General features: G+C 68.3%; 49 protein-coding genes and 1 other RNA gene (2 of these 50 running past the window's edge). 16 read left to right on the top strand and 34 right to left on the bottom strand.

The window, feature by feature from the left end:
• The 11 genes from murG to BM393_RS12485 form a co-directional block, all read right to left on the bottom strand.
• On the bottom strand, positions 1-78 hold the 5' portion of the coding sequence (gene murG / locus BM393_RS12435; RefSeq protein ID WP_091726016.1) for an undecaprenyldiphospho-muramoylpentapeptide beta-N-acetylglucosaminyltransferase. Its footprint begins 1,041 nt before the window's first position; 78 of the gene's 1,119 nt are visible here — the first part of the coding sequence; its start codon is at positions 76-78; its stop codon lies beyond the left edge, outside the window.
• Entirely contained in the window at positions 75-1,343 is a 1,269-nt protein-coding gene (gene ftsW, locus BM393_RS12440; RefSeq protein WP_091726020.1) for a putative lipid II flippase FtsW, read from the bottom strand. Before ftsW ends, murG begins: the two co-directional genes overlap by 4 nt.
• Positions 1,340-3,307 carry a UDP-N-acetylmuramoyl-L-alanine--D-glutamate ligase gene (murD, locus tag BM393_RS12445; protein ID WP_254783434.1) on the bottom strand — a complete coding sequence of 656 codons (1,968 nt, stop codon included), beginning with the start codon at positions 3,305-3,307 and terminating at the stop codon, positions 1,340-1,342. Before murD ends, ftsW begins: the two co-directional genes overlap by 4 nt.
• Before the next feature lie 16 nt (positions 3,308-3,323).
• The gene (gene mraY, locus BM393_RS12450; RefSeq protein ID WP_091726023.1) at positions 3,324-4,502 is read right to left on the bottom strand and encodes a phospho-N-acetylmuramoyl-pentapeptide-transferase; all 1,179 of its coding nucleotides are present in this window, start codon (positions 4,500-4,502) and stop codon (positions 3,324-3,326) included.
• Positions 4,492-5,928, bottom strand: a complete 1,437-nt coding sequence (gene murF, locus BM393_RS12455; RefSeq protein WP_091731382.1) for a UDP-N-acetylmuramoyl-tripeptide--D-alanyl-D-alanine ligase — start codon at positions 5,926-5,928, stop codon at positions 4,492-4,494. The genes mraY and murF overlap by 11 nt, the downstream gene beginning before the upstream one ends.
• A 56-nt stretch (positions 5,929-5,984) precedes the next feature.
• Positions 5,985-7,496, bottom strand: coding sequence for a UDP-N-acetylmuramoyl-L-alanyl-D-glutamate--2,6-diaminopimelate ligase (locus BM393_RS12460; protein ID WP_091726027.1), 1,512 nt, complete (start codon positions 7,494-7,496; stop codon positions 5,985-5,987).
• Between the two features lie 13 nt (positions 7,497-7,509).
• Positions 7,510-9,315: a penicillin-binding protein 2 gene (locus tag BM393_RS12465; protein ID WP_091731388.1), complete on the bottom strand. Its 1,806-nt coding sequence runs from the start codon at positions 9,313-9,315 to the stop codon at positions 7,510-7,512.
• A complete protein-coding gene (gene ftsL, locus BM393_RS12470; protein WP_221213850.1) occupies positions 9,315-9,635 on the bottom strand; it encodes a cell division protein FtsL in 321 nt (106 codons plus the stop codon). The genes BM393_RS12465 and ftsL overlap by 1 nt, the downstream gene beginning before the upstream one ends.
• Entirely contained in the window at positions 9,632-10,639 is a 1,008-nt protein-coding gene (gene rsmH, locus BM393_RS12475) for a 16S rRNA (cytosine(1402)-N(4))-methyltransferase RsmH (protein WP_091726030.1), read from the bottom strand. Before rsmH ends, ftsL begins: the two co-directional genes overlap by 4 nt.
• Before the next feature lie 5 nt (positions 10,640-10,644).
• Positions 10,645-11,085: a division/cell wall cluster transcriptional repressor MraZ gene (mraZ, locus tag BM393_RS12480; RefSeq protein WP_233218122.1), complete on the bottom strand. Its 441-nt coding sequence runs from the start codon at positions 11,083-11,085 to the stop codon at positions 10,645-10,647.
• Positions 11,086-11,458: 373 nt separating this feature from the next.
• The gene (locus BM393_RS12485; protein ID WP_091731396.1) at positions 11,459-12,568 is read right to left on the bottom strand and encodes an MBL fold metallo-hydrolase; all 1,110 of its coding nucleotides are present in this window, start codon (positions 12,566-12,568) and stop codon (positions 11,459-11,461) included.
• A gap of 281 nt (positions 12,569-12,849) precedes the next feature.
• Between BM393_RS12485 and BM393_RS12490 the strand changes: the two genes are divergently transcribed.
• Complete coding sequence (locus BM393_RS12490; protein WP_217648481.1) at positions 12,850-13,458, top strand: TetR/AcrR family transcriptional regulator; 609 nt, start codon at positions 12,850-12,852, stop codon at positions 13,456-13,458.
• Between the two features lie 118 nt (positions 13,459-13,576).
• Here the strand turns inward: BM393_RS12490 and BM393_RS26370 are convergent, their stop codons facing one another.
• From BM393_RS26370 to BM393_RS12505, 3 genes are all read right to left on the bottom strand, one after another.
• Entirely contained in the window at positions 13,577-15,397 is a 1,821-nt protein-coding gene (locus BM393_RS26370) for a methyl-accepting chemotaxis protein (protein WP_175538321.1), read from the bottom strand.
• A 256-nt stretch (positions 15,398-15,653) separates the two neighbouring features.
• Positions 15,654-16,622, bottom strand: a complete 969-nt coding sequence (locus BM393_RS12500) for a carbonic anhydrase (protein ID WP_091726042.1) — start codon at positions 16,620-16,622, stop codon at positions 15,654-15,656.
• Between the two features lie 130 nt (positions 16,623-16,752).
• Entirely contained in the window at positions 16,753-17,970 is a 1,218-nt protein-coding gene (locus tag BM393_RS12505; RefSeq protein WP_091726045.1) for a multidrug effflux MFS transporter, read from the bottom strand.
• 207 nt (positions 17,971-18,177) lie between these two features.
• Between BM393_RS12505 and BM393_RS12510 the strand changes: the two genes are divergently transcribed.
• The 4 genes from BM393_RS12510 to BM393_RS12525 all read left to right on the top strand — a co-directional run bounded on the left by BM393_RS12510 (position 18,178) and on the right by BM393_RS12525 (position 21,420).
• Entirely contained in the window at positions 18,178-19,152 is a 975-nt protein-coding gene (locus tag BM393_RS12510; RefSeq protein ID WP_175538322.1) for a Gfo/Idh/MocA family protein, read from the top strand.
• 153 nt (positions 19,153-19,305) lie between these two features.
• Positions 19,306-19,641, top strand: an RNA gene (gene rnpB, locus BM393_RS12515) — RNase P RNA component class A.
• Positions 19,642-19,728: 87 nt separating this feature from the next.
• A complete protein-coding gene (locus tag BM393_RS12520; protein WP_091726054.1) occupies positions 19,729-20,193 on the top strand; it encodes a GNAT family N-acetyltransferase in 465 nt (154 codons plus the stop codon).
• A 129-nt stretch (positions 20,194-20,322) separates the two neighbouring features.
• Positions 20,323-21,420 carry an acyltransferase gene (locus BM393_RS12525; RefSeq protein ID WP_091726059.1) on the top strand — a complete coding sequence of 366 codons (1,098 nt, stop codon included), beginning with the start codon at positions 20,323-20,325 and terminating at the stop codon, positions 21,418-21,420.
• Between the two features lie 13 nt (positions 21,421-21,433).
• On the opposite strand, the gene BM393_RS12530 is transcribed toward BM393_RS12525, so the two are convergent.
• The 3 genes from BM393_RS12530 to BM393_RS12540 are packed head-to-tail and all read right to left on the bottom strand — an operon-like array spanning position 21,434 to position 25,449.
• Entirely contained in the window at positions 21,434-22,453 is a 1,020-nt protein-coding gene (locus BM393_RS12530) for an FHA domain-containing protein (protein WP_091726062.1), read from the bottom strand.
• Entirely contained in the window at positions 22,441-23,934 is a 1,494-nt protein-coding gene (locus BM393_RS12535; protein ID WP_141225322.1) for a serine protease, read from the bottom strand. The genes BM393_RS12530 and BM393_RS12535 overlap by 13 nt, the downstream gene beginning before the upstream one ends.
• Positions 23,935-23,988: 54 nt before the next feature.
• Complete coding sequence (locus BM393_RS12540) at positions 23,989-25,449, bottom strand: cyanophycinase (protein ID WP_091726068.1); 1,461 nt, start codon at positions 25,447-25,449, stop codon at positions 23,989-23,991.
• A 250-nt stretch (positions 25,450-25,699) separates the two neighbouring features.
• Between BM393_RS12540 and BM393_RS12545 the strand changes: the two genes are divergently transcribed.
• On the top strand, positions 25,700-28,507 hold the full coding sequence (locus tag BM393_RS12545) for a TonB-dependent receptor (protein WP_091726071.1): 2,808 nt from the start codon (positions 25,700-25,702) through the stop codon (positions 28,505-28,507).
• 536 nt (positions 28,508-29,043) lie between these two features.
• Here BM393_RS12545 and BM393_RS12550 read toward each other — a convergent pair.
• On the bottom strand, positions 29,044-29,499 hold the full coding sequence (locus BM393_RS12550; RefSeq protein WP_091726074.1) for a hypothetical protein: 456 nt from the start codon (positions 29,497-29,499) through the stop codon (positions 29,044-29,046).
• A gap of 1,191 nt (positions 29,500-30,690) precedes the next feature.
• Between BM393_RS12550 and BM393_RS12555 the strand changes: the two genes are divergently transcribed.
• From BM393_RS12555 to BM393_RS12565, 4 genes are all read left to right on the top strand, one after another.
• Complete coding sequence (locus BM393_RS12555) at positions 30,691-31,599, top strand: nucleotide pyrophosphohydrolase (RefSeq protein ID WP_175538323.1); 909 nt, start codon at positions 30,691-30,693, stop codon at positions 31,597-31,599.
• Positions 31,596-32,303: a hypothetical protein gene (locus BM393_RS25265; RefSeq protein ID WP_141225324.1), complete on the top strand. Its 708-nt coding sequence runs from the start codon at positions 31,596-31,598 to the stop codon at positions 32,301-32,303. The genes BM393_RS12555 and BM393_RS25265 overlap by 4 nt, the downstream gene beginning before the upstream one ends.
• A gap of 6 nt (positions 32,304-32,309) precedes the next feature.
• Positions 32,310-33,413, top strand: a complete 1,104-nt coding sequence (locus BM393_RS12560) for a uracil-DNA glycosylase family protein (RefSeq protein WP_091726077.1) — start codon at positions 32,310-32,312, stop codon at positions 33,411-33,413.
• A gap of 162 nt (positions 33,414-33,575) precedes the next feature.
• Positions 33,576-33,944: a hypothetical protein gene (locus BM393_RS12565; RefSeq protein WP_091726081.1), complete on the top strand. Its 369-nt coding sequence runs from the start codon at positions 33,576-33,578 to the stop codon at positions 33,942-33,944.
• A 64-nt stretch (positions 33,945-34,008) separates the two neighbouring features.
• Here the strand turns inward: BM393_RS12565 and BM393_RS25950 are convergent, their stop codons facing one another.
• The gene (locus tag BM393_RS25950; RefSeq protein ID WP_091726085.1) at positions 34,009-34,257 is read right to left on the bottom strand and encodes a hypothetical protein; all 249 of its coding nucleotides are present in this window, start codon (positions 34,255-34,257) and stop codon (positions 34,009-34,011) included.
• 414 nt (positions 34,258-34,671) lie between these two features.
• Between BM393_RS25950 and BM393_RS12575 the strand changes: the two genes are divergently transcribed.
• The gene (locus BM393_RS12575; protein WP_091726089.1) at positions 34,672-35,220 is read left to right on the top strand and encodes a hypothetical protein; all 549 of its coding nucleotides are present in this window, start codon (positions 34,672-34,674) and stop codon (positions 35,218-35,220) included.
• A 110-nt stretch (positions 35,221-35,330) separates the two neighbouring features.
• Here the strand turns inward: BM393_RS12575 and BM393_RS12580 are convergent, their stop codons facing one another.
• The gene (locus BM393_RS12580; RefSeq protein WP_091726094.1) at positions 35,331-36,227 is read right to left on the bottom strand and encodes a LysR family transcriptional regulator; all 897 of its coding nucleotides are present in this window, start codon (positions 36,225-36,227) and stop codon (positions 35,331-35,333) included.
• A gap of 102 nt (positions 36,228-36,329) precedes the next feature.
• On the opposite strand from BM393_RS12580, the gene BM393_RS12585 reads away from it, so the two are divergent.
• The 3 genes from BM393_RS12585 to tehA all read left to right on the top strand — a co-directional run bounded on the left by BM393_RS12585 (position 36,330) and on the right by tehA (position 39,588).
• Entirely contained in the window at positions 36,330-36,881 is a 552-nt protein-coding gene (locus BM393_RS12585; protein ID WP_091726098.1) for a carboxymuconolactone decarboxylase family protein, read from the top strand.
• Between the two features lie 28 nt (positions 36,882-36,909).
• Positions 36,910-38,538 (top strand): 2Fe-2S iron-sulfur cluster-binding protein, encoded by a 1,629-nt coding sequence (locus tag BM393_RS12590; RefSeq protein WP_091726102.1) that lies wholly within the window; start codon positions 36,910-36,912, stop codon positions 38,536-38,538.
• Positions 38,539-38,607: 69 nt separating this feature from the next.
• A complete protein-coding gene (gene tehA, locus BM393_RS12595) occupies positions 38,608-39,588 on the top strand; it encodes a dicarboxylate transporter/tellurite-resistance protein TehA (RefSeq protein ID WP_091726105.1) in 981 nt (326 codons plus the stop codon).
• 64 nt (positions 39,589-39,652) lie between these two features.
• Here the strand turns inward: tehA and pyrC are convergent, their stop codons facing one another.
• The 8 genes from pyrC to BM393_RS12635 all read right to left on the bottom strand — a co-directional run bounded on the left by pyrC (position 39,653) and on the right by BM393_RS12635 (position 47,604).
• Positions 39,653-40,687 carry a dihydroorotase gene (gene pyrC, locus BM393_RS12600; RefSeq protein ID WP_091726109.1) on the bottom strand — a complete coding sequence of 345 codons (1,035 nt, stop codon included), beginning with the start codon at positions 40,685-40,687 and terminating at the stop codon, positions 39,653-39,655.
• A 24-nt stretch (positions 40,688-40,711) separates the two neighbouring features.
• A complete protein-coding gene (locus tag BM393_RS12605) occupies positions 40,712-41,197 on the bottom strand; it encodes a hypothetical protein (RefSeq protein ID WP_091726114.1) in 486 nt (161 codons plus the stop codon).
• A 296-nt stretch (positions 41,198-41,493) separates the two neighbouring features.
• Positions 41,494-42,228 carry an amino acid ABC transporter ATP-binding protein gene (locus BM393_RS12610; RefSeq protein ID WP_091726117.1) on the bottom strand — a complete coding sequence of 245 codons (735 nt, stop codon included), beginning with the start codon at positions 42,226-42,228 and terminating at the stop codon, positions 41,494-41,496.
• Positions 42,229-42,238: 10 nt separating this feature from the next.
• Positions 42,239-42,904 carry an amino acid ABC transporter permease gene (locus tag BM393_RS12615; protein WP_091726120.1) on the bottom strand — a complete coding sequence of 222 codons (666 nt, stop codon included), beginning with the start codon at positions 42,902-42,904 and terminating at the stop codon, positions 42,239-42,241.
• 1 nt (position 42,905) lies between these two features.
• Complete coding sequence (locus tag BM393_RS12620; RefSeq protein WP_091726123.1) at positions 42,906-43,640, bottom strand: amino acid ABC transporter permease; 735 nt, start codon at positions 43,638-43,640, stop codon at positions 42,906-42,908.
• Positions 43,641-43,761: 121 nt separating this feature from the next.
• Complete coding sequence (locus BM393_RS12625; RefSeq protein ID WP_091726127.1) at positions 43,762-44,655, bottom strand: amino acid ABC transporter substrate-binding protein; 894 nt, start codon at positions 44,653-44,655, stop codon at positions 43,762-43,764.
• A 151-nt stretch (positions 44,656-44,806) separates the two neighbouring features.
• Positions 44,807-45,736: a LysR substrate-binding domain-containing protein gene (locus tag BM393_RS12630; RefSeq protein WP_091726131.1), complete on the bottom strand. Its 930-nt coding sequence runs from the start codon at positions 45,734-45,736 to the stop codon at positions 44,807-44,809.
• An 11-nt stretch (positions 45,737-45,747) separates the two neighbouring features.
• Positions 45,748-47,604, bottom strand: coding sequence for an ABC transporter ATP-binding protein/permease (locus tag BM393_RS12635; RefSeq protein WP_091726136.1), 1,857 nt, complete (start codon positions 47,602-47,604; stop codon positions 45,748-45,750).
• Positions 47,605-47,713: 109 nt separating this feature from the next.
• Here BM393_RS12635 and BM393_RS12640 point away from each other — a divergent pair, with 109 nt between their 5' ends.
• The gene (locus BM393_RS12640) at positions 47,714-48,169 is read left to right on the top strand and encodes an acyl-CoA thioesterase (RefSeq protein ID WP_091731404.1); all 456 of its coding nucleotides are present in this window, start codon (positions 47,714-47,716) and stop codon (positions 48,167-48,169) included.
• A gap of 171 nt (positions 48,170-48,340) precedes the next feature.
• Positions 48,341-49,681, top strand: a complete 1,341-nt coding sequence (locus BM393_RS12645; RefSeq protein ID WP_091726141.1) for a dicarboxylate/amino acid:cation symporter — start codon at positions 48,341-48,343, stop codon at positions 49,679-49,681.
• A 78-nt stretch (positions 49,682-49,759) separates the two neighbouring features.
• Here BM393_RS12645 and BM393_RS12650 read toward each other — a convergent pair whose 3' ends face one another.
• The 6 genes from BM393_RS12650 to BM393_RS12675 form a co-directional block, all read right to left on the bottom strand.
• A complete protein-coding gene (locus BM393_RS12650; RefSeq protein ID WP_091726146.1) occupies positions 49,760-50,521 on the bottom strand; it encodes an enoyl-CoA hydratase in 762 nt (253 codons plus the stop codon).
• A 52-nt stretch (positions 50,522-50,573) separates the two neighbouring features.
• Complete coding sequence (locus BM393_RS12655; RefSeq protein ID WP_175538324.1) at positions 50,574-51,425, bottom strand: alpha/beta fold hydrolase; 852 nt, start codon at positions 51,423-51,425, stop codon at positions 50,574-50,576.
• 180 nt (positions 51,426-51,605) lie between these two features.
• Positions 51,606-52,820: an acetyl-CoA C-acyltransferase gene (locus BM393_RS12660; protein WP_091726153.1), complete on the bottom strand. Its 1,215-nt coding sequence runs from the start codon at positions 52,818-52,820 to the stop codon at positions 51,606-51,608.
• Between the two features lie 26 nt (positions 52,821-52,846).
• The gene (locus tag BM393_RS12665) at positions 52,847-55,243 is read right to left on the bottom strand and encodes a 3-hydroxyacyl-CoA dehydrogenase/enoyl-CoA hydratase family protein (protein ID WP_091726157.1); all 2,397 of its coding nucleotides are present in this window, start codon (positions 55,241-55,243) and stop codon (positions 52,847-52,849) included.
• A gap of 51 nt (positions 55,244-55,294) precedes the next feature.
• Entirely contained in the window at positions 55,295-55,750 is a 456-nt protein-coding gene (locus tag BM393_RS12670; protein WP_091726161.1) for a DUF2147 domain-containing protein, read from the bottom strand.
• Between the two features lie 165 nt (positions 55,751-55,915).
• Positions 55,916-56,673: the 3' end of an acyl-CoA dehydrogenase C-terminal domain-containing protein gene (locus tag BM393_RS12675; RefSeq protein WP_091726165.1), read on the bottom strand. The gene runs 1,033 nt beyond the window's last position; only the last 758 of its 1,791 coding nucleotides appear in the window; the start codon falls outside the window, past its right edge — the gene reads right to left on this strand; its stop codon occupies positions 55,916-55,918.

The raw sequence follows: 56,673 nt of genomic DNA on the forward strand, positions 1-56,673 counted from the left end.
CTCGGCCGCGACCGCGAGCCCCGGGATCACATGCCCGCCCGTTCCAGCGGCCATCACGACGAGGTGGCGAGTACTCATGCCCTCCCCCCTCGCATCAACTGTCGGTTCTCGATATCGATTCGCACGCAGATCGCCAATGCAATGCAGTTCAGGACGGTGGCCGAGCCGCCGTAGCTCATCAGCGGCAGCGTCAGGCCCTTGGTCGGCAGCGCGCCCAGGTTCACGCCCATGTTGATGAAGGCCTGGCCGCCCATCCAGATGCCGATGCCCTGCGCATACAGGCCCGCGAAGACGCGGTCCAGGGCCACCGCCTGCCGGCCGATGTGGAACAGCCGGCGCGACAGCCAGAAGAAGGCGAAGATCACGATCGCCACGCCGATGAAGCCGAGCTCCTCGCCGATGACGGCGAGCAGGAAGTCGGTGTGGGCCTCGGGCAGGTAGTGCAGCTTCTCGAGGCTGGATCCCAGGCCCTGGCCGAAGAACTCGCCGCGGCCGAAGGCGATCAGCGAGTGCGTCAGCTGGTAGGCCTTGCCCTGCGCGTATTTCTCGTCCCACGGGTTCAGATAGGCAAAGATGCGCTCGCGGCGGAAGTCGCTGAAGGTGATCATCAGCACGAAGGCGCCGATCAGCACCGCCACGCTGAGGAAGAACATGCGGCCGTTGACGCCGCCCAGGAACAGGATGCCCATCGCGATCGCCGCGATCACCATGAAGGCGCCCATGTCCGGCTCGGCCAGCAGCAGCATGCCGGTGAAGGCCAGCGCGGCGGCCATCGGCCACACGGCGCGCACGAAGTTCTCCTTCACCTCCATCTTGCGGACCATGTAGTTGGCCGCGTACATCGCGATGGCCAGCTTGGCCAGCTCGGAGGGCTGGAAGTTCATGACGCCCAGCGGCAGCCAGCGGCGCGCGCCGTTGACGCCTTTGCCCACATGCGGGATCAGCACGATCATCAGCAGCGCCAGCGCGATGACGAAGATCTTGGGCGCGTGGCGCTCCCAGAAGCTCACCGGCACCATCACGGTGATCCATCCCGCCAGCAGGCCGATCGCGATGAACAGGCTCTGCCGCACGAAGAAGTGCATCGGCGCGTACTTCGCGAACTTGGGGTTGTCCGGCAGCGCGATCGACGCCGAATAGACCATCAGCAGGCCCAGCGCCAGCAGCGCCAGCACGACCCAGACCAGCGTCAGGTCGAAGCCGAGGATGCGGGTGGGCTGGCCGGCGGAGGTGGAGACCCAGTCGCGCACCGGCACGTCGACGCCGCCGGCGGTCGCCGGCCGGCGCGACAGCAGCGCGCGGACGCGCTCGTTGAGCTGCTCGAGGACGGTCGCGGCGCTCATCCGACGAAGCCCTCGTCTTCGGCCAGCTCGCGCACGGTGGCGATGAACACCTCGGCGCGATGGGCGTAGTTGCGGAACATGTCCAGGCTGGCGCAGGCCGGGCTCAGCAGCACGCTGTCGCCGGACTGCGCCTGCGCGAGCGCCCAGTGCGTTGCCGCCTCGAGCGACTCATGGCGATGCATGAGCACGCCGCTGTCCTGGAGCGCCGCCTCGATCTGCGGCGCGTCGCGCCCAATCAGCGCAACCGCGCGCGCATGCAGTGCGATCGGCGTGGCCAGCGGGGAGAAGTCCTGCCCCTTGCCGTCGCCGCCCAGGATCATCACCAGCTTGGCCGGCGCGCGGTCGGCACCCAGGCCCATCACCGCCGCGACGGTCGCGCCGACGTTGGTGCCCTTGGAGTCGTCGTAGAAGTCCACGCCCTTGATCGCGGTGACGAACTCGACGCGGTGCGGCTCGCCGCGGTACTCGCGCAGGCCGTGCAGCATCGGCGCCAGCGGGCAGCCGATCGACGACGCCAGCGCCAGCGCCGCCAGTGCGTTGGCCGCGTTGTGGCGGCCGCGCACGCGCAGTGCGTCGGCCGGCATCAGGCGCTGGATCAGCAGTTCGTCCTCGTCGTCCTTGCGGCGCTTCAGGCCCTTGAGCTCTTCTTCCTGCTCGCGAGCGCGCACCAGCCAGGCCATGCCGTTCTCGACCAGCAGGCCGAAGTCGCCCGGGCGGCGCGGCGCGTCCAGCCCGAAGCGCACGACCTCGCGCTCGACGGTCTTGGCGGGCCGGCCCCGGCCCTGCTTCACCACGATCGGCGGGGGCACCAGCGCTTCGACCTCGGGATCGTCGCGGTTGATGACCAGCACGCCGTGCTCGCCGAAGATGCGGCCCTTGGCCCGCGCGTAGGCCGGCATGTCGCCGTGCCAGTCCAGGTGGTCCTGCGTGATGTTGAGCACCGCGCCGGCGCTGGGCTCGAAGCCCTTCACGCCGTCCAGCTGGAAGCTCGACAGCTCCAGCACCCAGACCTGCGGCAGCACCTCGAATTCCGCCGGCTTGGGCGGCGGCGGCTTGATCGGCAGCGGCTGCTCGTCGAGCAGCTCGGCCACGGTCTCGAGCGCGCTGCGCTCGTCGGCCGGGGCCTGCGCGGCCAGCGTCTCGGCGGGCGCTTCCGTCGGCGCCTCGACGGGCGCATCGACGGGCGCATCGATCGGCGAATCGGCTGTCGCTTCGCTCGGCACATCGGCCGTCGCTTCGAGCAGCGCCTCCTCGGACGCCTCGGCCGGTGTTTCCGTGGATGCTTCGGCGGACGCATCGACCGGCGCCAGCAGCGCCTCGGCGTTCGGCACCTCGGCCGCTGCCGAGCCCGGGGCAGCGCTCACCGCCTCGACCGCCAGGTCGACGACGGCCTCGATCTCCGCGTCTTTCGGCTGCGGCATCGGTTCCTTGTCGAGCGCGTCGCTCAAGGTGCCCAGCAGCGTCGGGCCGATGTTGCCGGCCATCGCAACCCGGCGGCCGGCGCGCTCGACCAGCAGCGCGGTCATGCTGGTGGTCGTCGTCTTGCCGTTGGTGCCGGTGATCGCGAGCACGCCCGGCTCGTAGCGGTACAGCGTCTTGAGCTCGGCCAGCGCCTGCGCGAACAGCTCGAGCTCGCCACGCAGGCGCAGGCCGATCTCCTCGGCGCGCGTCAGCAGCGGCTTCAGTCGCGCGTCCAGCGGCGACAGGCCGGGACTCTTCAGCAGCACCCAGCTGTGATCGATCGAGGCCAGCAGCTCGGGCGTGAACTCGCCATGCACGAACGCGGCCTCGGGCAGGCGCTCGCGCAGCGCGCCGAGCTGCGGCGGCTGCTCGCGGCTGTCCCACACCGTCACGCGCGCGCCCAGGCGCGCGGCCCAGGCCGCCATCGCGAGCCCGGAATCGCCCAGGCCGAGCACGAACGCGTGCCGGTCCTGGTAGAGGGTGGGGAAGCGGATCGGGGTCATCGTCGTCGCGTCCCGATCAGCGCAGCTTCAGGCTGGCCAGGCCCACCAGGCACAGCAGCATCGTGATGATCCAGAACCGGATGACGACCTGCGTCTCCTTCCAGCCCGACTTCTCGAAGTGGTGGTGCAGCGGCGCCATCTTGAAGATGCGCCGGCCCTCGCCGTACTTCTTCTTCGTGTACTTGAACCAGGTCACCTGAAGCATCACCGACAGCACCTCGGCGACGAAGACGCCGCCCATGATGCCCAGCACGATCTCCTGGCGCGTGATCACGGCCAGCGTGCCCAGGCCGCCGCCCAGCGCCAGCGCGCCGACGTCGCCCATGAAGACCTGCGCCGGATGCGCGTTGAACCACAGGAAGGCCAGGCCAGCGCCCGCGAGCGCGGCGCAGAAGATCAGCAGCTCGCCGGCGCCCGGAATGTAGGGGAACAGCAGGTAGCGGCTGTAGACCGACGAGCCGGTCACGTACGCGAAGACGCCCAGCGCCGAGCCCACCATCACCACCGGCATGATGGCCAGGCCGTCCAGGCCGTCGGTGAAGTTCACCGCATTGCTGGTGCCCACGATCACGAGGTAGGACAGGCCGATGAAGCCGAACACGCCCAGCGGATAGCTGATCGACTTGAAGAACGGCAGCATCAGGTCGGCCTTGGGCGGAAGCTCGGTCGAGAAGCCGCTGGTGACCCAGCGGAAGAACAGCTGCACGACGCCGAGGAAGCTGGTCTCCGAGACGCTGAAGGCCAGGTAGATCGCGGCGATCAGGCCGATGATCGACTGCCACAGGAACTTCTCCCGCGAGCGCATGCCCTCGGGGTCCTTGTTGACGACCTTGCGGTAGTCGTCGACCCAGCCGATCAGGCCGAAGCCCATGGTCACCAGCATCACCACCCAGACGAAGCGGTTGGACCAGTCGAACCACAGCAGCGTCGAGATGCCGATGCCGATCAGCACCAGCACGCCGCCCATGGTCGGGGTGCCGCTCTTGGCCAGGTGCTGCTGCACGCCGTATTCGCGGATCGGCTGGCCGATCTTGAGTTCGGTCAGCCGGCGGATCACCCACGGGCCGAAGGCCAGGCCGATCAGCAGCGCGGTCAGCGCCGCCATCACCGCGCGGAAGGTGATGTACTGGAAGACGCGCAGGAACCCCAGTTCAGGGAAATAGGTCTGCAGCCACTGGGCCAGACTAAGCAGCATGGGGGTCTCCTGGGCCGCCGGACTGCAAGGCGGCCACGATCTGTTCCATCTTCATGAAGCGCGAGCCCTTCACGAGGATGTTCTGTACTTGCGGCGCGTCCTTCAGCGCGCCGATCAGCTCGGCGACGCTGTCGAACGCGCGGGCACCCGCGCCGTAGGCGGACGCGGCGTCCCGCGCGGCGGCGCCGGCGGTCCACAGCGCCGACAGGCCCTGGTCCGCCGCATGCGCGCCGACCTCCTGGTGGAAGGCCGGGCCCTGCTCGCCGACCTCGCCCATGTCGCCGAGGATCAGCCAGGACGCGCCCGGCAGTTCGGCCAGCACGTCGATGGCGGCGCGCACGCTGTCGGGGTTGGCGTTGTAGCTGTCGTCGATGAGCGTGACGCGGCGGCCCTGCCACACCGCCGTCTGCAGCGCCGAGCGGCCCTTGACCGCCTTGAAGGCCTGCAGTCCCTCGCGGATCGCCGCCAGCGGCGCGCCGGCCGCCAGCGTGCAGGCGGCGGCGGCCAGCGCGTTGCGCACGTTGTGCTGGCCGGCCATCGCCAGGGCCACCGGCACGGTGCCGGCCGGCGTCAGGATCTCGATCGCCCAGTGACCGGCGGCGCCCGTGGCGGCGCTCGCCTCGGTCGGCGCGACCCACTGCGCGCGGCCCATCACGTCGGCCTGGCCCTGCAGGGCGAAGCTGAGCGTGCCGCGGCCGGCGGCCTGTTCCTGCCACACCGGCGCGCAGGGATCCTCGGCCGGGAACACCGCCACACCGGCGGTGCCCAGCGCGCCGATCACCGCGCCGTTCTCGCGCGCGACGGCCTCGACCGTGTGCATGAACTCCTGGTGCTCGCGCTGCGCGTTGTTGACCAGCGCCACCGTGGGCTGCGTCATCGCGGCCAGCGGCGCGATCTCGCCCGGATGGTTCATGCCGAGCTCGACGACCGCGGCGCGATGCCACACGACCTCGTTCTGGCGCAGGCGCAGCAGCGTCAGCGGCACGCCGATCTCGTTGTTGAAGTTGCCCTCGGTCGCGAGCATCGCCGCGTCGCCCAGCCAGGCGCGCAGGATGGACGCGATCATCTGCGTCACCGTGGTCTTGCCGTTGCTGCCGGTGACCGCGATGACGGGCAGGTGCTGCTGCTCGCGCCAGGCCTGCGACAGCAGGCCCAGCGCCGCCTTCGCGTCGGGCACCAGCAGCCCGTCCAGGCCGGCCTCGGCCAGGCCGCGCTCGGCCAGGGCCGCGGCGGCGCCGCTGGCCTTGGCCTGGGCCAGGAAGTCGTTGGCATCGAAGCGCTCGCCACGCAGCGCGACAAACAGGTCGCCGGCACGCAGCGTGCGGGTGTCGGTGTGCACGCGCAGCAGCGGCGTGGCCGGGTCACCGACCAGCGTGGTCGCCGGCAGCAGCGGCGACAGCAGCGCGAAGGCGCGGCCCAGCGTCATGAAGGGCACCGCCGGCGCGCCGGGCGCGGTCGAGGCGATGGTCGTGGTGGCGTCGCTCACAGCCCCGCCCTTTCGATCAGCGCGGCCCGCGCGGCCTGCACATCGGAGAACGCGCGGCGCTCGCCGTGGATCTCCTGGTAGTCCTCGTGGCCCTTGCCGGCGATCAGCACGACGTCGCGCGCGCCCGCCTGGTCCACCGCGCGCGCGATCGCCACGGCGCGGTCCGCGATCACCTCGCGCGCCGCATCCGCCGGCAGGCCGGCCTCGATGTCGGCCAGGATCTTCAGCGGATCCTCGGTGCGCGGGTTGTCGCTGGTCAGCACGACCTGCGCCGCCAGCTTCGCCGCGATCGCGCCCATCAGCGGACGCTTGCCCGGATCGCGGTCACCGCCGCAGCCGAAGACCACGCGTAGCTCGCCGCCGCGCGCCGCGGCCAGCGGCTGCAGCGCGCCCAGCGCCTTCTCGAGCGCGTCCGGCGTGTGGGCGTAGTCGACCACCACCTGCGGCAGCTCGCGGCCGCTGCCCACCCGCTGCATGCGGCCCGGCACCGGCGTGACCAGCGCCGCCACGCGGGCGATGTCGTCCAGGCCGTGGCCCAGTGCGCGCAGGCCGGCGATGACGCCCAGCAGGTTGGACACGTTGTAGTCGCCGATCAGGCCGGTCTGCACCGGCACCGACGCGGCGCCCTCGCGCAGCGTGAAGGCCAGCCCGTGCGCGTCATGGCGCAGCTCGGTGGCGCTCAGGCGCGCGTCGGCGCGGTCCAGGCCGTAGGTCCAGACATCCAGCCGGCCCGCGGCGCCCAGTTCGGCCGCCAGTTCGGCGCCCTTGGGATCGTCCAGGTTCAGCACCGCGGCCTTCAGGCCCTCCCACGCGAAGAGCTTGCGCTTGGCCGCCCAGTAGGCCTCCATGCCGCCGTGGTAGTCCAGGTGGTCCTGCGTGAAGTTGGTGAACAGCGCGACCTGGATGTAGGTGCCGGTCAGCCGGTGTTCCTCGATGCCGATCGACGAGGCCTCGATCGCGCAGGCGCCGAAGCCATCGTCGGCCATGCGCTTGAAGGCTTCCTGCAGCCGCACCGGATCGGGCGTGGTCAGGCCGGTGGCCTCGATCGAGGCGTTCGTCGTCGCGCCCGGCACCGGCGGCTGACCCACGCCCAGCGTGCCGATCACGCCGCAGCGCGCGCCCAGCAGCGTCAGCGCCTGCGCGATCCACCAGGCGCTGGAGGTCTTGCCATTGGTGCCGGTCACGGCCAGCACGCTCAGCCGCTGGCTGGGCTCGCCGTAGAAGGCCGAGGCGATGCGGCCGCAGTTGGCCTTGAGGTCGGGCAGCGACGCGATGCGTGCGTCGGTGAAACCGTACTCGGCCGCGCCCGCATGCTCGACCAGCGCGGTCGCCGCGCCCGCGGCCAGCGCGCCGGCGACGAACTGGCGGGCGTCCTTCGCGTAGCCGGGCCAGGCGATGAACGCGTCGCCGGCGCCGACGGCGCGGCTGTCCGTGCGCAGCTGGCCGCTGGGCGTCCATTCCAGGAGCCAGCGGGCGGCGGCTTCAGGGGATTTCAGGTGCATCAACATGGTTCGTGCCCGCTCAGAAACTCTCGTCGACGGCTTGCAGCCGTTGCTGCGCCACGATCTGCGGCTTGACGTCCAGGTCGGGCGGCTCGCCCAGCAGGCGCAGCGTCTGGGCCACCACCTGGCTGAACACCGGTCCGGCGACGGCGCCGCCGAAGTACTGGCCGTTCTTCGGCTCGTCGACCATCACCGCCACGATGATGCGCGGCTTGGAAATCGGTGCGATGCCCACGAACCAGGAACGGTATTTGTGGCTCGCATAGCCCTTGCCTTCCTGCTTGTGGGCGGTGCCGGACTTGCCGCCGACGCTGTAGCCCTGGACCATCGCCTGCGGCGCGGTGCCGCCTGGGCCGGCCGCCATCTGCAGCATGCCGCGGATGTCCGCGGCGACCTTGGGGCTGAAGACCTTGATGCCCACCACCGGCTGGTCCGCCGGATGCTTGGTCATCGTGATCGGGATGATGTCGCCGTCGCGGGCGAAGACGGTATAGGCGCGCGCCAGCTGCAGCAGCGAGGCCGACAGGCCGTAGCCGTAGCTCATCGTCGCCTGCTCGATCGGACGCCAGCTCTTCCACGGCCGCAGCTTGCCGGTCACCGCGCCGGGGAAATCGATCTGCGGGCGCTGGCCCAGGCCGATCGCGGTGAACATCTCGTGCATCTCGCGCGGCTGCATCATCAGCGCCAGCCGCGCCGCGCCGATGTTGCTGGACTTCTGGATCACCTGCTGCACGGTCAGGTCGCCGTGCGGGTGCGCGTCGGTGGGCGACCAGCCGGAGATGACCACGCTGCGCGGGCCGGTGCTCAGCAGCGTGTCGGGACGCACGCGGCCGGTCTCCAGCGCCAGGCCGGCGGTGAACGGCTTCATCGTCGAGCCGGGCTCGAAGACGTCGGTCAGCGCGCGGTTGCGCAGTTGCTCGCCGGACAGATTCTGGCGGTGGCCAGGGTCGTAGCTGGGGTAGTTGGCCAGCGCGAGGATCTCGCCGGTATGCACGTCCAGCACCACCACCGAGCCGGCCTTGGCCTTGTTCTCGGCCACCGCGTCGCGCACGCGCTGGTAGGCGAAGAACTGCACCTTGGCGTCGATCGACAGCTCGATGTCCTTGCCGTTGGTCTCGGGCACGCGCTCGCCGATGTCCTCGACGACGCGCCCCAGCCGGTCGCGCACGACCGAGCGCGAGCCGTCGCGCCCCTGCAGGTCCTTCTGGAAGGCCAGCTCGATGCCCTCCTGGCCCTTTTCCTCGATGTTGGTGAAGCCGACGATGTGCGCGGCGGCCTCGCCCTCGGGGTACTGGCGCTTGTACTCGCGGTCCTGGAACACGCCCTTGAGGCCGAGCTCCTTGATCTTGCGCGCGGTCTCGTCGTCGGCCTGGCGACGCAGGAAGACGAAGCGGCTGTTCGGATCCAGCCGCTTGTCGAGCTCGGCGCGCGACATGTCCAGGATCTTGGCGAGCTGGCGGCGCTTCTCGGGATCGGTATCGACCTCCTTGGGAAAGGCCCAGATCGACGGCACCGCGACGCTGGCGGCGAGCACCTGCCCGCTGCGGTCGCTGATCTTGCCGCGGCTGGCCGGCAGCTCCATCTTGTGGGCGTAGCGGGCCTCGCCCTGGCGCTGGAAGAAGTCCTCGCCGATCAGCTGGATGTAGGCGGCGCGCGCCAGCAAGCCGGTGAATGCCAGGCCCACCAGCGCGACCAGGAAGCGCGAGCGCCACGGCGGCGTCTTGGACGCCAGCAGCGGGCTGCTGGAATAGCTGACGCCGCGCGTGGGCGCGTTGCGGGCCGCGCCGCGCGCGCCCTGGCCGAGCTTCTTGCCAAGTCTGCCGATCACCGCGCCGCTCCCTGCGGGGCACGCATGCCGCGCACACCGCTGGCTTCGATCGCCGGCGCGTCCGGATTGAAGGTGATCGCGGGCGAGATGGGCCGCATCTTCAGCCGCTCCCGCGCGACCTGCTCCACGCGCAGGTTGGTCGCCTGCGCCTGGCGGTCGGCCATCAGCTTCTGGTAGTCGGCCTCCAGCCGGCGGCCCTCGGTCTGCGCGCGGTCCAGTTCGGTGAACAGCCGGCGCGACTCGTAGGCGCTGCGCACCATGTAGATGCCGGAGACCATCACCGCGACGAGCAGCAGCAGGTTCAGGCGGCCGATCATCGACGGCCTCCCTTCTTCTGCTTGCCGGTGGACTCGGGCACCGGCGCCGGGATCGGCGCCTCGGTGCGCTCGGCCACGCGCAGGATCGCGGAGCGCGCGCGCGGGTTGCCCTGCACCTCGGCCTCGCTGGGCATGACGCGGGCGATGGCGCGCAGCGGTTGCGGCCTGGGTGCGGCGAAGGGGGCGCGGCGGTCGAACTCCTCCTTGCTGTGCGAGGCGATGAAGTTCTTGACGATGCGGTCTTCCAGCGAGTGGAAGCTGATCACCGCCAGCCGGCCGCCCGGCTTGAGCCGCGCGAGCGCCGCGTTCAATCCCTGCTGCAGTTCCTCAAGCTCGGCGTTGACGAATATCCGTAGAGCCTGAAATGTGCGCGTTGAAGGGTCCTTGCCCGGCTCGCGGGTTTTGACCGCACCAGCCACGACTTGGGAAAGCTCGGCGGTTGTCCGGACAGGACGCCCGCCTTCCCGGCGAGCCACAAGCGCCTTTGCAATCGGGAGAGCAAACCGTTCTTCGCCATAGTCGCGGATCACCTGTGCGAGTTGGGACACCTCCGCCCGGGCGATGAAGTCCGCGGCGCTTTCGCCCCGCGTCGTGTCCATGCGCATGTCGAGGGGGCCGTCGAAGCGGAAGCTGAAGCCGCGCTCCGGGTTGTCGATCTGCGGGCTGGAGACGCCCAGGTCCAGCAGGATGCCGTCGACCAGGCCGACGCCCAGCGCGTCGAGTTGCGCGGCCATGTCGGCGAACGCGCTGTGGCAAATGTGGAAACGCGGGTCGTCGACCCGCGTTGGTCCGGAGGTCGCGGCCGCGACCGCCTCGGGGTCGCGGTCGATCGCGATCAGGCGCCCCTCCTCCCCGAGCCGCGACAGCAGCAGCCGCGAATGGCCGCCCCGACCGAAGGTGCCGTCGACGTAGATGCCAGCGGGGGTCGTGAACGCGCCATCGACCGTCTCGTGCAGCAGCACGGTCGTGTGGGTGAAGGCGGCGGGGGTGGACTGCTCGCTCATGAGGCTCAGAAGCTGAAGTCCTGGAGCACGGCCGGCATCTCGGACTGCATGATGGCGGCCTCGTGCGCGGCATAGGCCTGGGCATCCCAGAGCTCGAAGTGGCTGCCCATGCCCAGCAGCATGGTGTCCTTCTGCAGGCCGGCCGAGGCGCGCAGTTCCGGCGCGATCAGCACGCGGGCGGCGGCATCGATCTCGACATCCTGCGCGTTGCCGAGGAAGACGCGCTTCCAGCCGGCGGCGGACATCGGCAGCGCGGCGACCTTGTCGCGGAACTGCTCCCAGGCGGGACGGGGGAAGACCATGAGGCAGCCTTCCGGGTGCTTGGTCAGCGTCAGCTGGCCGCCGCATAGCGCCTGCAGGACCTCGCGGTGCCGCGCAGGGACGGTCAAGCGCCCCTTGGCGTCCAACGCCAAGGCACTCGCCCCCTGAAACACGACATTCGCCACTTTGCCCCACCGAATTGCACTTTCTCCCACTTTAATGGCGAGACCGGCTCCGGTCAAGGAAATTTGGCGTTTTTCCCAATCAAATCAATTACTTAGCCAGTATTCTCACGCCATTGCGCAAAATAAAAGTCGTTCTAAATGAAGGACTTAACAAACGGTGTGGAAGTGATGGATCAACTGAAATCGGCGGTCGTACCCGCTTGAAACCGCGGCCGCCGGCATCGTCGCGGCAAGGCGCTGGCTCCCCCGGTCGGTGGGAAATCGGGGCAGCCCCGCCGTCCGGCGGCCGCCGGAAGGGGACAAAGTGGGAGAAAGGAAAAAGCCCGGCACTGGCCGGGCTTTCGTTCAGTCGGAGCGCGCCGCAGCGCTGGGATCACGGCATCGCCGAAGACGCGGCGGGGGACGGGGTGGCAGCGGTCGCGTCGACCACGCTGCCCTGCCACCAGGCCGGCGTCGACCCCGGCTGCTCGATCGCCAGCGGCGCGCCGATCACCGGCGTCACCAGCTCCACCTTGCGCAGCCGCGCCAACGCGCTGATGCGCTCGAACGGGTCCTGCCAGCGGTGCATCGCCAGGTCGAAGGTGCCGTTGTGGATGGGCAGCAGCCGCTGCCCCTTCAGATCGATGTGCGCCTGCATCGTCTGCTCCGGCTGCATGTGCACGTAGGGCCAGCGCGGGTCGTAGGCGCCAGTCTCCATCAGGGTCAGGTCGAACGGGCCGAAACGCTCGCCGATCGCCTTGAAGCCGTCGAAGTAGCCCGTGTCGCCGCTGAAGAACACCCGCAGGTCGCCGTCGATCAGCACCCACGAGGCCCACAGCGTCGAGTTGCGGTCGCTCAGCCCCCGGCCGGAGAAGTGCTGCGCCGGGGTGGCCGTCAGCTGCACGCCGGCGATCGACGTCCCCTGCCACCAATCGAACTGCTGCACCTTGGCCGCGGGCACACCCCAGTCGATCAGGCGCTGTCCCACGCCCAGCGGCGTCAGGAAGCGGCGGACCTTGGGCGCCAGCGCCAGCACGGTGTCGTGGTCGAGGTGGTCGTAATGGTCGTGCGAGAGGATCACCGCCTCGATCTCGGGCAACTCGTCGAGCGCGATCGGCGGCGCGTGGAAGCGCTTCGGCCCCATCCACGAGAACGGCGACGCGCGTTCCGAGAAGACCGGGTCGGTGAGCCAGAAGCGGCCGCGCAGCTTCAGCAGCACCGTCGAGTGGCCCAGGCGGAACAGCGTCCGGTCGGGCGCGGCCAGCAGCTGGTCCTTGGTCAGCGCCTGCACCTCGATCGGCCGGTCCGGCACGGTGCCGGCGGGCTTGTGGAACATGAAGTCCCAGAAGATCCCGACCGTCTTCCAGAAGCCCTGCTCGGGCTCGACCGCCGGATTGCGGAACCGGCCCTCCGCCCATTGGGGTGACTGCTCGCGGGAGGGCTGCCCCCCCTCCGGCGCGGGGGTGGACGGCCCGTTCGAGGGCACCGGGGTGGGCGAGGACATCACACGGGAAGCGGTCATGGCGAGGGCTCCAACAATCAGGACGGCGACGACGCCGCTCAGCGCGGTGAGCGACAGCGGCAGCAGCGAACGGAGGACGGGGGTCAGGCTCATCTGAAACTTGCACTACACAGTGTAGTTTTGGCGAGTGTAGGCAGGCGGGCCGGAAAAGTAAACTCCCCGGTGTAAGATTGCGCCCCATGACTGCCGACGCCCCTCTCCCCGCTCCCAGCCCTGCCGTCGAGCCGCCTGCCGACGAGGCGGTGGGCGGCGACGCCGAGCGGATGCGCCTGACAGACCGCAAGCGCCAGGCGATCGTGGACGCGGCGATCGCGGAGTTCCGCGAGCATGGCTTCGAGGTCGCGAACATGGACCGCATCGCAGGCCGGGCGCAGGTGTCCAAGCGCACCGTCTACAACCACTTCAGCGGCAAGGACGCGCTGTTCGACGCGATCCTGGAGCGCCTCTGGGCCGCGACGGAGGCGCAGGTGACGCTGGCCTACCGTGCCGACCGCCCGCTGCGCGAGCAGTTGCTGATGCTCATCGACCAGAAGCTGGCGATGAGCGGCGACCCGCAGTTCCTCGACCTGGCGCGGGTGCTGATCGCCGAGGCGATCCACGCGCCGCAGCGGGCGCGGGACATGTTGGGCCGGCTGGGGGGACGCGAAGAGGGATTGACCGTGTGGATCCGTGCGGCGATGGCCGACGGGCGCTTGAAGGCCGGCGACGCGGCTTTCGCAGCGGCGCAGCTGCAGGCGCTGGTCAAGGGCTTCGCGTTCTGGCCGCAGATCACCATGGGGCAGCTCCCGTTGGACGCGGCGCAGCAGCGTCAGGTCGCGGATTCGGCGGCTGACATGTTCCTGTGCTTCTACGCGGTGGAAGCGGGGGGCTGAAGTTCCCCCCTCTTGGGCGTTCGCCGGGGAGACCCCTCACCCCTACCCTCTCCCCGCCCGGCGGGGAGAGGGAGTTCCTCGAAGGGGGCTGGGCTTGTGGGCGACGCTGGCGGGCGGGTCAGAAGTCCGTAGGTCCGGACTGACCGGCGCTCAGGCGGAAGGTGCCGACCACGTCGGCCAGCTTCTGGGCTTGGTCCTTGAGGCTCTCGGCGGCGGCGGCCGATTCCTCGACCAGCGACGCGTTCTGCTGCGTGACCTGGTCGAGCTGCGCCACCGCCACGTTGACCTGCCCGATGCCGTGGCTCTGCTCCTGCGCGGTGTGGCTGATCTCGCCGATCATCTGCGCCACGCGCTGCACGCTGCCCACCACCTCGTTCATCGTCTCGCCGGCGGTCGAGACCTGCCGCGTGCCGGTCTCGACACGCTCGACGCTGGCGGTGATCAGCGACTTGATCTCCTTGGCCGCGCCGGCCGAGCGCTGCGCCAGCGCCCGCACCTCGCCCGCCACCACCGCGAAGCCGCGGCCCTGCTCGCCAGCGCGCGCTGCCTCCACCGCCGCGTTCAGCGCCAGGATGTTGGTCTGGAACGCGATGCCGTCGATGACGCCGATGATGTCGCCGATCTGGCGCGAGCTGGTGCTGATCTCCTGCATCGTCGAGACCACCTGCCCCATCGCCTCGCCGCCCTGGCGCGCGACGCGGCTGGCGGTGTCAGCCAGCTGGCGCGCCTGGTCGGCATTGGCGGCGCTGTTGGCGACGGTGCTGTTGAGCTCCTCCATGGAGCTGGCCGTCTCCTGCAGGTTGCTGGCCGTCTCCTCGGTGCGCTGGCTCAGGTCGTGGTTGCCGGCGGCGATCTGGCGCGAGGCGACCGCGATCGACTGGCTGGTCTCGCGCACCTGCAGCATCACCTGCTCGATCTTGTGGACGAACTGGTTGAAGCCGCGCGAGATGTCGGCGATCTCGTCCTCGCCGCGCACCTGCAGGCGCTGGCTGAGGTCGCCCTCGCCCGCGCCGATGTCGTTCATCGCGCGCTTGATGCCAGCCAGGCCGCTCAGCAGCGCGCCTACGGCCGCGGCCGCCACCAGCGCCGCCACCGCCGTCACCACCAGCATCGTCAGGCCCGCGTTGCGCAGCACGTCCGACAGCGCCGCCAGCGCCTCGTTGCGCTCGGCCGCGGCCACCAGCACCCAGTCGGTGCCGGGCACATCCACGGCCTTCAGGAAGAAGCGATGCTCCCCCACCTCGGCCAGCGTCGGCTCGTCGCCGTGCGCGGTCGTCAGCAGCGCGCCGTCGATCGCCGCCGACAGGTCCTTCACCGGCTTGAGCGTCAGCGCCGCGTCCGGGTGGGCGATCACGGTGCCCTGCTTGTCCAGCAGCATCGCGAAGCCGCTGGCGGTCGGCTTGATCGACTTCATCGTCGCGACGATGTCGTCCAGCGCCACGTCGGTGCCGGTCACCGCCTTGAGCTCGCCGCCCGCGCGCACCGCGCTGGCGAAGGTCACGACCAGCTTCTTGCTGGAGGCCGCCACGTAGGGCGCGGTGATCACCGGCTGGTCGGTCGCGGAGGCCAGCTTGTACCAGCCGCGGCCGGTCGGGTCGTAGTCGGCGGGACGCTGGCGGTCGGGGATGGAGATCATCCGCTTGTCAGCACCGCCGACATAGGCCAGATCCAGGCGCCCGGACTGCAGCGCCTGCGTCAGCACCGGACGGGGGTCCTCGAGCTGCGCGGCCGGCGCCATCGCGGCGACCACGTCCTTCTGCGTCTTCACCCATGCGGCAACGCCGTTGGCGTTGGCGGTGGCGAGGTCGGTCAACTGGGCCTGCACCTGGCGGCGGGCGTGATCGCGTACGGCCCAGTAGCTGGCGAAGGTGGCGAGCGCGACGGCGGCGACGACGATCAGGATGCTGATCGCGATCAGGCGCGACTTGATGGTCTTCATCACGGCGAGGGTGTCCTGGGGGGATGGGGCGCCCCTCCACGGAGGGAAAGGGCAATTGAGGTTCCGGCCGCGCCGTCCATGACCTAGATCAAACGCGTGATGGCTTCTGGCGCGCGGCGGCCGGGATTGTGCGGTGAGCGCCAGTGATAACCAAGGGTTTCCACCAAGAAGACGGCCGACGCCGTGACGCTCGTCACGACGCCGGCCCAAGCGGGAGACAACGCTCCCACGGCTCAGCCATCGAGGGCGCGGGCCCTCAGTTCGATTCCTTGATGAGGCGGCCGGACTGCGCCTGCAGCGGCCGCGCGTTCATCGGGTACAGGTGCGAGAACACCGAGATCTGCTGGGTCGACAGCTGCACCGGCTGGCGCAGCACCAGCCACAGCACGCCCTCGGTGCAGGGCGGCGTCGTCAGCGAGCCCATGTAGGAGAAGTAGCCCCGCTCCGCGGGCAGCAGCTGGTTGAGGTCGATCGGCACCGGCGCGTTGTAGGTGTCGCCGCGCTCCAGCGGCAGGTGGTTCCAGACCGTCTGGATCAGCGCCTGATCCTGGCCGCGCTCCAGCAGCACCGCCAGGACGGCGAGCCGGCCCTCGGCATCCTTGTGGACGAGGTGGGCCACCATGTCGTACTGGCGGCCGTTGATGCGCTCCTCGCTGGGGCGATGGAAATGGAACTGCTGCAACTCGTAGCGCCGGCCCATGATCTGCAGCGAGTTGCCCGGCGCCACGTTCACCTGGACCGTGTGGCCGTTGTCCACCACCGAGAAGGCGCTGGACTTGTAGTCGAAGCGGATGCGCTCCTGGTCGACCTTGATGGTGTCGCGCAGGTCGATGGGGCTCTGCCGGGTGCCGATCGCGCATTGGCGGAATTCGGGCTCGAGCTGGCCCCAGCGGTCGGGCGCCCCCTCGCCGGTGTAGGCCCAGGGCGTGGTCGACCGGGCGGCCGAGGCCGCCGCCGGCTTGGCCGCCGCGCGGCGCGCGCGCTGGTCGACCGGATTGTTCGTGCGGACGTCGGTCGGCGCCTTCTTCGCGTTCAGCTTGAGGGTGGCCGCATCGTCCTTGAGGCGCTCCGCGAGGCGGTCGCGCAGGGGCTCGCCCGCCTCGACGGCGGGGGCCGCCTTGGGCGCGGACGCGGGCGCGTCGGCGGCCAGGGCCGGGCCGCCGGACAGCAGGGACAGACACAGGACGGCCGGCAACCAGGTGCCGAGGCCGGGACGGTGGGACATGGATCGCTCCGCAGGACTTCGGTGTGCCCGCCGTCGGCGGGATGCGCGACGGCGTCCGGACGTGGGTCCGGCGCACCTTCCCTATTTCGGAGGATCGCCGACCTTCTTGAGGGTGACCGGCGGGCGGACGTCACGCCGCGGGCGTGGACACCTCGCGCTTGACCCAGGTCCAGGCGACCAGGCCGATGCACATCATCCCGGCCGAGGCGAGGGCCAGGGTCAGCATGGAATGCATCACCAGCGGCACCAGCACGCCGGCGACCAGCCCGTTGGCGGCACTGCCGATGCAGGCCTGCAGGGAAGACGCCATGCCGCGGCGCTCGGGCGCCTGGTCCAGCACCAGCAGCGTCACCACCGGCACCATCAGCGCCCAGCCGAAGGCGAAGCTGCTGATCAGCGGGAAGGCCCAGAACACGCTGTGCGGCAGCGTCAGGTTGCAGACGATGTTGGCGATGGACGTGAAGCCCATGATGAAGAAGCCGCGCCGGATCTGCTTGCGCGGCGCGATCTGGCCAGCCAGGCGGCCGCTGAGCCAGGCGCCGCCCATGATCCCGCCGATGCTGAACAGGAAGAACCAGAAGAACTGCGTGGGCGCCAGGCCCAGGTGCTCGCCCAGGAACACCGGCGCGGCCAGCACGTACAGGAACATGCCGTTGAACGGGATGCCGCTGGCCAGCGCCAGCAGCAGGAAGCGGCGGCTGCCCACCAGCGAGCGGTAGCCGCGCAGCAGCGAGCCGACGTGGAAGGGCTGGCGGTGGTCGCGGTGCAGCGTCTCGGGCATCAGGCGCCAGGTGACGGCGAACAGCAGCGCGCCGACGAAGACCAGGAACCAGAAGATCGCGTGCCAGTCGGCGTGGACGTAGAGGAAGCCGCCGATCATCGGCGCGATCGCGGGCGCCAGGCCGAAGAAGATCGTCACCTGGGACATCACCCGCTGCGCCTCGGAGGGCGGGAACATGTCGCGGATGATGGCGCGCGAGACCACCACGCCGGCGCCCGCGGACAGGCCCTGCACGGTGCGCCAGAACACCAGCTGGCCGATGCTGCCCGCGAGCGCGCAGCCCATCGACGACAGCGCGAACACCGCCATGCCCCATAGCACCACCGGGCGCCGGCCGAAGCTGTCGGACAGCGCGCCGTGGAACAGGTTCATCACCGCGAAGCCCAGCAGGTAGCCGGACAGGGTCTGCTGCATCTCGATCGGCGTGGCGTCGAGCGCCTTGGCGATGCCGGCGAAGGCCGGGATGTAGGTATCGATCGAGAAGGGCCCCACCGTGGCCAGCGCGGCCAGCAGGATGGCGAGGGCCCAGCGTGGCGCGCGCCACAGTTGGCTGGCTTCGGGATTCATGCGTGGGGCGATGCGAGCGTGCGAGAAGCCGCCGACGATACCCCCGCCCGGCCTGTCGCACCGGCCGTCATGCCGCCCGGGCACACCGCTTGCGGGGACGGGCGTGCGCGAGTCGCCCGGGTCCGCCGGGCGGCGGCCCGCGCTGTGGCGGCCCCCCTACACTGCGGGGCTTTTGCGGAACTTCGGGCGGAGACGGCGGTGCCAGGCGTGTTGAGCATTGGGGTGGTGGGACTGGGCGTGATGGGCCAGCGGATGCTGGCGCGGCTGGCCGGGCATGCGCGACTGCGCGTCACCCAGGTCTGGGACGAGAACCCGGTGGTGCTGGCGCAGGTGCTGGCGAACGACCCGATGCTGCGCGCCGCCAGCAGCGCCGAGGCGCTGATCCGCGAGCCCGGCCTGCACGGCCTGTACATCGCCACGCCGCCGGGGCCGCACATCGCGCTGTCCGAGCGTGCCTTCGACGCCGGGCTGCCGGTGCTGTGCGAGAAGCCGCTCACCACCGACTTCGCCGCCGCCCGCGCCTGCATCGAGCGCATCGAGCAGGAGCGGCGCCGGGCCGCGGTCAACTATTCGCTCGCGTCGTCGACCGGCCTGGCGCAGTTGCAGCTGGCCTTCGGCGCGGCGTCGCGGCGGCCGCTGGGGGCGCTGCGGGATGTGCGCATCGACCTGCGCTTCGCCGCCTGGCCGCGGCCCTGGCAGGCGGGCGCGGGCGCCTGGCTGTCGCAGCGCGCCGAGGGCGGCTTCACGCGCGAGGTGCTGTCGCATTTCATCTTCGTGCTGCAGCGGGTGCTGGGCCCGGCGCGCGTCGTGCGCAGCGAGGTCGTTTATCCCGCGGACGGCATCGGCTCGGAGCTCTCCGTCGAGGCGGAGCTGAGCGCGGCCGGCGTGCCGGTCATGATCAGCGCGGGCATCGGCGGCGAGCGCGCCGATGACAACCGCATGCTGTGGCGCGCCAGCGAAGGCGAGATCGAGTTGCGCGACTGGTTCGGCGTGACGCAGCAGCGCCAGGGCGAGCGTGTGCAGAGCCTGGGCGACGCCGAGACCCTGCGCATGAACGGCATGACCGACCAGCTCGGTCACTGGGCCGCAATGCTGGAAGGCCGCTCGCACAGCCTCCCCGGCTTCGCCGAAGCGCTCGCAGTCCAGCAAACCATCGAAGCGATCCTTGCAGGCAAGTCCTGACACCAAACGCACCGCGTGGCCGAAGCGGTTTCGCTTTGGGATGCCCCGCTAGGCGCGAACCGGAGCCATAGCTCAGCTATGGTGAGGATTCGCAACGACGCGGGGAGCCCAAAGCGAAGCCGAGGCGGCCACGCGGTTAAACTCTCGCCCCGTGAAGTAAGCCAGACCGCCGCTGGTGCGATCGTGGAAACACGGCACTGGAGGAAGGTCCGGACTGCATAGAGCGGCGTAGCAGCTAACGGCTGCCCGGCGAAAGCCGAGGATCAGAGCAACAGAGACGAGTCGGGACCGGTGCAAGCCGGTTTCGGGTGAAACGGGCAATCTCTACGCGCAGCAACACCAAGTAGGCCAGCGTTGATGCGGCTCGCAGAGCTGGCGGGTAGGTGGCACCGAGCCGGGCAGTGATGCCCGGCCCAGATGAATGGCGGTCACGCGGCGAATCGCAAGAGGAGCCGCGCACAGAATCCGGCCTATCGGCTTGCTTCACCTTTATGACGATTTGCAAGCGAACGTTGGCTTGCAAAGGCTTTCAGGGATTTCCCGCGCGTTGGGCACATCGGTTGCTACCGTGCAGGCATGCAGATCGAACCCCTGGACCCCCACAGCCCCGCCGCGATGTCCCTGCTGGCGCAGTCGGACGCGTACATGGCGGCCCTCTACCCCGGCGAAAGCAACCACCTCCTGGATCCCCAGGCGCTCGCCCAGCCGCAGGTGCGCTTCATTGGCGTCTGGCTCGCGGAATGGCTGGCCGGTTGCGCGGCGGTGAAGGTCGTCGACGACGCCGACGGTCCGTACGGCGAGATCAAGCGGGTGTTCGTCCAACCGCATTTCCGGGGACGCGGCATTTCCAAGGTGCTGATGGAAGAGCTCGAGTCCCATCTCAGGGCACAAGGCATCGGACTGGCGCGCCTGGAGACCGGCGTGCACCAGCCGGAGGCGCTCAAGCTCTACGAGCGCCTGGGTTATGACCGCCGCGCTCCCTTCGGCGACTACACCGACGACCCGCTGTCCGTCTTCATGGAAAAGCGCCTGTCGGCCTGAGGCCGCCCTCCCCCCTAGAACCTAGTCCCCTCGACGAGTTCCCCCGCCCTGGGGGACGGGCGACGGCCACGCGGGCCGGCGTCGACATACCGTGCGGGCTGCCCGGTTTTCCCGCAGCAGCACCGCCCCATGGCCCCGACCGACCGCCACGCCCCCAAGCTCGCCTCGATCGAGGCCGCCCGCGCGATCGCCGCGCTGGCGGTGGTGCTGATGCACGCGACCCACCTGATGCGGGTGCCGCAGTTCTCGGGCCAGGTCGCGCTCGGCGGCCTGTTCGACTTCGGTTATGCCGGCGTCGACTTCTTCTTCGTCCTGAGCGGCTTCATCATCACCTTCGTCCACCACGCGGAGCTCGGCGGCGGCGCGGCGCGCTGCCCGGGCTACCTGTGGAAGCGCTTCGTGCGCGTGTTCCCGATCTACTGGATGGTGCTGGCGATGACCGCCGGCCCGTCGATCCTGGCCCGTCTGGCGACCGGGCGCACGCCGATCTCGGAACTGGGCGCCGAGGACCTCCCCGGCACGCTGCTGCTGTGGATCGGCGGTGGCACGCCGGAATACGTCGGCGTGGCCTGGTCGCTGCAGTACGAGGTGCTCTTCTACCTGAGCTTCTGCGTGCTGCTGCTGCACCTGCGCGGCGGCCTGGCGCTGTACGCGCTGTGGGCCGCGCTGGTGGTCGCGCAGGCCTTCGGCCAGTTGCCGGCCGCCCTGCCCTGGAAGCTCGGCGATCCGCACTGCCTGCAGTTCCTGATGGGCGTCGCCACCGGGCTGATGGCGCGCCGCGCGACGCTGCCGCTGGTGCGGGGGCAATGGCTGCTGGCGGCCGCGGCCTTCGTCGCCGCGGTGCTCTATGAACGGCTCGGGTCGCAGGGGCCGCACGCCTTCGGCGGCCGCGTGGCGCTGGGGCTGGCCTCGGCGCTGGTGCTCGCGACGCTGGTCGCGATGGAGCGACGCCGGCCGGTGCGCGTGCCGGCGCTGCTCGTCCAGCTGGGCGCGGCCTCGTACTCGCTGTACCTGGCGCACTGCCTGCTGATCAACATCGTGCTCGCGTCGATGGCCAAGGCCGGCCTCTATCACGCGCTGCCCGAGGCGCTCGTCTTCTCGATCGCGGTCCTGGCGGCCGTCACCGGCGGCTGGCTGATCGGGCGCTGCCTCGAACTGCCGGTGGTCGCGTGGCTGCGGCGGCGGCGCTCGCCACCGGCCGTGCCCGCGCCCGCGATCGCGGCCTGAGCGACGCCGCTCGTCACTCCTCGTTGTCGCCGCTGCCGCCCGTCTGGTCGTTGCGCTTCTCCGCCTGTTTCAGCAGCGGTGCCTCCAGGCGCGCCATGCCGTCGATGAAGCTGTCCACCGGCTGCGGCGTGGCGACGCGCAAGGCCGGCGGCGGCAAGGTGGCCATGTAGTTGGGACCGAGCCAGTACTGCTGCTCGGTACGCCGGCCGACGGTCAGCACCAGGCCGACGACGCACATCGCGCCGATGCCCACCGCCAGCCGCCGCGACGCGCGCGGCCACACCACCGTCGCATGCCACCACAGCAGCAGCGCGGCGCCCACCGACATCACCAGCGTCTCCAGCGCCAGCAGCCGCGGCAGGTTGAACATGTAGGCCAGCAGCGGCAGCAGCAGGTCGAAGAGCTGCATCGCCACCGTCGCCACCAGCGCCCGCCACAGGTGGGCGCCAAACGCGAACCAGTGCCGGAAGAGCTGCGTCACCAGCGCCCACAGCGCGGCCCAGATCAGCGCCACGCCCACCGGCGCCAGCAGCGCGCTGACGGTGTCGACCCAGGTCGCGCTGCCGTCGTTGGCGGCCCAGTTCGAGCCCCACAGGAGCAGCGCCCAGACCGCCAGCAGCGCCGGCAGCGCCCACGACGGCCGGGCGTCGCGCCGCACCGGCTCGTCGGCGCGGTTCATCGGCTTTTCCGCCGGCAGCGGGTCCAGCGAGGTGCGCAGCCGCAGCCGGGTCGTGCCCAGTTGCAGCAGCGCCGACGACGGCCAGGCCGCGCGGCTGCCGGCGGCGATCCGGTGGCCGTCGAGCCAGCCGCCGTTGTGGCTGGGCAGCAGCTCCAGCACCGGGCCCGAGGCGGCCGGCGCCGCGTCCGTCCCGGCGTCGTCCCAGTGCAGCAGCGCATGGGCGCCGGCCAGGTGCGGATCGGCCAGCACCAGGTCGCAGTCGGGCGAGCGCCCGATGCGCAGCGGCCAGGCCCGCACCTTGTGGGTTTCCCGGCAATGACCGTCCCGGTCGACGATCTCGATCACCGCGTCCATGCGAATCCTTGCAGGTAATGACGCGTCAGCTGGGTGGCATTCGCGAAGCTGACGCCGCGGGCGTCGAAGCGGCCCAGCGCGCCCTCGGTCGCGGCGTCGACGTTGGTGACCAGCACCGTCAGGTCGAACAGCCCGTCGAGCTTGCGGTAGGCGCGCAGGCAGGCGACCGCGCGCAGCGGCGGGCCGTCCTTCTGCTGGACGAAGTCCTCGCGGCAGTACGGCGCGGTGCGGTCGCGGTCGGGACCGCCAAGGCGCTCGTTGCGGAAGCTGGCCGAATAGATCGTCGAGAAGCGGACCGCGCCCAGCTTGCTGCCGTCGTAGACCTCCTCGGTCACGCCGAAGTAGCCGGTCTGCAGGGACTCGCTGATGAACAGCGCGTGCTCCATCCGGCATTGCGTGCGCTGCATCTGCAGGCCCTGCGCGTCCGCGGAGGTGCCGCTGCCCCAGCAGCGCATGTACTGCTCCTGCGGGATCGGGAAGCGGTAGCGCGGGTGCGTCAGCGTGCGCCAGGGCTGGGCCAGGAAGTTGCGCGACAGCTCCTCCTGGTAGGCCATCAGCTGCTCGCGCAGCTTGGGCCAGGCCGCGCCCTTCATCGGCGCGGCGTCGCGGCTGCGCGCCAGCAGCGCGGCGGCGTGCTGCGCCGGCACCAGGAAGCTCATCTGCTGCGCGAAGATCATCGTCGACACGTTGATGCCGACGATCTCGCCGTCCTCGTCCAGCACCGGGCCGCCGCTCATGCCGGGGTTGATGGAGCCGGAGTAGTAGATCAGCGGATCGAAGCTGCGCTCGACCAGGCCGTTGTAGGTGCCCTCGACCACGGCGAAGGCGACGTCGTGCGGGTTGCCCATCGAGTAGATGCGCTCGCCCTTGGCCAGCGGCTGGTCGGTCTTGCGGAAGGCCAGCGGCGTGGCCGTCATGCGCGCGACGACGCCCTTGGGATCGGCCTTGGCATCGCCGCCCTTGGCGACGATGCGCAGCAGCGCCAGATCGCGACGGGCGTCGAAGTCGAGCAGGACGATGTCGCCACCGTCACCCTCCGGGGTCTGGTACTGCAGCCGGTAGCGCTCGGGCTCGAGCGCATGCTGGCTGATCACGTGGTAATTCGTGATGACGTGGCCCTGCGCGCTGACCACGAAGCCGGACCCCACCGAGGCCTGACTGCCGTTGAAGAGCGTGCGGACCTGCAGCAGCTGGGCGCGGCTGCGGTCATAGAGCCGGCGGGCGCTGGCGGAGACCGGGGCCGAGGCCATCGCCTGACTGGCCGCCGCCGTGCCGGGCTGCGGGGCGCTGGCGGGCGGCGTGACGACGGACGGCGCCACGACGGGCGGTGCGGACAAGGGCGGCCGCTGCGGCGAGGGCGCCGGCTGGGCCTCCGGCGCGGGGCGCGTCTGCGCCGCGGCGGGCAGGCCGAGCGCCACCGCGACCAGCAGCGTGGCCGCCCGGGCGAGGGCCCGCCCAAGGGTGAGAGGATTTCGCGACAACGCAGCAGACTCCAGGAATGAGCGAACGCCGCATGCTAGCGGCTTTGCGTCGCCTCAGGGCTGCTGCGGGCGCTCGCCGGCCGGCGGTTCCTCCGGAGTGGCGGACTGCCGCGGGCGCCGGTCGCCGGGCCAGGGGCCGAACAGCGGTTGCGGCATGCGCACCGGCGTGACGTCCAGGTACAGGTTGACCACGGTGTAGTCCTCGGGGCCGAGCTCGTCGGTGCTCCAGCCGATGCTGCCGGGGCCCTTGTAGAGGCGGAAGAGGAAGCCGAGGTCGGCCAGCGCGTCGCCCGCCTTGGGCGCCGCCTCGAAGCTCAGGCCGCGGAACTCGGGCTGCACGCTGTCGATGAGGATGGACATCGCGGTCGAGATGGTCGAGTCGCCCAGCATGTCCGTGTAGAACTGCGGCAGCGTGTAGTAGGGCTTGTAGTCCGGCGCACCGGGCTCCAGCTTCTGGCCGCGCAGCTTCAGCGCCGACGGCGTCACGCCGCGCGTGCGCAGGTTCATGCGGTCGCCGTGATCGAGGTAGGTGAGTCTGGCGTTCTTCAGGTTGAAGACGCCGAGCGCGCGGTCCGAACTCGCCTCGCTGAGGTCGACCAGCAAGGCCCCCTTGTGGCCGAGGATCTCGACCTCGTCGCCGCGGATCACGGCGGCGGAGTTCTCGTCCACGCCCAGGCCCAGCTGGTAGCCCTTGGCCAGCATCAGCGGCACCATGCGGCCGAAGCGGCCGCGCTTGAGGAAGTGCTGGTCGACGAACAGCCCCGGCCCGACGAAGCCCAGCCCGCGGTCGATCTGCTTGCCCTCCTCCCACTGGCCCTTGAGGATGCTGATCACGCTGGGCGCGTCCCGGAACATCACCGTGCTCATGATCGCGGCGCCCGCCGAGGTGCCGGCCACGACGCCGCCCTTGCGGTAGACGTCCCAGATGGCATCGAGCATCGGCGTCGAGTGGCCGCCCGGGAAGAGCACGTCGACGATGCGCTCCTGCGAACCGCCGGTGAAGAAGATGCCCTTGGCATTGCGCACCTTGGCGATCAGCGCGGCGTCGCGCACCACCTTGTTCAGGTCGACCCACGAGAACTTCGGCGCGACCGGCAGCGCCTCCGCGACCGCGCCGCGGCGCTGCAGCTGCTCGACCACCTGCTTGGCGCTGGCCTCCGGGTCCTCGGCGGCCGTGCCGAAGACGACGAAACGCGCGCCGCGCCCGCCCGCCAGCGCGATCAGCCGGTTCCAAACCTCGTCGTTGTCCGCCTTCAGGGCGCCGCCGATCGCCATCGCGTGGCCTTTAATGGGGACATCGGCGCCAGGGCCAGGCGTTGCCTGGGGAACGGACGCCGCGGGCACCGCGGGCGCTGCCGGCGCGGGAGCGACGAGGGCGGGCTTGGTCGCGGCCGGTCTGGCGGGCGTCGGCGCGCCGGGCGCGGTGGGAGCGGCCGCCCGGGCCGTCATCGCGGCCAGGACCAGCACCAGGCCGAAGGCGCCGGCTACGCGGCGCGGGGAACAGCGATCGAACATCGTCAAGGCCTCACGCCGCGGACCGGCGGCATCACGTAACCGGAGGAAGCCGCCCCATGACGGGGCGGATCGGACGAAGGGGGGAGCGCAGGAGGGCAACGATAGCGTCGCGTCCCCACCGACGGGTGACTGTTGGTCACACCGCAGTTGCTTCGTCGCGACTGTCCCGGGAGATCACCCTTGCCGGTGCCGGGCCGGTCCCTAGACTGGTCCGTCAGAGCCATCCCCCAACGGCCTCAGGGAGCCCGCCATGACCGTCCCTTCCCCCCGTGTCGCCAAACGTCCGCCGTGCCCACCGAGCCTGCCGCGAGCCTGCGCGGTCGCCGCGCTGGGCGCGCTCTGCGGCCTCGCGCAGGCGCAGGTCGCCGCGCCGGAGGCCGCCGCCTCCGCCCCGCCGCAGCAGCTGCAGCGGGTGCAGATCACCGGTTCCGCGATCAAGCGCATTGCCGACGAGGGGGCGCTGCCGGTGCAGGTGCTGACCCGCAACGACATCGTCAAGGCCGGCGTCACCACCGCGGCCGAGCTGATGGCGACGGTCTCCTCGCTCAGCAACAACCTCACCGACGGCGTCAGCATCGGCACCGGCGGCTTCCGCGACCAGATGGGCTTCAATTCGGCCAACCTGCGCGGCCTGGGCACCTCGTCGACGTTGGTGCTGCTGAACGGCCGGCGCATGGCCAACTTCGCCTCGCCGGGCGACGACAACGGCGTCGACCTCAACAACATCCCGGCCGCGGCGATCGAGCGCGTCGAGGTGCTGCTCGATGGCGCGTCCGCGATCTACGGCACCGATGCGATCGGCGGCGTCATCAACTTCATCACCCGCAAGGACTACCAGGGCCTGCAGCTGGACGTCTACGCGGGCAAGTCCGGCGAGGGTGGCGCGGGCAAGCGCACCGCGTCGATCGCCGCCGGCCATGGCGACCTGGCGCGCGACGGCTTCAACCTGATGGGCGTGCTGGACCTGCAGAAGACCGGCGCGCTGCGCACCTCGCAGCGCGACTTCATCTCCGACCTGCGCATTCCGGAGCGACTGCCGCACCTGCTGTCCTCGGCCAGCTTCCCCGGCAACATCCGCCTCTCGGGCGACCAGCGCGACTACCTCGAGTCGCAGGGCTTCGCGATCAATGGCCGGCCCATCACCACGCGCACGATCAACCTGAGCGCGCCGACCTGCCAGCCGCCGCACTCCCTCTACCTGCCTGACGGCATTGGCGGCGTCGACGGCTGCACCTACGACTACATGCGCGACCTGGAGCTCTATCCGAAGACGGACAAGGGCAGCTTCCTGGGCCGCGGCGTGCTCAAGCTGGGCGACCGGCACGAGGCCTTCATCGAGGCCGCCTACACCCGCAGCAAGAGCTGGTACGTCGGCACCAGCAACCGGATCGACGCGGACCTGGATGTCTCGATGATCCCGGCGCTGGCGGCGACCGGCCTGGGCGACGCGCTGCCGGACGACCGGCTCATCACCGTGCGCACCCGCATGCTGGAGGCCGGCCCGCGCGCGAGCGAACTCACCAGCACCGGCAGCCGCATCGTCGTCGGCATGACGGGCACGCTCGGCGCCTGGGACTACGACTGGGGCTACAACCACAGCGTCAACCGAATATCCGACCGCGACGTGCGTGGCTACCTGCCTGAGGACGCGACGATGGCCGCCTACGCCGACGGCCGGCTGAACCCCTTCGGCCCGTCGAGCGCGGAGGGCTTGGCCTTCCTGCGCGACAACAACATCAACCAGGAAGTGCGCCGCGCCCGCGGCACGATGGACAGCCTGGACGCGAAGGTCACGCGCAGCCTGATGGCGCTCGGCGGCGGCGATCTGGCGCTGGCGCTCGGCGCGGAACTGCGGCGCGAGAAATCCACGTCGGCGGCCAGTGATCTGCTGATTTCAGACAACATTCTGGGCGACTCGTCGCCGGGCGACGCGCAGTTCACCAGCAATTCCCGCAAGGTGTGGGCGGCGTATGGCGAGCTGCTCGCGCCGATCACCAAGCAATGGGAACTGCAGTTCGCACTGCGCCATGACCACTACCAGAAAATCGGCGCGACCACGAACCCGAAGATCGGCCTGCGCTACGCGCCGATGGACAAATTGACCTTCCGCGCCTCTGCCGGCACCGGCTTCCGCGCGCCGTCGATGAACGACCTCTACCGCTCGGTCAAGGTCAGCGAGACCGCCACCCTGCCCGATCCAGTGTGCATGCGCGAGAACGACAACGACCTGGGCTTCTGCGCCAACAACTGGGAGACGCGGACCTATTCGAATGCCAACCTGAAGCCGGAGAAGTCGCGGCAGTTCTCGATCGGCATGCTCGCGGACCCGACGCCGGAATGGAGCTTCGGCCTGGACTACTGGCGCGTCGAGAAGCGCGACCTGATAAGCACGCTGGGCGACGACGTGATCCTCGCCAACCTCGACAAGTACGAGCCGCTGGTGCATCGCTACAACGAGGACGAAGGCATTGCGGGCTGCGACTACGACCCCGACGACTCCGAGATCTGCTTCATCGAGTTGCGCAAGGAGAACCGCGGCAAGCAGAAGGCGTCCGGGCTGGACATCACGCTGCAGTACCGCTCGCCGGCGACCGCGATGGGGCGCTTCGGCGTCAAGCTGGTGGGGACGTTGACGCTGAGCTCGAAGAAGCAGACCGGCGACGGCGATCCCTACATCAGCAACCTCGGGCGCTTCGTCACCGACGGCGTCGTGCAGCGGTGGCGTCATCGGGTCAACTTCGATTGGTCGCGCGGTCCGTGGAGCATCAACCTCGCGAACTCGTTCTACAGCGGCTACGACGACCAGAACTCGGCGATCGATACCAACACGGGACTGGTGGTGGGGAAGAACAAGGTCAAGGCGTATTCGCTGTGGGACCTGTCGGGCGGCTGGGAGGCGACCGCCGCGCTCACGCTGCGGGCGGGGGTGAAGAACCTGTTCAACACGGCACCGCCGTTCTCGAACCAGGCTTACTTCTTCATTTCGGGCTATGACCCGAGCTATACGGATCCGCGCGGGAGGTTCTTCTACTTGGCGGCGTCGTATCAGTTCAGGTGAGCGGGAATGGCGTGAGGTGCGGGGGTCGAGACTGGCTGAGGCGATGACCGGTCTGCCGGCGTTTCAGCGGTGCTACGGTTCCTCGTACAAGGCGAGCCCACAATTACCGCAGCATCGCTTCGCGCCGAGGCGAGGCTCTTGAGCAGCGAGCCAAGGGCTTCTGCATCGAGGGCACGGCCAACGCGAAATACGAAAGGCCGCCCAACCCCACGCCATACACCAGAGCGAGATGCCGCCGAAGAAGACAAGCTCTCCGGAGAGACCGAGCATCAGCTTCGTGATAACGAGCAACAGGATGGTGCCTGGCAGTCCCAATACCAACAGCAAACCGGCGGTCCAGTTCCTTCGACGGTACTCATTCCATGCGCCAGAGACGTTCGGGCTCGACATGCGCCTGAGGATAGCAAGTTGCTGTCCGCTTCCGGCCCAAGCCGCGGCGACGTGTCTACGCATCTAGACTCGCCGCTCACCAGAGATTGGCAGCACAAGGGCGCACAACGCAGGCCGCCCTGAGGGCGGTGGCTGCAGAGTAGTCGTCAAGCCTCATCGCGGAGTAGTTTGGCCTCGGGGTGCGTCGCCATGTAATGGGCCGCCTGCTCAGGCGTGATGCCCACCAGAATAGTTGCAGTGCTGTCCCAGCAGACCAACTCGAACAGTGCGCCATCCAGTTGCGGCGTCAAGGCATTGGCATCCCGCCAGAATCGCGCATTTCCGTCCGCAGCCGGCGGCCGTAGCACCTCAACACGCTTGTCGCACGGGAAAGCACTGAATACGCCCCACATGAACTGCAGGTTGGAATACAAGAGGCATCGAGCCAGCTCTGGACCTGTCACCCAGCCGTCGGCCTGGGGAAGGCCATCAAAGGTAATGTTCGTCTCGATGTCACTCACGTACCAGTCAAACTCGGATGCGTCGACGCCGAGGGCGCGCAAAGTGCCACCGACGTCCGTGAAGTACGGGACTGCGTTCGTTGATTCGAGCAAGACGTTCATGACCGTCTGAAGTGAAATGTTGCCGCGAAGAGCGACCTTACCGCGGATAGGCTTGCAACGGACATAAGGCACCAAATTGAAACCCATCGAGCTAATGATCGTTCTCGCGTGGCTGCTCGCGCCGTTTTTGATCGTCGCTGCGGCGATCTTCGTCGTCTGTCAGCGCACGGAACTTCGCGCAGCGCGAGCGCGGAACGCAGCGGGGCTTGTCATCTTGTGCGCTCTATCAGCCTTGATGTCGTTAGGGGCGCTCATGTGGGGACCGCCGATACTCGGTCAATACGTCGGCATGCGTGATGAGCCTTTCATGTGGGCGCCATTCGCTGGTCTGGCTGTCGCTGTGTCGTTGCCCATTGCGCTGCGGTGGACCAGATGTCGTAAGTGACTACCTCTCCCGGTCCAGGCGGAAGCCGCAGGTGGCTTCGTAGCGGGAGCGGACGCGGCGGGATAACCTAGGGCGATGGACGGCGTCGCTTCTTCGCTTGTGATGGCTATTGGGATGACGATGGCCTTGGTTGCTGCAGCTCAGATGGCAAGCACCATTCTGTTGTGGAGCAGGCATCCAACTGAAGCCCGACTCGCATTTGGATTCTGGTCTTCAGTACTAACCCTGCTTGCCAGCATCCCGCTGTTCGCTCTGTCCCTCCTGCTGACCTTGACATCAGTTGGTTGGTGGCCGGCTCTGATCTGTCTAGGGCTTGTCGGCTGGGCCACTGGCTTGCTGGCTCGTGCCATCGAGTCAAGGCGATTGGCTCGACAAGCGACCAAGAGGCCCATGTTTCGAAGGTAGTCCACACGCTATGCCCACTCCCAGCTTGAAGCGCAGGTTCGCCTCGCAGCGAGGCTGCGGGAAAACGCGTCCTCATTGCGAGGTGGCTGAGAATCGACCTCTCAGATCGACGCAGGATCGGCGATCGGCGCCTCGCTAATGGTGTCGAGACCCCGAAGACGGACCGTTGGAGGAGTTCTCACACAGCCTCCAGCGGAAGCGGACATTTCACGGAGGCCATGCGCATCATTCGGAATGACCTATCCCAAGGAGCCATAGCCTCGCCAGAAAAGTGCCGATGTATGAGCCGACTGCAGCGAACTTGACCGCATCCCAGGGGGCGGGAAAATCCGCCCCTCTCCTCGTTACAAAGTGCGTAGATTGCCTAGGCAAACACGTTTGGAGTGAGGGGAGGTGGGTGAATGTCAAGTACATCGAGCCGCAAGGACCGCGGCCAGAGGCCGATTCGTACGTTTGCTGAGTACCAGGCGACGGTCGAGCGAACCGACGAACGCAAGAAGGTCATCGTGTCTTTGCTCGGATTGGCCGGTGAACTCGGGGACCTCAATTCGACCTTCAAGAAGCTGGTGCTGCAGCGCGACAGCCGAACGCTTCGCGAGGACCTTCGCGAGGACATCGGCGACATCCTCTGGTACCTGACCAGCCTAGCTGTCCAATACAAGATTCCCTTGCAAGAGGCAGCTCGGGAGAGTGCACTCAAGGCGGAGCGTCTCTATTCCCAGGGCGAGGTGAACCGCTTCGATGATGGTTTTGATGACGAAGAGCGCCTGCCGCGTAGGTTCAGCGTTACGTTCTCAGAGAAGCGCAACGGCAAGCAATTGCTGGTACGCATCATGGTGAGTGGCGTAATCGTCGGCGACACCCTTACCGACAACGCTCACAAGGGGGATGGCTACCGTTATCACGACGTTTTCCACCTGGCCTATGCGGCGGTTCTAGGGTGGTCCCCGGTCCTTCGCGGCCTCTTGCGGCGCAAGCGCAAGAGCAACCCGCGCATCGATGAAATCGAAGACGGTGGCCGTGCGGCTGTGGTGGAAGAGGCCATCTCGGTGCTTGTTTTCAACGAGGCGCCGCAGCGAGCTTGGTACAGCGAGGAGAGTTCGGTCGACATCGGCCTGCTAAAGACCATTATCCGCCTGACCGCCGGGCTGGAAGTTCACCGCTGTACTGCGAAGCAATGGAAAGCTGCCATCCTCCAGGGTTACGCGGCGTTCGGTCAGTTGAAGGACAACTGTGGCGGCCGCGTCGATGTGGACCTCGACCGCCAAATCTTGACCTACAACCCGCCGCGCCCCGAGGGGGCGCTGTGACCGCTTGCAATGTGACCGGCACCACGGCCGTTGACGCCTGGCGGGCCGGCGTTCGAGCCGTGATTGCACACGGCGAAGTCTTCAACCTATTCACGACCGTCGAGCAGCCGGCTGCTTTCGACCCGGCGTGGCTGCAGGCTCATTCGCCACGACGCCGCGGAGTTGGCGGTGATGACTTACGCGAAGTCATCAAGACCATCTTTCCGTACGACCTTGCGCAGCGTGTGGCAGAGCGTGCAAGTCTATATCGCGACTATCTAAAGAGGCACGACCGCGCCATGAGATTTGTTCGTAATCGCGGGACCTGGGGAACGTACTTCGAGCGGCTGGTTCGCTTCCCTGACCATCCTGACACAAATCAACTCGAGACTGTCATTGGCAAGCTCGGCACTTGGCAGAAACGAAGCGGGACGAGCTTGGTGTTTCATTTGTCGACGCCCGCGCGCGATACTCCTCGCACTCGAGGAGGTCCGTGCTGGCAGTTTGGCGAAATCGTCTGGCACCCAGGCGGACGGCTCGACCTGGTGGTGGTCTACCGTAATCACGACTTCTTCAACAAGGCGCTGGGAAACTTCATCGGCCTAGGCCAGCTTTTGAATTTCATATGCGTCGCTTCGGGCAAAACGCCCGGCCGCTTGCTATGTCATTCGGTGCATGCCTACAACGGCGGTACGGTCGAAGCATTGCGCGCCGTGGCGACCTGAACAGTGATGGTGGATAAAGAACCGCAGTTTGTCGACCTCGTGCGCCGCGTAAAGGCGTGCAAGCGCTGCCCACGTATGGCGGACAGTGCCCGAGTGCTCGGTGCGGGCTGCGGCTCGCTCAGCGCCAAGGTGATGTTCATCGGCGAAGCGCCGGGGCGGCTCGGTGCCGACACCTCGGAGCTGCCGTTCCATGGCGACAAGTCCGGGCACAATTTCGAGTCGCTGCTGGAACAGGTGGGACTGAGCCGCTACGACGCTTTCGTGACCAATGCGGTCCTCTGCAATCCGAAGGACACGAGCGGCAACAACGCCACACCGTCCCCCTCTGAGGTGGCCAACTGCGCTCCGTTTCTGAGGGAACAGCTAGACCTCGTGGACGCTCCCGTGGTCGTAACACTCGGTGCAGTTGCCTTGCGGGCCACGGCGATGGTCACGGCCCATACCCTCACCCTTAAGGACAGCGTTCGAAAAGCTCACCTCTGGTCAGGTAGGCAGCTCATTCCTGCATACCATCCGGGCCAGCGAGCAATGGTGCATCGCAGCTTCGCCAACCAACTGGCGGACTACCAGTTCGTGGCCGAGACGCTGCGCCGCGGCGGGGGCGCCGCACGACGCAAGCCGTCGGCCAAAAGGAACCGAGCGTCGGAAAAGGTTGGTGCCGCAGCACGGGTGCTGCTCGAGGAAAGCGGAGAACTGAGCTACTTTGCCCTCCACAAGCTGCTGTTCATGGCCGAGGTCCGGCACCTTGAGGCAGCCTCGGAGCGCCTCACCGAGGGCTACTATGTTCGACAAAAGGATGGGCCCTATTGCGTCGAGTTGCATGCCAGCCGGCTACCTGCGCTCATCCCGGGCTGCTTCACGCGCACCGTCGGAAAGCACCTGATGGTGGGGCTCGGCCAGAAGGGCCTACTAGACGGAGCGTCACAGGTCGACCCGCTGAGTGCGGCTGCCAGACGCACCTTGCTGGAGGTGGCGGTCAAGTACGGTCAACTGCCGGTCGGGGAGCTGAAGACGGCGGTCTACCTGACGGCGCCAATGCGCGAGTTGCTGCGCAGGGAGAGGACCCTGCGGATGAACCTGTTCAATAGCGCGGTGCTACCGGCTCCCTGAACCGTACGACAGCACCTCCAAGTCGGAATGCAAATGGGGCCCGCTAAGGACCACTCCCAGCCTCAATTCGACTGCGACTCGGTAGCGCATGATTCAGCCGCCATCGTCATGTACCCGTCTAGTCTGCCTGGGCCGATGAGATCAACCGCGACAGTTCAACCTATGCCTAAGACGATCTACTGCTGGCGCTGCCGCATGGACATTCCCATGCTCACGGAGGAGGAGTGGGATTTGGTGGCGCCTCACCTCGCCAACGGGGTCGACCAAATCAAAGCGTATCGGGAGGCCCATGGGTGCTCTCTTGCCGAAGCGACGCGAGAGGGCTTTGGGCGGGAGGCGCTGGTGCAGTACGAGCGCATCACTGGCTTCAAGGAAGGCAACGCGAACGCGCTGTTCCATCATCGACTGAGCCTGTACGGCCCCGCTTGCTCACATTGCGGCAAGCCGCTTAGGACCCCGCAGGCGCGCTTCTGCGCGATGTGCAGCACGCCGAGCGGCTCCATTGCTGGTGATGGTCAACATTCAAACTGAAGCGCCTCACACACTTCGGCGAAGAGCCATGCAGCGTGCCGCGAACTCGAGACCGGTTTCGCCATTACGGTCGTCGCTTATCACCTGCTCGCGTTGCACCAACGGACTCGGCCAGCGCGAAAAGCCACCAGCCCAGCGACACGATCCACAGCAAGTTGGCGAGAGCAACGACGTGCTCGGACACTCCAAACACCGTTGCAAACCCAGCTCCCACTAGCGAAGCAATGTAGGCGACGATGTATGAATTTCTGCGCCACACATAGAGCACCATGAGCAGCGTCGCGACCTGAATGACGAAAAACAGAAAGAACATAGGACCAGAACTGGCGCCATGCGTCTTTAATTCATGAGCATGGAACTCCCAGTCCGTCTTTGCAATCGACCAATCGGGGCACCGCGTAGACGAGTCGACGCGGATGCGATGGACTGGAATACCAACGGGACCGACCGCATGTCCGAATCGAACTCCGCGATGACGCGCCTGCCGCTCGGAGGCTAGTCGACGCTCCATGGCGGCAGTGGCCCTGACCACTCCCCGCGCCGAGGCCATTCGGAAGATCTCGCCTGGAGACCGCATCGATACGGGAATATCTGGAAGTCCGATGCAAGCCCGATCACGCATCATTCCGCCCCCGGGCGCTCGTTTCATCAATGGATCTCACGCGTCGCGAGAAACCGACCCCACGATCTCTTGGCCACTCGGCCTTGATCGCGACCACAACCACTCATGAGCGCGAACCCGTACGCATCTCCAGACTTCCAAGTCGCAGACCTTCCTTCCCGACAGGCGTCCTCGGAGCCCCCGTTCTTTGCCGTCTCGCTGTCCAAGCTCGTCGTCATGAGCGTCTGCACGCTCGGCCTGTATGAGATCTACTGGTTCTATCGCAACTGGAGATGCATCAGGCACCGGGAGCAAAGCAACATCGCACCGGCGCTGAGAGCGCTGGTCGCGCTCTTCTATTGCTACCAGTGCTTTGCCCGGATTCGCGCTTACGACATCGAGAAAAATGGCAGCTCGCCCCTCGCCGCCGGGAGCTTGGCCGTCGGTTGGATCGTCGCCACCTTGCTCTGGAAGCTTCCAGATCCGTACTGGTGGCTCTCCCTGCTCGCGTTCGTGTTCCTCCTTCCCGTGCAGGCGCGCGCGAACAGCTTGAATGCGCAGGTGAGCCCACTCCACAAGCGCAATGCGTCCGTACGCGGCTGGGACTGGCTGGCCGTGATTCCCGGGGGCGCACTGCTGCTGCTCGCATTCCTTGGAACACTTCTGGCCCCTTGACCGGGTGAGCGTACCTAGGACTCGGTCCACCCCTTTCATCGAGCGGGAGCCCCGCCGCTTCGCGCCGGTCAAGCCACCGGTCGCCCACGTGACCCGCTCGCGACGGCGCCCTACCCCCTCAACCGCTCCACCGCCAGGTCAATGAACGCCCTCACCTTGCGCGACGCTCGCTTCCCCTGATGCTGCAGCGCCTGCACCGGCACGGCGGGCGGTGCGAACTTCGGGAGCACCTCCACGAGCGCCCCTGAAGCGATCTGCTCTTCGACCATGTACGACAGCACACGAGTGAGCCCAAACCCATCGCGGGCCGCGGCAATGGCGTGGTCATTGCTGTTGGTGGCGAGTCGAGCGCGGATCGGCACCGAGACGATCGGCGCATCCACGCCCGCGCCCTCACGGAACTTCCACTCCGATCCCGGCTCCAGCCCAAGCGCCGCGATCACCGAGTGCTTCGCGAGATCCTTCAGCTGCTTCGGCGTCCCGTGCTGCTTCAGGTACGCGGGCGACGCGCACAGGATGCGCCGCACCTTGGCCAGCGGCGTCGCGTGGAAGGAAGCATCCGGCAGGTCGCCGATGCGGATCGCCACGTCCACGTCCTCGCTCAGCAGGTTGACATTGCGATCCAGGAAACGGCACTCGACCTCGGTCTCCGGATAACGGGCCAGGTAGGCCAGCACCACCTCGTTCAGCTTGAGCCGCCCGTACATCACCGAGGCGCTGACGACGAGCTTGCCGCGCACCGCGCCGTGCGAGCCACTCGCCGCCTGCTCGATCTCCTCCAGTTCGCCGAGCACGCGCCGGCAGTCCTGCGCGTAGCGCTCGCCGACCTCGGTGACCTTGACCACGCGCGTGGTGCGCAGCAGCAGGCGCACGTTCATCGCCGCCTCGAGCTCGCTCACCGCGCGCGTGACGACCGGCGCGGACACGCCGAGCCGCCGCGCCGCCGCGGAAAACCCGCCCTCCTGAACGACGGCCACGAAGATGGCCATGGCATCGAGCTTGTCCATATCTTTTCTGATCCAGAAAGAGTCATTTCCCAGCCGCGCCGATTCTCTCCGCGGAGCGCGAGGGCCACCATCCGCTCACCCTCAACCCACCGGAGAACCGCCATGAGCCGCATCCACGTCGTCGAACCCGCCACCGCCACGCCCGAGCAGAAAGCCCTGCTCGACGCGATCCAGGGCCAGCTCGGCATGGTCCCCAACTTCCTGAAGGTCTTCGCCAACTCGACCACCGCGCTGCAGGCCTTCCTCGGCCTGTATGGCATCGCCAACGGCGGCAGCCTGGACCCGCTGGACCGCGAACGCATCGCCCTGGCGCTGGCGCAGCAGAACGGCTGCCAGTACTGCGTCTCCGCGCACACGGCCATCGGGCGCAAGACCGGCCTGTCGGCCGAGGAGATCGCCGCGGCCCGCGCCGGCACCAGCGACGACGACACCTCCGCCGCGATCCTGAAATTCGCGCGCAGCTTGATGGACAAGCGCGGCGAGGTGTCCGCGCTGGAGCTGACCGAGCTGCGTGCCGCCGGCGTCGACGAGGCGCAGATCGTCGAGATCATCACGCACGTCGGCATGAACTTCCTGACCAACATCCTGGGCAAGGCCAGCCTGGTCGAGATCGATTTCCCGAGCGTCAAGCTCGAACTGCCGACCGCGGCCTGAAGGTCCGCATCCTCACCGGGAGCTCATCATGGGACGCGCCTATTCGGACATCACCTTCACCCCGACGGTCCGCGAGGTCCAGGCAGAGAAAGGCAGCCGCGAGCAGTACGCCTTCCTCGACACGATGAGCGACCGCGGCGAGGCGCTGACGCCCCGCGAGGCGCAGTTCCTCGCCGAGGCCGACCACTTCTTCCAGGCCACGGTCAGCGAGACCGGCTGGCCCTACGTGCAGCACCGCGGCGGGCCGAAGGGTTTCCTCAAGGTGCTGGATTCGCGCACCATCGGCTTCGCGGACTTCCGCGGCAATGTGCAGTACCTGAGCGTCGGCAACCTGCGCAAGGACGACCGCCTCTCGATGATCGTCGTCGACTATCCGAATCGGCGCCGGCTGAAGCTGCTCGGACGCGTGGAGCTGGTCGAGGCCGGCGTCAGCCCGCAGGGCGACGCGGCCATCGCCGCGGTGAGTGATCCGGCCTACGGCGCGACGGTCGAGCGCGCTTTCCTGATCCGCATCGAGGGTTGGGATTGGAACTGTCCGCAGCACATCACGCCGCGTTTCACCGAGGCCGAGGTTGCGTCGCTCACCGCCCCGCTGCGCGCGCAGGTGCAGAAGCTGAAAGCGCAGTTGAGCGACGCCAAGGCGGCGCTGGCCGCTTCGCAGACGCCGTCGGCGTCAATGCCGCCGCCATCACTGGGCGACGGGCCGCTCGCGCTGACGATCTCCGGCGTGCGCCAGCTCACGCCATCGGTGCGGGCCTTCAAGTTGAGGACCGCCGACGGATCGCCGCTGCCGGCGGTGGTCGCCGGCGCCCACCTCGACCTACCCGTGCGCCTGGCTGATGGCACCGACTCGACCCGGAGCTACTCGATCGCGTCCAGCCCGCATCGCACCGATGCCTACGAGATCGCCGTGCAGCGCGAGCCCGAGGGACGCGGCGGCTCCCTGGCCGTGCACGAGGACTTCCAGCTCGGGCTGCGGCTCAACGCCTCGATGCCGCGGACGCTCTTCTCGCTCGTCGAGACAGCGCATCGAGCGGTGCTGATCGCCGGCGGCATCGGCATCACGCCGATCAAGGCGATGGCGCATGCGCTCGTCGCGCGGGGCGCGGCCTTCGAGCTGCACTACGCGGTGCGCTCGCGGGCGCAGGCACCGTTCCTGGGTGAGCTGGTCGACGCCTTCGGCGAGCGCGTGAAGGTCCACGCGAAGGACGAAGGGCAGCGCCTCGACGTCCAGGCGCTGATGCTCGGCCTGGGCGAGACCGATCATGTCTACGTCTGCGGGCCTTCGCGCCTGATCGAAGCAGTGTCGGCGGCCGCGCGGCAGGCCGCTGTGAGCGCCGCGCGCGTTCACGCCGAGAAGTTCAGTGCCGACCGCGCCAAGCCCGGCGACCGCGAGTTCGTCGTCCACCTGGTCCGCAGCGGCAAGGATCTGCTCGTGCCGAAGGACCGCTCCATCCTCGAGGTCGCCGAAGCGCAGGGCGTGCGAGTGCCGGCCTCATGCCGCATCGGCAACTGCGGCACCTGCGCCACGCGCGTGGTCGCCGGCACGCCCGCGCATCGCGACGACGTGCTCACCGACGCGCAGAAGGCAGATCAGCAGTTGATGTGCGTCTGCGTCTCGAGAGCGGACGGCGATGAACTGACGCTCGACCTCTGAGCGATGTTCACGGCTACAGTGCGCTCGTCCCATGACCTCGCCGGCCGCCGCACGCGCAGGAGCACCCCGATGAACGCATCCCGATGGGCGGTCCCCGCCTCCTACTTCAGCATGGTGCTGGGCCTGACCGGCCTGGGCAACGGCTGGCGCGTGGCCTCGCGTCTGTGGGGCTTCCCCACCTGGATCGGCGAGTCGGTCATGGCGGTCGCGGTGACGGTGTGGGCGGTGCTGCTGGTCCGATTCGCGATCAAGTGGATCGCCGCGCGCGAGGAGGCCCTGGCCGAGGCCGCCCATCCCATCCTCTGCTGCTTCATCGCGCTCGTGCCGGTGGCGACCATGCTCGCCGGCATCGGCGTGCTGCCGCATGCGCACGGCGTGGGGACGGGGCTGGTCCTGCTCGGCGCGGCGGCCTCGCTGCTCTTCGGCCTGTGGCGCCACGGCGGCCAGTGGCGCGGCGGACGCGACCCGAAGACGACGACGCCCGTGCTCTACCTGCCCACGGTCGGCGCCAACCTGGTGTCCGCGATCGCGCTATCGGCGCTCGGCTGGCCGAGTTGGGGGCAGCTGTTCTTCGGTGCCGGCGTGCTGGCCTGGATCGTCCAGGAGTCCATCATCCTGGGCCGCCTGCTGACCGTCGATCCCTTGCCGCCGGCGCTGCGCCCGACGGTGGGCATCCAGATGGCGCCGCCGGCGGTCGCGCTGCTGGCCTACGCGGCCGTCACCGTCGGCCCGCCGGACCTCATCGCCCGCATGCTGCTGGGCTACGCGATCGTGCAGGCGCTGATGGTGCTGCGGCTGATGCCGTGGATCCGCCAGCCGTTCACGCTGTCGTACTGGGGATTCACCTTCGGCGCGACCGCGATCTCCACCGGCACCATGCGCTTCGCCGAGCGCGGCCATGACCCGGTCTTCACCACGCTCGCGCCGGTGCTCTTCACCATGAGCAATCTGGTCATCACCGGGCTCTCGATCGCTTCGGTGCTGTGGGCGCTGCGGCCGAAGCCGGCGTCCGCCAGCGCGCCCGCGCCGGTGGCGCCGGCGGCCAGTTGATTCGGGGTGAATCAGCAGCGCGCCGCGGCGCGTCCTGACGCCGCGGTGGACCGCGGTGTCGCGCTCAGTCGAGCTTCCAGCGCAGCGCCTCGCCGCCACGCAGCGGCTTGAGCTGCGCGGCTTCGCCGAAGGGGACGGACTCGGGCAGCGTCCATTCGGTCTTGCGCAGCGTGACCTGCGTCGTGTTGCGCGGCAGGCCGTAGAAGTCGGCGCCGTGGAAACTGGCGAAGGCCTCGAGCTTGTCGAGCGCGCCCGCAGCCTCGAAGGCCTCGGCATAGAGCTCGAGCGCGGACAGCGCGGTGAAGCAGCCGGCGCCGCACACCGAGTTCTCCTTCATCACCGACGCATGCGGCGCGCTGTCGGTGCCGAGGAAGAACTTCGGGCTGCCGGAAGTGGCGGCCTGGATCAGCGCCAGGCGATGCTCCTCTCGCTTGAGCACCGGCAGGCAGTAGTAATGCGGCCGCAGCCCGCCCATGAAGATCGCGTTGCGGTTGTAGAGCAGGTGCTGCGGCGTCACCGTCGCGCCGGTGAAGCGGTCCGCCGCGGTCACGTACTGCGCGGCTTCCTTGGTCGTGATGTGCTCGAAGACCACCTTCAGCTCGGGGAAGTCCTTGCGCAGCGGCGTCATCACGCGGTCGATGAAGAAGGCCTCGCGGTCGAAGACATCGACGTCGCCATCGGTGACCTCGCCATGCACCAGCAGCAGCAGGCCCGCCTTCTGCATCGCCTCCAGCGTCGCATAGGTCTTGCGGATGTCGGTGACGCCGGCATCGCTGTTGGTCGTGGCGCCAGCCGGATAGAGCTTGAGCGCGACCACGCCGGCCGCCTTCGCGGCGGCGATCTCCTCGGGGCGCGTGCGGTCGGTCAGGTAGAGCGTCATCAGCGGCTCGAAGTCCACGCCGGCGGGCACGGCGGCGAGGATGCGCTCGCGGTAGGCCTGCGCCTGCTCGGCCGTCGTGATCGGCGGCTTCAGGTTGGGCATCGCGATCGCGCGCGCGAACTGGCGCGCGGTGTACGGAACGACGCTCTGCAGCGCGGCACCGTCGCGCAGGTGCACATGCCAGTCGTCGGGACGGGTCAGGACTAGGGTTTCGCTCATGGGGCGGGATTGTCGCACCCCGCCTCACGGCGCACTGGCCGGCGTCATCGGCGCGGGCACGGTGTACATCGCGAGAGCCTGCTGCGCCGGGGCTGCGGCGGACATGGCCCGGATCACGGGATGGAGCTGCAGGGCCCCCATGCCCGCCAGCAGGGCGAGGACGCCCATGATGACGTTGATCGAGGTCTTGATCCCTCCGATCTCTCCCTTCAGCCCCTTGATCTCGCCTTTCAGCTCACCGACCTCCGCCCGCATTTCGCTGCGCACGGCGCAGATCTCCACCGTCAGCGCCGAGAAGCGGCTTTCCATCTGCACCCGCATCGCGGAAAGCTCCGTGCGCATCTCGCTGCGCATGCCGGCGATGTCGGCACGGATCGTCTGAAGCAATGCATCGTTCTTCGCGTCGTACTCCACGCGCCGGACGTACTCCTCCTTCGGCCAGCGCTGGGCCCTCTTCGCCTGGGAGCCCGGCGATGAATGGCTGAAATGGCTGCGATGCTGTGCGCCCATCCGGTGACCTCCTGACGACTCGTGGATCGACGCACGGCCTGACCCCACGGGCGGATTCCCGCACGGATCACCTCGCGCCTCGTGCGACTCGCCACACACGGGCCGAATCGCGATGGGACCGATTGTTGGCAGCCCCTCGCCGGCCGTCACTGACCTCGACCAGGAGTCTTTTGGACATCCATGCCGTGGACGAGTGAGCACCGCACAGGCGTCGTGGACAGCCGGAACGAAGAAGGCCCGCACCTTGCGGGGCGGGCCTTCGAGGCAGTGCATGGGACGCCCTCGGGCGCCCGCGATCAGTGCTGCAGGATCTTCGCCAGGAAGTCCTTGGCGCGCGGCGAGCGCTGGTCCGGGTTGCCGAAGAACTCGTCGCGGGTGCAGTCCTCGACGATCTTGCCGGCATCCATGAAGATCACCCGGTGGCTGACCTTCTTGGCGAAGCCCATCTCGTGCGTCACGCACATCATGGTCATGCCCTCATTGGCCAGCTGGACCATCACGTCCAGCACCTCGCCCACCATCTCGGGGTCCAGCGCCGAGGTCGGCTCGTCGAACAGCATCACGATCGGGTCCATCGACAGCGCCCGGGCGATCGCCACGCGCTGCTGCTGGCCGCCCGAAAGCTGGCCCGGGAACTTGTCCTTGTGGGCCATCAGGCCCACGCGCTCCAGCATCTTCAGGCCGCGGGTCTTGGCGTCGGCCATGTTGCGGCCCAGCACCTTGACCTGCGCCAGCGTCAGGTTCTCCGTCACCGACAGGTGGGGGAACAGCTCGAAGTGCTGGAACACCATGCCCACGCGCGAACGCAGCTTGGGCAGGTTGGTCTTGGGCGCCGTCAGGCTGGTGCCGTCGACGACGATGTCACCCGCCTGGATCGGCTCCAGCGCGTTGACCGTCTTGATCAGCGTGGATTTGCCCGACCCCGACGGGCCGCACACCACCACCACTTCCCCCTTCTGGATGGTCGTGGAGCAATCGGTCAGCACCTGGAACGGGCCGTACCACTTGGAGACGTTCTTGATTTCAATCATGGGGCGGACCTCAGCGGATGATGGCGATCTTCTTCTGCAGCCGGCGGACCAGCATGGACAGGCTGAAGCAGATCACGAAGTAGACGACGGCCGCGACCAGGTAGGTCTCCATCGGCCGGTTGAAGTTCTTGCCGGCGACCTCGAAACCCTTGAGCAGGTCGTAGGCACCGATCGCGTAGACCAGCGACGTGTCCTGGAACAGCACGATGGTCTGCGTCAGCAGCACCGGGAGCATGTTGCGGAAAGCCTGCGGCAGCACCACCAGGCCCATGGTCTGCTTGTAGTTCATGCCCAGCGCGTAACCCGCGAAGACCTGGCCCTTGGGCACCGACTGGATGCCCGCGCGCATGATCTCGGAGTAGTAGGTCGCCTCGAACAGCGTGAAGGTGATCAGCGCCGTCTTCTCCGCGCCCAGCGGCCCCGCGATGTAGGGGATCAGCAGGAAGAACCACAGGATCACCATCACCAGCGGGATCGAGCGCAGCGTGTCGACGTAGATCGCCGCCGGCCGCTCCAGCCACCATTTGCCCGAGAGCCGCATCAGCGCCAGGATCGTGCCCAGCACGATGCCGCCGATCATGGCCGAGAAGGTCAGCTGGATCGAGAACCACAGCCCCTTGGCGACGAAGGAGGACAGGACCTCCCAGGTCAGGAACGAAAAGTCGAGTTGCGTCATGTCACTTCGCCCCCAGGATGCCGGGCACGCGCACGTACCACTCGATCACCTTGGCCAGGCGGTTGATCGCATAGGCCGAGATGAAGTACAGCAGCGTCACGGGCAGGAAGATCTGCACGAAGCTCGACTGCTCGGAGGCCTGCAGCGCGAACTGCGCCAGGTCGGGGATGCTCACCGCGAAGGCCACCGCCGAGTTCTTGACGATGTTCATGCTCTCGCTGGTCAGCGGCGGAATGACGATGCGGAAGGCCATCGGCAGCAGCACATGGCGATAGGTCTGCGGCAGCGTCAGACCCAGCGCCTGGCCGGCGTAGCGCTGGCCCTTGGGCAGCGTCAGGATGCCGGCCTTGACCTGCTCCGAGATCCGCGCCGAGGTGAACAGGCCGATCGCGATCACGACGAGCACGCTGGGCGGCAGGTCCAGGATCGGGAACAGGCGCGGGATCACGTGATACCAGATGAAGAGCTGGACGATCAGCGGGATGTTCCGGAACAGCTCCGTCCATGCCTCGCCGAACATCGCCAGCTTCCTGTTGGGCACCGTGCGCAGGATGCCGATCAGCGATCCGGCCACCAGCGCGACCAGCAGGCCCAGGACCGAGACGAACATCGTCCAGCCCCAGCCGTGGATCATCGCGTCCAGGTAAGTCTCATAACCGGGGGCGCCGAAACACTTCGGCGCGACCTCCTCGGTCACCATGTCTGTGCAGTACAACTGCCAATCCCAGCTCGCCATGGCGTGCTCCATCCATCAATGCGAAGGGCCGCCCGCATGCGCTGCCGCGGCCCTTCCAGTCTCCGGTCGCCCCCTTGCGACAAGGCGCCCCGCGGGGCGCCTTGCGCTCAGGGAACCGTGCTTACTTCTTGGCGTATTCCTCGACCGGCTTGTCGTTCGGGTTCGCCCAGGCGTCCTTGGTCGCCGCCGTCGCCGGCAGGCCCACCTTGGTGTTGGTCGGGGGGATCGGCTGCATGAACCACTTGTCGTACAGCTTGGCGATCTCGCCAGACTTCATCAGGCCCTTGATGCTGTCGTCCACCGCCTTCTTGAAGGCCGGATCGTCCTTGCGGATCATGATGGCGATCGGCTCGACCGACAGCACTTCGCCGACGATCTTGAAGCCCGCCGGATTGCGCGACTTGGCGATGTTGCCGGCCAGGATCTGGCCGTCCATCACGAAGGCGTCGGCGCGGCCCGACTCCAGCAGCAGGAAGCTGTCGGCGTGGTCCTTGCCCAGCACTTCCTTGAAGTCCACGCCGTTGGCGCGCTCGTGCTTGCGCAGCAGCTGGACGGAGGTGGTGCCGGTGGTGGTCGCGACGGTCTTGCCGTTGAGCTGGGCGATCGAGGTGATGCCCGAATCGGCCTTCACCGCGATGCGCACTTCCTCGACGTAGGTCGTGACGGCGAAGGCCACGTCCTTGGCGCGGGTCATGTTGTTGGTGGTGGAGCCGCACTCGATGTCCACGGTGCCGTTCTGCACCAGCGGCACGCGGTTCTGCGAGGTCACCGGCAGATACTTGATGTCCAGCTTGGACAGGCCCAGATGCTTCTGTACGTCGGCCAGCACGCGCTGGCAGATCTCGACGTGGTAGCCCACGTACTTGCCGTCGCCGAGCGTGTACGACAGCGCGCCCGAGGACTCGCGCACGCCCATGGTCACGCTGCCTGTGTCCTTGATCTTCTTCAGCGTGTCGGCTTGCGCCACGCCAACCAACGCCGCGCCAAGGGCCAGGACTAGCAATGCCTTCTTCATAGTTGCTCCTGCTTGTTCGGATTCAAAAGCGGATTCGAGGGAGGCTCGACCGGTGAGCCGCCCAACCGGCAGAGCAGACCATGAGCGGCTGCTTTGCAGGGTAGGGAGTATCACGCATCTCGAGGTGTTGCACGGCTTACATATGCAGGTTTCATGCCTGCCCGGCGGCGGCGTGCGTCAGGAAATTCCAGAGCGCCTGCGCGACCGGTTTCACGCGGCGCGCCGAGCCCTGGCGCTCGCGGTACATCCGCAGTTCCATGTTCAGTTCGTACTGGCCCGGCTCGGCCGCGCGCACCAGGCGGCGCGCCTTCACTTCCTTCTTCACCGAGCTCGCCGGGAGGAAGGCCAGGCCGTGGCCCTCCAGCGCCATGGCCTTGAGGCTCTCGGCCATGTCGGTCTCGAAGACCGATTCCAGGTTGAGCGGCTGCGCGGCGTCCTTGACGATCAGCTCCACCAATCGCCCGAGGTAGGCGCCGGACGCGTAGCTGAGGAAGGGGATCTTCTGGCCCGGGTGTCCGGAAATCCGGAACATCGGCGCGCCGCCTGTGTCAGCTTTCGCATAGGCGGCCAGGGTCTCGTGGCCGAGCGAGACCGATTCGTAGCGCTCGGGATCGAGCTGCAGCGGCTGGCTGGGGTGGTGGTAGACGACCAGCAGGTCGCAGTTGCCTTCGCTCAGCTGCAGCGTCGCGTCATGGACGTTGAGCGCGTTGAGCCGGCATTTCACCTCGCCGAAGCGCTGGCGCAGCTCCATCAGCCAGTGCGGGAAGAAGCTGAAGGACAGCGAGTGCGGCACGGCGAACTCGATCATGTCCTGCCCCGCCGACTGGTGGCTGCGCAGCATGTTGCGCGTGGCCTGCAGGTTGCCGAGCAGGTCCACGGCCTGGCCCAGCAGGGTTTCGCCGGCCGCGGTCAAACGCGTCGGATAGGACGAACGGTCGACCAGATCGACGCCCGCCCACGCCTCCAGCGCCTGGATGCGGCGCGAGAACGCCGGCTGCGTGACATGCCGCAGCTGGGCCGAGCGGGAGAAGCTGCGCGTCTCCGCCAGGCTCACGAAGTCTTCAAGCCATTTGGTTTCCACGGCGCGGGAGTTTAGCCGTGAGGGGCCGCCGACGTCGCCGCCGCGTCCTGCCCATCCTGCTGCAGGGCCCACATCTGCGCGTAGCGGCCGCGCCGCGCCAGCAGCGCCGCATGGGTGCCGCGCTCGACGATGACGCCCTGCTCCATCACCAGGATCTCGTGGGCATCGACCACCGTCGAGAGCCGGTGCGCGATGACCAGCACCGTCTTGTCGCGCGCGGCGGCCTCGAGCTCGGCCTGGATGGCGCGCTCGTTGCGCGAGTCCAGCGCCGAGGTCGCCTCGTCGAAGATCAGGATCGGCGGATCCTTGAGCAGCGTGCGCGCGATGGCCACGCGCTGCTTCTCGCCGCCGGAGAGCTTGAGCCCGCGCTCACCGACCATGGTCTGGTAGCCCTGCGGCAGCGCCTGGATGAACGCGTGGATGTGCGCGGCCTTGGCCGCGGCCTCGATCTCCTCGATCGTCGCCTCGGGGCGGCCGTAGGCGATGTTGTAGGCGATGGTGTCGTTGAACAGCACCGTGTCCTGCGGCACGATGCCGATCGCCCGGCGCAGGCTGTGCTGCGTGACCTCGGCGATCGACTGGCCGTCGATCGCGATGCGGCCGGACTGCGCGTCGTAGAAGCGGTAGAGCAGCCGCGCCAGGGTGCTCTTGCCCGAGCCGCTCGGGCCGACCACCGCGACCTTCCTCCCCGCCGGGATCTCCAGGCTGACGCCCTTGAGGATGGGCCGCTGCGGCTCGTAGGCGAAGTGCACGTCCTCGAAGCGCACCGACGCGCCGGCCACCCGCAGCGGCTGGGCGCCGGGCGCGTCGGCGACCTCGCGCTCCCGGGCCAGCAGGCCGAACATCTTGTCCAGGTCGGTCAGGCTCTGCTTGATCTCGCGGTAGATCACGCCCAGGAAGTTCAGCGGGATGTAGAGCTGGATCATGAACGCGTTGATCATGACCAGGTCGCCCAGGCTCATCTGCCCGGCGACGACGCCCTGCGTCGCGCGCCACAGCATCGCCACCAGCGCCACCGCGATGATCACCTGCTGCCCGCTGTTGAGCAGCGACAGCGTCGTCTGCGACTTCAGCTGCGCGCGGCGCAGCCGCTCCAGGCTCTGGTCGTAGCGGGCGGCCTCGAAGTCCTCGTTGTTGAAGTACTTCACCGTCTCGTAGTTCAGCAGCGAGTCGATCGCCTTGCTGTGCGCGTGCGAGTCCAGCTCGTTGAGCTGGCGGCGGAACTTGGTGCGCCACTCGGTGACCACGATGGTGAAGCCGATGTAGAACACCAGCGCCGCGCCGGTGATCCAGGCGAAGAGCACGTCGAACTTCAGCGCCAGCAGGCTGAGCACCAGCACCACCTCGACCAGCGTCGGGAAGATGCTGTAGAGCGAGTAGGAGATCAGCGCATGCACGGCGCGCGTGCCGCGCTCGATGTCGCGGGTCATGCCGCCGGTCTGGCGCTCGAGGTGGAAGCGCAGGCTCAGGTCGTGCAGATGGCGGAAGACCTGCAGCGAGATGCTGCGCGAGGCGCCCTCGGTCGCCTTGGCGAAGATCAGCTCGCGCGCCTCGGTGAACAGCGAGGTGCACAGGCGCAGCATCCCGTAGGCCAGCAGCAGCCCCACCGGCACGACCATCAGCGCCTGCGCGCTGCCGGGCCGCAGGTCGAGGCTGTCCACCAGTTGCTTGAGCAGCACCGGCACGCCGACATTGGCCAGCTTGGCGCCGATCATGAAGGCCAGCGCGAGGCCGACGCGCCAGCGGTAGCGCCAGAAATAGGGCAGCAGGCGGCCGATGGTGTGCCAGTCGCCCCGGGACTCGGGCGCGGTGGAGGACGAGGGGACGGGGGTCGGCGCGGAGGTGCCGGCGAGCGTGGAGCGGCGCATGGACGAAGGGGCTGGACTGTCGTGGGGTCGGGCCTCGGGTCCGGCGCCTGCGCTGGCGGGGCCGGACATGCTGGACGACAATGCCGGCCATTGTCACCGTTTGCCGATCATGAGCGACTCCACCGCCCCCAATGCCCCCGCGGCGCCGACCGCGCCCGCCTCGACGTCCAGCCTGCTCTCCCCGGAGACGATCGGCCCCCGCGAACTGGTGATGCGCGTGATGCCGATGCCTGCCGATGCCAATGGCAACGGCGACATCTTCGGCGGCTGGATCATGGCGCAGGTCGACCTCGCCGGGTCGGTGCTGCCGGCGCGCATCTCGCGCGGGCGGATCGCGACGGTGGCGGTCAACGAGTTCATCTTCAAGCAGCCGGTGTCGGTGGGCGACCTGCTGAGCTTCTATGCGCAGGTCACCCGCATCGGCCGCACCTCGATCACGGTGCATGTCGAGGTCTTCGCCGAGCGCAACCCCGCCAATCCGCATGTGGTCAAGGTGACGGAGGCCAACCTGACCTACGTCGCGATCGACCGCGAGGGCAAGTCGCGGGTGATCGGCGAGGCCTAGGTGGACGCGGCGAGCCGGCCCGCGAGGGCCTGTGCGAATGGGCGTCCCGCCACCAGGGTTTGTACGTAGATTCCGCAGCCGGCTCCGGGATGCGGGTGGGATACTGCGCCGCCTGGGTGCCGAGCCACGCCGGTGACGGCGCCAGCGGCGCCTTCAACCGGAGCCGTCCCCATGCTGTCCCCTTCCGCCTCCGCCACGCCGGTCGTCGCCGTGCCGTGGTACCGCCATCTCTACCTGCAGGTCGTCGTGGCGATCGTGATCGGCATCCTGCTCGGTCACTTCGAGCCGAAGTTCGCCGTCACCCTGCAGCCGCTGGGCGATGCCTTCATCAAGCTGGTGAAGATGATCATCGCGCCGGTGATCTTCCTGACCATCGTGACCGGCATCGCGGGCATGACGCAGCTCAGCCGCGTCGGCCGGGTGTTCGGCAAGGCGATGGCCTACTTCCTGTTCTTCTCGACGCTGGCGCTGATCGTCGGCCTGGTGGTGGCGAACGTGGTGCAGCCGGGTCACGGCATGAACGTCAACGTCGCGGACCTGGACCAGAAGGAAGTGCATCGCTACGTCGAGAAGACGCATGACCTGACGCTGGTCGGCTTCCTGATGGACGTGATCCCGAAATCGCTGGTGGGCGCGCTGGCGGACGGCAACATCCTGCAGACGCTGTTCGTGGCGGTGCTGTTCGGCATCGCGCTGGCGCTGGTGGGCGATCGCGGCAAGCCGGTGCTGAACTTCTTCGAGGCGCTGACCGCGCCGGTGTTCCGGATGGTGCACATCCTGATGAAGGCGGCGCCGATCGGCGCACTGGGCGCGATGGCGTTCACCATCGGCAAGTACGGGCTGGCCTCGCTGCTCAACCTGGGCATGCTGGTGGGCAGCTTCTACGTGACGGCGCTGCTGTTCGTGCTGGTGATCCTGGGCATCGTCGCGCGGCTGTGCGGTTTCTCGATCATCAAGTTGATCCGCTACCTGAAGGCGGAGCTGCTGCTGGTGCTGGGCACCTCGTCGTCGGAGTCGGCACTGCCCTCGCTGATGGAGAAGATGGAGAAGGCCGGCTGCGAGAAGACGGTGGTGGGACTGGTCGTGCCGACGGGCTACTCGTTCAACCTGGACGGGACCAACATCTACATGACGCTGGCGGCGCTGTTCATCGCGCAGGCGACCAACACCGAGCTGACGCTGGGTCACCAGATCACGCTGCTGTTGGTGGCGATGCTGAGCTCCAAGGGCGCGGCGGGCGTGACCGGCGCGGGCTTCATCACGCTGGCGGCGACGCTGTCGGTGGTGCCGGAGGTGCCGGTGGCGGGCATGGCGCTGATCCTGGGCGTGGACCGCTTCATGTCGGAATGCCGCTCGCTGACCAACTTCATCGGCAATGCGGTGGCGACGATCGTGGTCTCGAAGTGGGAGCGCGCGCTGGACCACGATGCGCTGGACCTGGCGCTGTCGGGCAAGACCATCGACCCGGACGACCTGCCGATCCGTGTGGCCGGACCGGCCGAGACGGCGTGAGCGGACCCGGCGCATGAACGACAACGGGCGCCGCGGCGCCCGTTGTGTCGTATGGAGCGGCCTGGCTGCCGCTCTCGATCAGAACTTCGAGAAGTCCGGCTGGCGCTTCTGGAAGAAGGCCTGGAAGGCTTCCATCGCCTCGGGGCTGCGCAGGCGGGCACCGAAGATCTCGGCCTCGGCCTGGATAGTTTCCAGCAGCTGCTCCTTGGTCGCGCGACGCATCAGCTGCTTGCTCTCGCGCACGGCGCTCGGCGGCAGCTTGTTGAAGCGCTCGGCCACGCGGCGCGCCTGCGCGACCACTTCGCCGGCCGGCAGCACCGCGTTCGCGATGCCGCATTCCACCGCCTGCTCGCCGGTGAACGGGTCGCCCAGCAGGATCTTCTCGGCCGCGCGGCGCGGGCCCATCAGCTTGGGCACGAGCAGGCTGGAACCGAATTCGGGCACCAGGCCCAGGCTCACAAAGGGCATCGCCAGGCGCGCGTCGTCGGCCACGTAGACGAAGTCGCAATGCAGCAGCAGCGTCGTGCCGATGCCGATCGCCGCGCCGTTCACCGCGGCCACGATGGGCTTGTCACAGCCGATCATCGCGCGCATGAACTGGAACACCGGCGCGTCCTCGTCCCGCGGCGGGCTGCCCATGAAGTCCTCGATGTCGTTGCCCGACGTGAAGATCTGCGGCTGGCCCTGGATCAGCACCGCGCGCACGCTGTTCTCGGCGTTGGCCGCGACCAGCGCGTCGGCCATCTCCTGGTACATCGCGCGGGTCAGCGCGTTCTTCTTCTCGGGACGTGCGATCTCGATGGTCTGCACGCCGTTGACGATGGCGGTCTTGATGCTCATGGAGCACTCTCCTGCTGGGTAAGGCCGTTGATGCCGTTGGGAATGGCCGCGATCATGCCAGCCAGGCGCTCACCTGCGGCCACAGGCTGCGCTCGAATCGATCGCGGAAGAAACCGAAATGGCCGATGCGGCGCTCGCCGATGTCCTTGGGCGCGATGCGGCGCAGCTCGGGATGCGCGCCGGCGTAGAAGCCGTGCAGCGACTCGGTGTTGCGGCGGGACATGAATTCGTCGTCGGTGAACGCGAGCGAGAGCATCGGCACCGACAGCGAGGCGTACTGCGCGCGCAGCGCGTCGCCGCCCTCGCCCATCATGTACTCGCGGTCCAGGCACCAGCGGCGCCACTGCGCCATCACGCCGCGAGGGAGGTCGCCGACCTTGCGCAGCTTGCGGCCAGGGAAGTAGCCGAAGAGGGGCAGCGCGAGCGGGACCATGACGTACCAGAGCCACCAGACGTAGCGGCGCAGACCGATCGAGTTCTCGCGCCAGTAGCCGCTGCCGCAGCCCACCGTCACCGCGCGGGAGACGCGCGAGCGGTTGGGCAGCAGGCCCAGGATCTGGCCGCCCAGGCTGTGGCCCAGCCAGTGGATCTCGCGGTCGTCGCCCAGCAGCTTGTTGAGATGCGAGAGCGCCGCAGCGGCGTCATGCTCGGCCCAGGTGCGGATGTCGGCGTCGAGGCCGCGCAGCGAGCGCTTCATCGACTCGGGCCGCGAGGCGCCCATGCCGCGGTAATCGAAGCTCAGCACCAGCCAGCCCTGCGACGCCATCCAGCGCGCGAAGGCGGCGTAGTAGCGCTGCTCGACGCCCATGGCGGGGGCGATCAGCAAGCCGGCCTTGGCAGTCGCTGGGTCGCCGTAGAGGTGGCCTTGGAGTTCGAAACCGTCATCTGCTCGGAAACTGATCATCGCGGTCTCCCGATCGATGAAGACGCTGGCGGGCGCCTGCGAAGGATGCCCAACCGCGTGGGGCCAGGCGCGGGCTCTCCACGACGCGGGGGGCGTCCCTCCGGGAACCCCCCGCATCATTCCGGCCCCACCCGCACTCGCTGCCCGAGGACGAGCGGACTGCGGTGGCCGACGCGCTTTTTACAGACGCTCGATGATGCCCGCCGCGCCTTGGCCGGCGCCAACGCACATCGTGACCATGCCGTACTTCGCGCCGGTGCGGCGCAGGCCGTGGATCACCGACGCCGCGCGGATCGCGCCGGTCGCGCCCAGGGGGTGGCCCAGGGCGATCGCGCCGCCGTTCGGGTTCACCTTGGTGCGGTCCAGCACGATACCCTTCGCGTCCAAGTCATTCAGCACCGCCAGCGACTGCGCCGCGAAGGCCTCGTTCAGCTCGACCCAGCCCAGGTCCTCGGCCTTGATGCCGGCCAGCTTCAGCGCGGCCGGGATCGCCTCGATCGGGCCGATGCCCATGATCTCCGGCGGCACGCCGCGCACCGCGAAGGACACGAAGCGCGCCAGCGGCGTCAGGCCGAAGCGCTTGACCGCCGCCTCCGACGCCACGATCAGCGCGCCCGCGCCGTCCGAGGTCTGCGAGCTGTTGCCCGCCGTGACGCTGCCCTTGGCGGCGAACACCGGCTTGAGCTTGGCCAGGCCCTCCATCGACGTGTCCTTGCGCGGACCTTCGTCGATGTCGACCGTGCGCGACTTGACGATCACGCCATCGCCGTTCAGGTCGGGCTGGCGGTCCTTGATCTCGAATGGAGTGATCTCGTCCTTGAAGAAGCCCCCTTCGATCGCGGCCAGCGCGCGGCGATGCGATTCGAGCGCGAACTCGTCCTGCGCCTGCCGGCTCACCTTCCACTTGTCGGCGACCTTCTCGGCGGTCAGGCCCATGCCGTAGGCCAGGCCGATGTTCTCGTCGCGCTCGAAGATCGCGGGCGGGAACGAGGGCTTGTTGCCGCCCATCGGCACCATCGACATCGACTCCACGCCGCCGGCGATCATCACTTCGCTCTCGCCGACGCGGATGCGGTCCGCCGCCATCGCCAGCGCGGTGATGCCCGACGCGCAGTAGCGGTTCACCGTCACGCCGCCGACCGTGTTCGGCAGGCCCGACAGCACCGCCGCCACGCGGGCGATGTTCATGCCCTGCTCCCCTTCCGGGAAGGAGCAGCCGATGATCGCGTCCTCGATGACCGACGGGTCCAGGCCCGGGACCTGGGCCATCGCGGCCTGGATCACGCGGGACAGCATCTCGTCCGGACGGGTGTTCTTGAAGTAGCCCCGGCCCGACTTGCCGATCGGCAGGCGGGTGGCGGCGCAGATGTAGGCGTCTTGAACTTGCTTGCTCATGATTGATTCCTTGTGTGCCGCTCGGATCAGTTGCGCACGGGCTTGCCGGTCTGCAGCATGCCCATGATTCGCTCCTGGGTCTTCGGGTGCTCCAGCAGTGAGCAGAAGTGCTTGCGCTCCAGCGACATCAGGTATTCCTCGGTCACCAGCGAGCCGGCCTCGACTTCGCCGCCGCAGACCACGTCCGCGATCAGCGAGGCCAGGTGGAAGTCGTGCGCGCTGATGAAGCCGCCGTCACGCATGTTGGCCAGCGAGGACTTCACCGTGGCGATGCCGGAACGGCCCGCGACCGGGAACTTGGCCTTGAGCGGCGCGCGGTAGCCGGAGTCCGCCATCGCCTTGGCCTGCGCCGTGGCGACGAACAGCAGCTCGTCCTTGTTGGGGACGATGACGTCGCTGTCCAGCAGGTAACCCAGCTTCTGCGCTTCCAGCGCGGAGGTCGCCACCTTGGCCATCGCGGCGTTGGTGAAGCCGTCCTTCAGGAAGGCGAAGATGTCCGCGTTGGCGTTGCCGGCCGAGGCCATCTCCGCCGCGCGGCGCGCGATGTAGGTCAGGCCACCGCCGCCCGGGATCAGGCCGACGCCCACTTCCACCAGGCCGACATACGACTCCATGTGCGCGACGCGGCGGGCGCAGTGCACCGCCAGCTCGCAGCCGCCGCCCAGCGCCAGGCCGCGCATCGCGGCCACGACCGGCACGTTGGCGTAGCGCACGCGCAGCATCATGTCCTGCAGCTTCTTCTCTTCCGGCGCGATGCCCTTGGCACCCTTGCTCATGAAGACCGGCATCAGCGCTTCCAGGTTGGCGCCGGCGGAGAACACGTCGTCCGGCGACCAGATGACCAGGCCCTTGTACTTGGCCTCGGCGATCTCGACCGCCTTGAGCAGGCCCTCGGTGACCGTCGGGCTGATCAGGTGCAGCTTGCAGTTGATCGAGGCGATCAGCACTTCACCGTCCAGCGACCAGACGCGGACCTCGTCGTTCTTGAACTCCTCGGTGCCCGCCTTCAGCGGCTCCACCGCGCCCTCGCCGACCAGCGATTCGGGGAAGGCCTGGCGCTCGTAGACCGGCAGCTTGGCGCGCGGCTTGAACTTGCCTTCCTTGGCGCTCCACGAGCCGTCCTTCGAATGCACGCCGCCGTTCTCGGCGACCGGGCCTTCGAAGACCCACTTGGGCAGCGGCGCGCTCGACAGCGTCTTGCCGGCGTCGATGTCGGCCTGCACCCACTCGGCCACCTGCTTCCAGCCGGCGGCCTGCCAGAGCTCGAACGGGCCCTGCTGCGAGCCGAAGCCCCAGCGCATGGCGAAGTCGATCTCGCGCGCGGTGTCGGCGACGGTGTCCAGGTGCACGGCCACGTAGTGGAACGAGTCACGCAGGATGGACCACAGGAACTGCGCCTGCGGGTTGCTCGATTCCTTCAGCAGCTTGATGCGGTCGGCGGGCTGCTTCTTCAGCATGCGGGCGACGATCTCGTCGGCCTTGCCGCCGCCGGCGACGTACTCGCCAGTGGCGAAGTCCAGGCGCTGGATGTCCTTGCCGACCTTCTTGTAGAAGCCCGCGCCGGCCTTCTGGCCCAGCGCGCCCTTCTCGATCAGGCCCGCCAGCACCTTGGGCGTGGCGTAGGTCGAATAGAAGGGGTCGTCCTTCAGGTTGTCCTGCATCGTCTTGACGACGTGCGCCATCGTGTCCAGGCCCACCACGTCCGCGGTGCGGAAGGTGCCCGACGAGGCGCGGCCCAGCTTCTTGCCGGTCAGGTCGTCGACCACGTCCACGGACAGGCCGAACTTCTCGGCCTCGATCATCGTGGCCATCATGCCTGCGATGCCGACGCGGTTGGCGACGAAGTTGGGCGTGTCGTTGGCGCGCACGACGCCCTTGCCCACGGCCGAGGTCACGAAGCTCTCGAGCTGGTCGATGACTTCAGGATTGGTGGTCGGCGTGTTGATCAGCTCGACCAGGTACATGTACCGGGGCGGGTTGAAGAAGTGGATGCCGCAGAAGCGCGGCTTGATCGATTCCGGCAGGACTTCCGACAGCTTGGTGATCGACAGGCCCGAGGTGTTGGACGCGACGATCGCGTGCGGCGCGACGAACGGAGCGATCTTCGTGTAGAGATCCAGCTTCCAGTCCATGCGCTCGGCGATGGCCTCGATGATCAGGTCGCAGTCCTTGAGCAGCTCCAGGTGCTCCTCGTAGTTGGCCTGCTGGATCAGCGCGGCGTTCTCGGGCACGCCCAGCGGCGCCGGCTTGAGCTTCTTCAGGCCCTCGACGGCCTTGGTGACGATGCCGTTCTTCGGACCTTCCTTGGCAGGCAGGTCGAACAGCACGACCGGCACCTTCACGTTGACCAGATGGGCGGCGATCTGCGCGCCCATCACGCCGGCGCCGAGCACGGCGACCTTGCGAACTTGGAATCGACTCATGGTTTCTCCAATGGACATCACTGGGATGTAGGAATGGGGTTCTGGCGTCGCTTACTCGACGCGGATCCAGGTCTGGGTGCGGCCCAGCAGCGGCATGCCGACGAAGCCGCGGACCTCGAGCTTCTTGCCGCCGTCGATCGGACGCAGGCGGACGCGATAGACCTTGCCGTTGCCCGGATCGAGGATGTCGCCGCCGTCCCAGAGCTCGGCGTCGTTGCCGTTCTTCTTGACGTTGCGCAGGATGGTCAGGCCCAGGATGGGCTGGCCCTTGCGCTCGTCGGCGCATTCGTCGCACTTGGCGGTCTGCTTGGTGGGATCGGTGATCTTCTCGATCTTGCCGGTGAGCACGCCGCCGACCTCGCTGATGCGCACGGTGGAGCGCTCCTGCTTGGTCTCGTCGTCGATCGTCTTCCACACGCCCACCGGCGTGGTCGCGGCCTGGGCCAGCGCCAGGTTGGCGGACAGTCCGAGGCCCAGGGCGACGGCAGTGGCGAACAGCGGTTTCATCGTGTCTCTCTCCGTTTCTTCTGTACAGCCGCGCCCTGTGCCGGACGCGTCGATGCGCGATGTTGCGGGCCCGGGTCGCGGCGCGTCAATCGCGCCGGGCGGAACCCGGTCCGCCGTAGGGGGACGCGGGCGCCCCGCTCGAGGAGGCGCCCGCGACGCTGTCGTTCAGAACAGCGCCTCGTCCATTTCCATCAGCGGGTTCAGGCCGGCGCGGGCGGTGCGGATCAGGCTCGCGGTTTCCGGCAGCAGCTTGGCGAAGTAGAAGCGCGCCGTCGCCAGCTTGGCGGTGTAGAACGGATCGCCCGAGTCCTTCTTCTCCAGCGCCAGCTTGGCCATGCGCGCCCACATGTAGGCGAAGCACAAGTGGCCGACGACGCGCAGGTAGTCCACCGCGGCTGCACCGACTTCATCGGGGTTCTGGAAGGCCTTCATGCCGATCTCGGTGGTCAGCTTGGTGACCTTGTCGCCGATGTCGGCCAGCGGGTTGATGAACTCCTGCATCGCCTCGCTGGTGCCCTCTTCCTCGACGAACTCGGCGATCTTCTTGCCGAACTTCTTCAGCGTCGCGCCGTTGTTGCCCAGGATCTTGCGGCCCAGCAGGTCCAGCGACTGCACCGTGTTCGTGCCCTCGTAGATCATGTTGATGCGGGCGTCGCGGACGAACTGCTCCATGCCCCACTCGTGGATGTAGCCGTGGCCGCCGAAGACCTGCATGCAGTGCGAGGTGGCGATCCAGCCGTTGTCCGTGATGAAGGCCTTGATGATCGGCGTCAGCAGCGCGACCTCGTCCTCGCAGGCCTTGGCCTCGTCGGCGTCGTCGCTGGACAGGGCCTTGTCCAGCTGCAGCGCCACGTAGGCCGACAGCGCGCGGCCGCCTTCGGCGTAGGCGCGGGCGGTCAGCAGCATCTTGCGGACGTCGGGGT

The sequence above is a fragment of the Mitsuaria sp. PDC51 genome, from assembly GCF_900113225.1.
In the GTDB taxonomy this organism is placed as follows: Bacteria; Pseudomonadota; Gammaproteobacteria; order Burkholderiales; family Burkholderiaceae_C; genus Roseateles.

What these genes read in the sequence shown, in the direction of transcription:
- BM393_RS12655 (WP_175538324.1), bottom strand. Translation starts at nt 51,425, where the DNA reads ATGATCAGTTTCCGAGCAGATGACGGTTTCGAACTCCAAGGCCACCTC.
- BM393_RS12490 (WP_217648481.1), top strand. Translation starts at nt 12,850, where the DNA reads ATGCGCCTGACAGACCGCAAGCGCCAGGCGATCGTGGACGCGGCGATC.
- BM393_RS12550 (WP_091726074.1), bottom strand. Translation starts at nt 29,499, where the DNA reads ATGAACGTCTTGCTCGAATCAACGAACGCAGTCCCGTACTTCACGGAC.
- BM393_RS12665 (WP_091726157.1), bottom strand. Translation starts at nt 55,243, where the DNA reads ATGAGTCGATTCCAAGTTCGCAAGGTCGCCGTGCTCGGCGCCGGCGTG.
- BM393_RS12500 (WP_091726042.1), bottom strand. Translation starts at nt 16,622, where the DNA reads ATGTCCCACCGTCCCGGCCTCGGCACCTGGTTGCCGGCCGTCCTGTGT.
- BM393_RS12650 (WP_091726146.1), bottom strand. Translation starts at nt 50,521, where the DNA reads ATGAGCATCAAGACCGCCATCGTCAACGGCGTGCAGACCATCGAGATC.
- mraY (WP_091726023.1), bottom strand. Translation starts at nt 4,502, where the DNA reads ATGCTGCTTAGTCTGGCCCAGTGGCTGCAGACCTATTTCCCTGAACTG.
- BM393_RS12485 (WP_091731396.1), bottom strand. Translation starts at nt 12,568, where the DNA reads ATGTCCTCGCCCACCCCGGTGCCCTCGAACGGGCCGTCCACCCCCGCG.
- BM393_RS12605 (WP_091726114.1), bottom strand. Translation starts at nt 41,197, where the DNA reads ATGGGCGCACAGCATCGCAGCCATTTCAGCCATTCATCGCCGGGCTCC.
- BM393_RS12575 (WP_091726089.1), top strand. Translation starts at nt 34,672, where the DNA reads ATGAGCGCGAACCCGTACGCATCTCCAGACTTCCAAGTCGCAGACCTT.
- ftsW (WP_091726020.1), bottom strand. Translation starts at nt 1,343, where the DNA reads ATGAGCGCCGCGACCGTCCTCGAGCAGCTCAACGAGCGCGTCCGCGCG.
- BM393_RS12615 (WP_091726120.1), bottom strand. Translation starts at nt 42,904, where the DNA reads ATGACGCAACTCGACTTTTCGTTCCTGACCTGGGAGGTCCTGTCCTCC.
- BM393_RS12460 (WP_091726027.1), bottom strand. Translation starts at nt 7,496, where the DNA reads ATGTTGATGCACCTGAAATCCCCTGAAGCCGCCGCCCGCTGGCTCCTG.
- murF (WP_091731382.1), bottom strand. Translation starts at nt 5,928, where the DNA reads ATGACGCTGGGCCGCGCCTTCGCGCTGCTGTCGCCGCTGCTGCCGGCG.
- BM393_RS12560 (WP_091726077.1), top strand. Translation starts at nt 32,310, where the DNA reads ATGGTGGATAAAGAACCGCAGTTTGTCGACCTCGTGCGCCGCGTAAAG.
- BM393_RS12645 (WP_091726141.1), top strand. Translation starts at nt 48,341, where the DNA reads ATGCTGTCCCCTTCCGCCTCCGCCACGCCGGTCGTCGCCGTGCCGTGG.
- BM393_RS12670 (WP_091726161.1), bottom strand. Translation starts at nt 55,750, where the DNA reads ATGAAACCGCTGTTCGCCACTGCCGTCGCCCTGGGCCTCGGACTGTCC.
- BM393_RS26370 (WP_175538321.1), bottom strand. Translation starts at nt 15,397, where the DNA reads ATGAAGACCATCAAGTCGCGCCTGATCGCGATCAGCATCCTGATCGTC.
- BM393_RS12545 (WP_091726071.1), top strand. Translation starts at nt 25,700, where the DNA reads ATGACCGTCCCTTCCCCCCGTGTCGCCAAACGTCCGCCGTGCCCACCG.
- BM393_RS12540 (WP_091726068.1), bottom strand. Translation starts at nt 25,449, where the DNA reads ATGTTCGATCGCTGTTCCCCGCGCCGCGTAGCCGGCGCCTTCGGCCTG.
- BM393_RS12520 (WP_091726054.1), top strand. Translation starts at nt 19,729, where the DNA reads ATGCAGATCGAACCCCTGGACCCCCACAGCCCCGCCGCGATGTCCCTG.
- BM393_RS12525 (WP_091726059.1), top strand. Translation starts at nt 20,323, where the DNA reads ATGGCCCCGACCGACCGCCACGCCCCCAAGCTCGCCTCGATCGAGGCC.
- BM393_RS12555 (WP_175538323.1), top strand. Translation starts at nt 30,691, where the DNA reads ATGTCAAGTACATCGAGCCGCAAGGACCGCGGCCAGAGGCCGATTCGT.
- ftsL (WP_221213850.1), bottom strand. Translation starts at nt 9,635, where the DNA reads ATGATCGGCCGCCTGAACCTGCTGCTGCTCGTCGCGGTGATGGTCTCC.
- pyrC (WP_091726109.1), bottom strand. Translation starts at nt 40,687, where the DNA reads ATGAGCGAAACCCTAGTCCTGACCCGTCCCGACGACTGGCATGTGCAC.
- BM393_RS12565 (WP_091726081.1), top strand. Translation starts at nt 33,576, where the DNA reads ATGCCTAAGACGATCTACTGCTGGCGCTGCCGCATGGACATTCCCATG.
- BM393_RS12635 (WP_091726136.1), bottom strand. Translation starts at nt 47,604, where the DNA reads ATGCGCCGCTCCACGCTCGCCGGCACCTCCGCGCCGACCCCCGTCCCC.
- BM393_RS12580 (WP_091726094.1), bottom strand. Translation starts at nt 36,227, where the DNA reads ATGGACAAGCTCGATGCCATGGCCATCTTCGTGGCCGTCGTTCAGGAG.
- BM393_RS12660 (WP_091726153.1), bottom strand. Translation starts at nt 52,820, where the DNA reads ATGAGCAAGCAAGTTCAAGACGCCTACATCTGCGCCGCCACCCGCCTG.
- BM393_RS12620 (WP_091726123.1), bottom strand. Translation starts at nt 43,640, where the DNA reads ATGGCGAGCTGGGATTGGCAGTTGTACTGCACAGACATGGTGACCGAG.
- BM393_RS12610 (WP_091726117.1), bottom strand. Translation starts at nt 42,228, where the DNA reads ATGATTGAAATCAAGAACGTCTCCAAGTGGTACGGCCCGTTCCAGGTG.
- murD (WP_254783434.1), bottom strand. Translation starts at nt 3,307, where the DNA reads ATGACCCCGATCCGCTTCCCCACCCTCTACCAGGACCGGCACGCGTTC.
- BM393_RS12640 (WP_091731404.1), top strand. Translation starts at nt 47,714, where the DNA reads ATGAGCGACTCCACCGCCCCCAATGCCCCCGCGGCGCCGACCGCGCCC.
- BM393_RS12530 (WP_091726062.1), bottom strand. Translation starts at nt 22,453, where the DNA reads ATGGACGCGGTGATCGAGATCGTCGACCGGGACGGTCATTGCCGGGAA.
- BM393_RS12505 (WP_091726045.1), bottom strand. Translation starts at nt 17,970, where the DNA reads ATGAATCCCGAAGCCAGCCAACTGTGGCGCGCGCCACGCTGGGCCCTC.
- BM393_RS12585 (WP_091726098.1), top strand. Translation starts at nt 36,330, where the DNA reads ATGAGCCGCATCCACGTCGTCGAACCCGCCACCGCCACGCCCGAGCAG.
- tehA (WP_091726105.1), top strand. Translation starts at nt 38,608, where the DNA reads ATGAACGCATCCCGATGGGCGGTCCCCGCCTCCTACTTCAGCATGGTG.
- BM393_RS25950 (WP_091726085.1), bottom strand. Translation starts at nt 34,257, where the DNA reads ATGTTCTTTCTGTTTTTCGTCATTCAGGTCGCGACGCTGCTCATGGTG.
- BM393_RS12590 (WP_091726102.1), top strand. Translation starts at nt 36,910, where the DNA reads ATGGGACGCGCCTATTCGGACATCACCTTCACCCCGACGGTCCGCGAG.
- rsmH (WP_091726030.1), bottom strand. Translation starts at nt 10,639, where the DNA reads ATGAGCGAGCAGTCCACCCCCGCCGCCTTCACCCACACGACCGTGCTG.
- BM393_RS12625 (WP_091726127.1), bottom strand. Translation starts at nt 44,655, where the DNA reads ATGAAGAAGGCATTGCTAGTCCTGGCCCTTGGCGCGGCGTTGGTTGGC.